The following is a 57,543-nucleotide window of genomic DNA, read 5'->3' on the forward strand; positions in this document are numbered from 1 at the left end:
ACGACCCCTGTCATGGCAACCTACCAGAGCAAGGCGGACGATCTGGCCGCATTCAAGGAATGGCTGGACACGCAGGACAACCCCGACGTCCTGCTGTTTCATTTTCCCAAGCTCAAACTACGACGGCCGACCTACCGTTACCGGGGGTACTTAAAAAAACTGATTGAGGCTCGCGAACTGTCGCCAACTACGGCGAAGCGACGTATGGGAGCCGTCGTGTCCTTTTACCAGTGGTTGATTACAAACAACTACTTCCATCCGGAATATCCGCCGTGGGAGGAAACGCAATACCAGCTAGGTTTCAAGACGACCGAGGGGCGGGAGGTCCTCAAAAAGGTGGTTAGTACGGATGTGAGTATCCGTGTTGCCAAGTCGGAAGATCCTTATGCAGGAACCATCCAGGATGGTGGAAAACTACGACCCCTCTCTGGCAAAGAGCAGGTCAGGATTCTCGAAGCGACCGTGGCCAAGGGCAACACCGAGTGCTACCTGATTCAACTCTTCATTCTTGCGACAGGTGCTCGTATTCAAACAGCCTGTACGCTACGTCTACGGCACTTCCTCAATCAGAACCCAGAATTCTCCAAGTCACTCACCGGTGACGAGAAAGTCTACAAGTTGAAAGCCGGTCCGGGGACGGGTATTGACACCAAAAACAACAAAACCGGCGTGTTGCAGGTTCCTTGTTCTCTCTATGAACTGCTACGCACCTATGCACTGTCAAGGCGAGCCGAGGTTCGCCGGAGTCGGTTCATGGCCAAGCAAGGCGATCATTCCGACCCCTACCTGTTCCTGACACAGCAGGGTACCCCCTACTACACGTCCAAGGCCGAGACCCTGCGCTTCAACCCTGACTTCGATCGGCACCACCATAAAGGCGGTCAGCCTGTTCGCCAGTTTCTCAAGGATCACGTGATTCCCTATGTGCGTGAGCGCCACAACAAACAGTTCCACTACCGTATTCATGATCTACGTGCCAGTTTCGGAATGAATATCACCGAACTGCTGACAGCGCAGGTGCAGTCGGGAGCGATTACCCTGAATAAGATGCGTATGATCGTAAAAGATCTCATGTGGCACGAGAGCTTTGCCACCACAGATCTTTACCTCAACTATCGCAGCCAGATGGATGCCATCTACGAGGCTGTGAATGGATACGGTGAGCAGTTGCAGCGTTGGATCGACCAAGCGAACAAAGGCATGGCGTTCGATGAATAAGCCCATCGAGACCATCTTCACCACTCGCACGACAGTCACCATTGTGCTGCCTCTGGGCAAAAACACACACATCCTGCGTCCGGAGCAAGTCATCCTCAAAATTGGTCCTTTATCTCACGACCTCGGTGCGTTCTGTTATTCGCTGCGCTCGAGCAAGGCGCGCAAGCCCGGCCAGCCGCGCGAGGTTGTGATTGGCTCTTTCCTCAAGCAGCGCCCCAAAGAAATCTTGCAGTTGATCAAGGCGCTCTCCCGCCTAGTCGAAGACGATGGCAAACGCCTGACGACAGTATTAAACTACGCAAATCAACTCAGATCGTTCCTCGATTGGGCAGATTCCATTGGTCTGCACGACTGCCTTTCAGGTGGAGATGCAACGCGCAATGCCTATCGTGCCTGGGTGGCCGAAACCCGCGAACGTTATCTACGGCAAGAGTTTGGCGAAAGGGTGCACAATGACCGACTTGACTTCATTTGTAGCCTTCTAGAGGCCTCGACCGGTCTTGATGCGCTCAGCCGTGGCGTAGGCAAGGTCAAGAACCGCTGGAACCTGGATGGCGGCACCGAACCCTTGGTGCCGCGTGACTTCGCGCATGGAGTAGCCCTCAACCAAGCACTATTCGACGGCCTATGCGACCTGGTGCTGGAACCGCGCGCCTTTCCTTATAAACTGGAGCTTCCTGCCGCCCTTGGCTGGGCGGAAAATCACCTCTGGCTATTTCCTAACAATCGGTGGTGTCTACCTCCGCACCAATGGGGCGCCAAACGAGAAAAATCCGGCAATTATACGTGTTGGGCCTACGACTACGCTAACGGAGGCCTCGCCACCATCGACGAGATCCAACATCGGTATGCGAAGTTCAGTCCATCGTATCAGCGAGCGACTGCAAGGGCAGCGATCAATAGAGCGCAAGCACGGATCAACGCCGCCAATGCCGATCCGCTTGATCGGTATCGGATCATGCTCGGCATAATCGCCAGTAAGGCCTTCCTGTTTCTCTTTTTGTGTAACACCGCTGCCAATGAGTCGGTCGCCCGCGAAATCGAGACAAATGGCGAGGTTGATGCGTCCACAAGCAACCAGCAATTCCGATCCATCAAGTTTCGGGCGAGCAGCAAAGTCGTGACTCTGACAATTCCGGCAACCTTCATGCCGACCCTTCGTCGCTTTATGGAGTTGCGTCGGTACCTTCTTCAGGGAAGGGACTTCCCTTACCTGTTCTTTACCTTGGGGGTACGAAACGAGAACCCTCCCAAGCAAATCGGCTATCGCCCGCTTGTAACGCTGATAGAAAGCCAGCTTCGCGCCGTAGACTCGCAGTTTCCCCATATGAACATTCGCAAGCTCCGTTCAAGCGTGGCGGATTGGTACCAGCGCCACCACGATATGTCGATCACTGCCAAGGTGCTACAGAATACGGAACAGACTGCGCAGAAGTGCTATGACGCCGGCTCGGACACTGATCACCGCGAGGAGCTTTCACTGTTCCTGACATCAGTCTCCGAGTCTGCAAGACGTCAGCGCATCATTCCGGTTAAGGCGGTCGAAGCGGATGCTCCGCTGCTGGAGGAGGGTGGACACTGCGACCGTTTCGGCCACCCCGAGGCACTGGCCGACAACGCGCCGGTCAAGCCGGACTGTAAGGATTCCCAAGGCTGTCTGTTCTGCAAGCACCGGGTGCTGGTCGCTTGCGAGGAAGACGCGCGCAAGGTGGCCTCTGCAGCCTTCGTCATGGAGCAGATGATCCTTGGCCCGCTGCACGAGACTGCTCTGCGGCCACTGATCGCCAAGTGTGACGAGGACCTTGAGAAAATTGCCAACTTCCGCAACTGCCGCGCAATGGTGGAACAGGTGTGCAAGGAGGTGTTCGAGAGTGGCAACCTCACTCCCTTCTTCGCAGACAAGTACCAGTTTTTCCTCGAGCTGGGAGTCATTATATGAAGATTACGGCGCGCATCGAGCAGCCTGGTGCCCTAGGGCCCGACCCTTGGGACGACGACTGGGGCATTTGTCTGCCACTGGACCACGTCATCTGTCGCGATTTGGATGGTACCCCACACACGGTCGGTGAATTCACCTGGCCATGGACGGCCTACACAGCCCATCAGAAGACGCTCAGCCTGCACTTCTTCTACTGGAATCAAATAAGTGGCAAGGTGGGCAAGTGCTCACTGGAGATTTCGCCCGAGCGCGAAGCCCGCATTCGCGAGCTGCAGTTCCTGATGACGCGCCTGATCTATTACGGTAACGATAACGCACCAAGCACGTTGGACGTCAAACTCCGCGTTCTGCACAACGCTGCGCGCTTTGCCGAGGCGAGATCCTGTACTGTGCGCGACATACTAACGCAAACGTCCCTCTTGGATGCCTGCGGTGCAAGCCTGGCAGATAACTACGTGGGCAACTGGATGAGTTGGCTCACGTTCCTTGGTCAACTCGAGCCGGAAATACAGCTGGGGTTCACCCTCGCGACCCCGAAGCAGTGGAGGGATCTCGAGCGGCGGGTCAAATTGCGACGTGACAACCGACGCCAGATTGCTCCTTTGCCGACTCGGATCTACGCCAATCTGATTAACAACCTAGCGACGGAACTGGACGATATCGAGGCGCACAAGCCACAGTTGCTGATGGCACTACGGGAAGCCATTGTCGAGTATCGACGAGCCAAGGAGAAGCGGTGCAGGATTTTCTTTGTCCCCGCGCTGGTCGAGAAGCACGGCCTCGCAGCCTACTTTGCTAAGCGCGGCTTCTATGGGCGGGGCCTGCGAGGCATGGTCACTGTCATCTCCGAGGTATTTCAAATATGTAAACTACAGATCCATGTGTTCAGTGGCATGCGGGATTCCGAAGCCCGCCACCTACCATACCATTGTATGGAAACCGAGAAAGGTCCGCATGGACGCATGCACTGCCTAATTGTCGGCACTACGACCAAGTTTAATAATGGGCGTTGTCTGCAAACAAAGTGGATTACCACTGATCGCGAAGGCTTCCGGGCAATCCGGCTGGCCCAGGAGTTCGCCGCCGTGATCTACGAGGCCCTAGGTATCATGTCGAGCAAGGCGGACGACCTGAAGGACGAGCAACCGCTGTTTCCTTCGCTCGACTATCTGCCTTGGCGGATGCGCCAAGTCAGATCGGGGTGCCGAATCAGCGCCTTTATAGGATATTTTAGTGGTGTAAGAGGTACTCTGCAAAGTCGCCTGTGTCCGATCATCGAGGGAAAAGACATCGAGGAACTGGAGGAGATCGACCCCTTCCGCGCCTGGCGCGAGGAGCCTGAGTTCTTTATCGGCCGGCCTTGGCCGCTGGCCCCTCACCAACTGCGCCGCAGCTTGGCTATCTATGCCAATGCCAGTGGCTTGGTTCGCCTCTCCTCGCTACGTAGGCAGCTGCAGCATATCACGCGCGAAATGGCAATGTACTATGGACGCGGCAGCACTTTCTGTAAGAACTTCATCGAGAGTGATGCGAAGGGTTACAACAAGCATTTCGCTGTTGAGTGGCAGAACGGCGCAGAGGAGGCCGAAATGCTGGCTTTCGTGTGCGACGTGCTGCACAGCAAAGAGCAGATGTTTGGCGGGGCCGGCAACTATTATGAACGCCAGCGAGAGCGCGGCGAGGTCATGTCGTCCGAGGAGGTTGCCAGGCAGATGAAGGCAGGGCTGCTCGCCTACCGGGAAGGCCCGCTGGGCGGTTGTACTCGACCGGGAGTGTGCGAGACCCGCAAGGGTCTGAACCTCATCGACACCGTTTGCGCCACCGATGGCTGCAAGTACCTGATCGGCAAACATTCGAAAATCGTACAGACAATCCGGCTCAAACGCGCGGCGATGGCTAACATCACAATCGGTTCAGTCACCGCAGCGATGGAGCAGGAAGAACTGGAGGCGCTGGAGCGTGTGGAACGCGAATGGCGCCCCGAGAAAAGCCCTGAAGTGGACTCGATTGGAGGCGGACATGCCTGACATCGCCAAGGACTACTTCGAGGCGCTGGAGCGCTTGAAACGTGGCAAACCGGTCAATGTCCCCAAGGGAACCAAGATCAGCAACGACTCAGTGTCGCTGGAAGCCGGGCGGAAGAGGGGTACGATCAAGAGGTCCCGACCGATCTTTAGCGAGCTGATCGAAGCCATTGATGCTGCGGCCAAGGCAGGGGCCAAGCCCCGCGATGGGATGCGGGAGCGATTGGACGAGGCCAAGGCCGAAGCTGCCCGCTACCGGGTGTTGTGGGAGGAGGCGCTGGCCCGCGAAGTGTCGCTGGTCAAGCAGCTTTGGGATGAACGGGAAGCGTGGGCTAAGGAGCGGGCGGCGCTGACCGGTGGCAAGGTCACCTCGATCAGAAGGACAGGACGGGAATGAGCCTGCTGCGGGGTCATCGCTGATGTTACTCTCTGCCAATCATAGGGCAGGATTGCCTACAGGAGCCGGGGCAGTCCACCAACGGCTCAAGAGTGTCTAGAGAAGCTGGGGCGATTCACTCAGCCAACGGCTCGCTTGGTGCAAATATATTTAAAAGTGAATGATTTTAAGATAAATTCTCCAGATGAGAAATTTGAATCTGGATGACCTCCACATCTTCTGCTGCATCGTTCGAGAAGGGGGGGTTGCGCGAGCAGCAAGCCGGCTTCACCGCGTTCCGTCCAACGTGACGACACGTATAAAGCAGCTTGAGGGGCGGCTCGGTGTCTCACTGTTCCGTCGGCAGGGGCGTGGACTTGCGCTCACCGAACCCGGGCGTATCCTACTCGGACACGCAGAGCGTTTGCTCACGATGGCTGAGCTGGCCGAAGAGGAGGTTCGTACCGGTGTCATGCGTGGCGTCCTGAAACTGGGCTCACTGGAAAGTACCGCCGCCGCACGACTTCCCCCGCTGCTCTCCGCTTTCCACCTCCAGAACCCAATGATGTCAATTGAACTTCAGCCCGGCATGACTGATGGGTTGCTGCGCATGTTGGATAGGAATGAAATCGACGCTGCTTTTGTGGCCGAACCCTTTGAGCGCGGACGGCTATCGGTCCTTCCTGCGTTTGAGGAGGAACTAACCCTCATCTCGGCCAAGGGGATGCCAAAGATTCGAGATGTTCAAGACCTGAACGGCAAAACAATCGTCGTGTTTCCCCACGGCTGCTCGTACCGCCGGCGCTTGACCGAATGGCTTGCTGCCGAGGGAGTATCGCCAGGCAGAATTCTGGAGTTCGGCTCGTATCATGCCATCGTCGCGTGTGTGGCGGCGGCGACCGGCATTGGCATCATTTCCACAGAGCTCTTGGACTGCGCTGTGCTTGGAACCGCGGTGCAGCGTCATCCTCTTCCCCCTACGCTTCGGATAAATCGTACGCACCTGGTCTGGGCCGGTGAGGTCAGCCCCCCACTGCAAGCGCTTATTGACCTTCTTCCCCAAATGCACGACCGGAAGCCTCAACCCTAAGGGTTTCCGGTTCAAAACTGATGCTTTCATTTGGCAAACTAAATATTCTCATTTTGGCGTTGAATTGACTTAATTATTCAGTATTCGGCTGGTTCGTGGCCCTCTAGACTCAAGGTTTTAGACACAGCCCCAGACGATGTCCACCGAACCCAAACCACTTCTTCTTCTCCAGGTCGGCACCCCGCCCGATGAGATTCGCATGCGTGAGGGTGACCTTTCCGACTGGTTCCGAGCCGCATTGAATATTCCCCTGGAAGCACTCAAAGTCATTCGGGTATTTGAAGGTGAAGCGCTTCCAGAACCATGCGCACATCAGCCCGCCATCATCACGGGATCGTGGGCGATGGTCACAGACAGGCTGGGTTGGAGTGAGACGACGGCAGAGTGGATTCGCCAGGCGATGCTTATCGACCAGCCGCTATTTGGCGTGTGTTACGGCCATCAGTTGATGGCGCATGCCTTAGGCGGGAGGGTGGGTTATCACCCCGGTGGCCTTGAACTCGGCTGTCTTCCCGTACGGCTCGAAATAACCGGTGCAAAAGACGCCCTCGTAGGCACGATGCCTTCGCAGTTTCTGGCCCACCTGACGCACATGCAATCAGTGCTGGCGCCGCCACCGCAAACGGTGGTGCTAGCACGGTCAGAACACGACCAGCACCAAATTCTGCGCTATGGGCCGAACGCTATTTCTACGCAGTTTCATCCTGAGTTCACCCGCAGCATTCTGGCAGCGTGCGTCGATACACGTACCGACTTCCTTCGCAGTCGTGGATGCACGCCTGAAGCCCTGAAGACCAATGCTTGCGATACACCCCAGCCACGAGAACTGCTTCAACGATTTGTCCGTACCTACCTCCATCCTGAGTTGCTGGAGAAGGTCTAAACGTGTTTTGCCAAGCCCGTATCGCGGGCACTCACCCGAAAGGATATTTATGCAGAAAATTGGCCTCATCGGCGGCATTGGGCCAGAGTCCACCGTTTCGTACTACCGTCAGCTTGTACATGGCGTGAAGCAGAAACAGGGCGAACACTCCCTGCCAAGAATTTCCATTGAAACACTCAGCGCTTTCGAAGTGTTTGCCTTTTGTAAGCAAGAGCAGTACGACGCGTTGGCCGAATATATTCTGGATGGTATTCGTAGTCTGGCTGCTGCTGGAGCAAAGTGCGCAGCACTCACTGGCAACACGCCAAACATCGTATTCGACCGACTGAAGGCATCATCACCAATTCCGTTGGTAAGTGCCATTGAGGCAACTGTAGCGGTGGCGAAGGCACGAGGCGTACGCAAGGTCGGACTACTCGGGACGGTATTCACGATGACAAACACGTTCTTTGTGGAACCGTTCGTGCGAGAAGGCATTGCTGTCGTGGTTCCGAATGCCAGCGAGATTGCGTACATTCACGGGAAAATCGAATCCGAACTAGAGCACGGTATTGTGACCGATGAAACGCGAGCCGGGTTCGTGAAAATCATTGAGGACATGAAGGCACGCGCCGACATCGACCAAATTATCCTGGGCTGCACCGAGTTGCCCTTGCTATTGAGTGATGACTCGAGTCCGGTGCCATGCTTGGATACAGTGGCCATCCATGTAGCGGCCTTGGTCGAAAAAATCACGCAAGACGAGGCCTGAATGTTGATCGTGTCGGGAACTGGGAGCAACCGGCGAAGAGCGTTTTGAAGCTCACCGTGACCTACGTATCTGACAGCTGTGGCGAATCAGCATTGGAGCGATACACCATCCACCGAAACGATAGTGCAAGATGGTATCTGTGAGGCTTTTAAGCCACCCGCGTTAAAAAAGCCCGGCAATCGTCGGGCTTTGTCTTGGTCATCAGACCACTTCCAGATCCTGTAACGCCTCCGGATGCTTCAGCGCCACCCGTAGCAACGTTTGCGCGGCACCGGTTGGCTCGCGCCGCCCTTGCTCCCACTCTTGCAATGTGCGGGCGCTCACCTGCAGCATGGCTGCGAAGGCTTTTTGCGACAGTCCCACCCTGGCACGCGCCTCTGCGGCCAATGTTGGTGTCACCTTCGTCGCCCGCGCGGCCTCATTGGCCTTCATTGCCTTGACCGATGCCAGCAACTCGGCACCCAGGTCGCGCTGCGCGTCGCGTGCGGCCAGATCCTTGTCATTTCGCATCAATCGTCTCCTTGATCTGTTTCAGTGTGGCGGCCCCGGGATATTTTCCTGCGTACCCTTGCCATAAATCGTCAGCAACCATCGTGCCGTCGGCCAACTGATTGTAGTAATCACCCACACCCCGCCACGCTTACCCCGCCCATCACCCGCCCAGCGTACCTTGCGGCAGCCACCAGAGCCGAGGATCACATCGCCGGCCATTGGATTGTTGGCCAGCCCGGCGCAGAAGTCTCCGCGCTCAGCCTCAGACCAGTAATCTGCGACGTAGTGCTTGAAAATTGGGGTTTCAGCAATCGTGTACATCAATACGTGATACGTCATTGACGTACTTTGAACAATCCGCGATTAGCCTCAGCCTGGCACTCACCGGCACATCTTCTCGCACGGCACGCCATCATGGTCCCCATCGATCTTCACGTTCGGGCAATACCGCAGGTAGTACGTTGCCTCCTCGCAGCTCACCATCTGGCTGCAATGCACCTTCCCTGAGCAACTGAAGCCTGCGGCAGAACGGCGCGGCTTCAGGATCGGGTCGAGCACCGAAAGCGCAGGAGCGCTCGGTGCGGGCAGGGGAATCGGGCGGGAAGGTGCAGACGTCGCTGGCGTCTGCCGTTTCTCGTGGCGCCACACCCACGGTGCCACCGGATTCGGGTCGGCCCACAGTCCCGTGCCGTAGCTCTTCGCGAAAGCCTCCGCGCCGTCATAGCCGCTGTCACGCGAATACTGCCGGTACACCCACGCCATGCCCTTGCGCAGCTGCTGGCGGTTCACATCCAGATCCCCCACAAACACCTTCGCTACTGTCCGGCCATAGCGGTCGCGCGTCTCAGGCTGCAGCACCACCTGTTTGCCATATACCATCGCCGATAAAGCCTGTTTTGACTTCTCGCCGAAGGGCTGATTCTTCTCCGGCGCGTCGATCTGCGCCAGGCGCACTTTGATGGATTGATTACCGGCAGCCAGGCAAGTCAGCGTATCGCCATCCGACACACCCACCACCTTGCACGAGATATCCGCGGCCATCACGTTGGCCGCAAGAACAAATGAGAGAATAGATAACAGTTTCATGGCGGGATCATGCCAGAAGCACGGCAATCCTGGCAAAGGCCGCCCAGCGTTTACTCTGGCCGGCTCTCCATGAGTAATGAGTCAAGCCCGGCTAGGAAACTGCTATTGAGGTAGGCGAATCTCGGCCAACTGCCACGACACCAGATTGTGCCGCTGCAGAACCAGGTTGATTGCTTGATCCGACTTGTCACGCTGATAGACCTTGACCGAAAACTGGTTGAGTCCGTTGTAGCCCATCGTGGTCTCGACTTTGTCCGCCTCATTGGCCTGTTCCTGCGTGCCGGAGTCCGTGGCCTCTGCAGTGGTCGCGGGCAGGGGTTTTTCACCCCGCATCATCATGGCAAGCCCCTGCGGCGAAACAATCGCATCGATCATGGCATTCACCAAGGCGCCGGCAAAAACAACGCCCACTGCGGCAAACGGGTTTCCCTGCAGTTTCTGCAGCATCTGACCATTCAACTCGGCCTTCAGGTTTTCTTTGACGACAGGAAAGTTGACGTAGTTGGCTAGCTTCATCGCATTGCGTTCTTGTGCGGCATCATGCATGCCATGTACGGCCATATACGGTGTGTAGTAGAACCAGCCGGTCACTGCAACAGCAGCAAATACTAGGCCGCCTTTCAACTTGTTATTCATGGTGATTCCTGCGTGAAGTCTGATGAGCTGCCATCCCAATCGGATGCCACCGTGTTTTAGTCGGCAATGGCGTGTGGATCGAAGTTAGTGTTCTCGTCTGCGACAGCCCGATTTCGCCCCGCAACCTTGGCCGCATACAGCGCTTTATCCGCGGCGGCAAGCAGCTGCTCCGGATAGCTGGTGCTCTCTGGTACTTGGGTGGCGATACCGATGCTGATGGTGACCATGCCATTAACTGGCGACGCCCCGTGCGGGATGCCCAATGCTTCAATCGCCATGCGCAGCTGCTCGGCTTTGGCCCTAGCATGCACCGGTTCACAGTTAGGCAGTAAGCAGACGAACTCCTCGCCGCCATAGCGGGCCACCACATCGTGTGCGCGCCACAAGCGCTCTTGCAGAGACTTCGCCACCAGTTTGAGGCAGTCATCCCCGGTCTGATGGCCGTAGTGATCGTTGAACAGCTTGAAGTGATCAATATCGATCATGAGCAGTGTGAGATGGGTCTGATGCCGTCGACAGTCACGCCACTCTTTCTGCAATCGCTCGTTGAAATGACGGCGATTGGCAATGCCCGTCAGCCCATCCTGGAACGCCAAGGCGTGGAGTTGCGCACTCTGTGCTTCCAGCTGGACATTTGCCTCTGCCAGCTTGGTATTTTGCTCACGCAAGGCCGCTGCGGCACGAGCCGCATTCTCCGTTTCCCGCTGACGTCGGCGCTGCCAGATGGCTAGCAATACAGTGCTGAACAATGCCAGAATGGCATAGGCACTGCCCCAGACTTTTACCATCGAATACCAGTCAGAATAGAGCGTTTTTGTGCTGCGGCTAACGCCAACAATCAGGGCCTTGTCCATATTGAGTGCAGCAGGCTGGATCGTGCGGAGGGCCACCATCCGTTCTTCGTTGAGTGCCGGTGAAAAGCCGGTCATCACGGTGGCGGTCAAGCCGCTATGCTTGTAGCGATTGAAGAGCGGTTCGGACTGGGTCAGATTCATACCGACCAGATGTTTGCGTTCCGGCATCATCATGAAATGCGCTCCGTCACCGTGGGCCAAGCCAGTCATCATGTCGGGGCTATAGTTGACAGAGGAAAGCAGAATGCGAAACTCCTCAGGGTCAAGTGAGGCAATCGCCAGCCCATCAAAATGACCATCCTTGCTTGGAATCATGCGCGTGACCGTGAGTAACCAGATGTTTTGCTCGGTTTTGAACGGTGCGTTGACATAAAGCGTGGTGGGGTCGGGCTGGTTCAGCACTGCCTGGAAGTAGGGGCGATCAGCAAATCCCCTGCCCATGAGGTCTGTTCGGCTACTCGCCTGGATCACACCGTGCTTATCCATGATCGAAAAGCTGCGGATACCGACCATGGCATCGGCAAACGCATTCAATCGCCGACTACCAGCTATTGCTACCGTGTTTTGTTTGCGCCAAGCCGGCACGCTGAGAATCACGTTGTGTAACGTCCGGTTTAGGGCATCTAGTTGACGGCCAAGGTTGGCCTCGACGACTTGCGCTTGCGCCGTTAGGTGGAGCTGCTCACGATGACCTACAGCTTGATGCTCTTCAAACAATAACCATGCCACCACGCTACCCGCCAGCAACAGGCAACAGGCCAGGAACAGCCACTCGCCTAAAAAGCGAAAACGATAGGACGGTAATGAGATCATGTCTTATTCATGTATTTAAAATACAACATTCCCGCCAATCTACCGCGTTTCCTTTAAACAGTCTCCATCAATTTCGAAATTGGTCGAGATTCATGACCTGCAGATTCCGGTGAGTCTGGCCAGCAGTGCCGGTAGTCACTGGCCATTTCTAGTCCCTTGTGCCGATAGTGACCACCCTTGATCACTGAGAGTGTGTCTGAAGTTCGGTGAGGCTGTGTGAAAACGTGATCAACCAGCCCGATGGGATGACCTCGCTGATCATCACCTTCAACCTGAGTTCCGGGGAGTGGAGCCGCGTATTTGGCGATGCCAAGATGACCACCGTTCCGCTAGATCGGATTGCCCATCACTGCGATATTCCGGAGACAGGGAACGGCTCCTGCCACTTCAAGCAGTGGTGGAAAAACGGCTAATTTGCCTAGTCAAAATCTGGTGCCGATTGACATCGTGACCGTGCTCGAAAAGCGACAAGGGCGAGAAGAGCCGGGAAAACCATAGACGGTAAGCTGATTGCCGCCGCAGCCTCATAAATATCAGTGATAACAAACGTGCGTCCATCTTCAGTAACGATACCACCCGGTGCAATGCAATACCGAACCCAATAGCTGCCGGCCATCACGATCCAGATAAGGCTCGGCAATACATCCAAACCTTTTCTTTTAGGCTCCGCCACCGTGATAAATCGAACCTGAAAGAACGCAAAAAATTGAAATGCGACCCAGCCTGTAACATGCCAGCCGAGGAAGTTGCTCAGGGGGACACCAAAAAGCCCCGTAGGCTCGAGGTAACTGTGAATTTTTAGTACCGTCGCACCAATCGGGTCATACGGATAGTCGTAACCAGCCAAGACAAACGCACCGAGAAGCGGCGTTGCAAAGCGAGTCAAGTTAGTGTCATTTGAGAAGGCACTCACGATAAGCCGTGTCTGTGCCCACGCCAGCCAACCGAAGACAGCGTAACCAACCGGGACTACGAACGGTACTCCAAAGGGTTTGGGACCAATATCTGTGTGATGAACAAAAAAACCAAATGGAAAGCCGGTAGCAATGCTGATTGACTCAAGAGCAAAGCTGGTCAGGCACATAATGCTGAAGAATGCGAGTGCACTCCGCCAGCCGACGACCAGTGAAGCATGAACAGCAACGAGGATTATAAGGGTCAAAAAAGCGATCCCTGCTGCTGCGATACCTGAATGTGTTTCAGCTGCTAGTGTCGTCCAGCCGAAGCTGACGAACCAAAGCGTAGCTAAAAACCAGCTGAGCCATAACAATGTATTTCGCCTCATTAATGCTTCCCTTCTTGAATACGCTGTAGGTGTTGAAAACGCACAAAGCGCCGTCTTGCGACTTGCTCTCGATGTTTGCTTATTGCCTTGCTATGCTCTGCTTGATAAAGATAGCCGCTGAGTCTGGCGCCTGTTTGCCCTCGCAGAGCGGGCCAACAGACCAAACATGCAATGCTAGGGTAGTGTTACTCGACGACTTCTGGGGTAGCTGCGAAGAGACAGAAGACTTCCGAGTCAAGGCTTAAGACTCAAAAACGATTTCCCAATGCAAACTCAACCGCAGCCTCTGTATGAATGGATGTGGAATCAAAGCTAGGCAGGAGGAGTTTGGTTGGATCAAGAATCAGGCAAATCTCTGTACAGCCAAAGATGACGGAATCAGCACCTTTTTCCTTTGCTTTTTTGATGATCGAGTGCAACGCTTCTCGTGAGTGATCCAGCACTTTGCCAATACTGAGCTCTTCGAAGATGATGTCGTGGATAAGGGTGTGGTCATCCGCGTCTGGCACCATTACATCAATGCCATGCGTCTTCATTCGTGCTGGATAAAAACCGTTTTCCATCGTATAGCGAGTAGCAAGCAGTAGAGGTCGGCGATAGCCAGCATCCTTTAGACAAACAGCAACTTCATCGACAATGTGAATGAAAGGGATGTCTACCGCTTTTTCGACAATATCAGCAACCAAGTGCATCGTGACGGCACAGATCATCACGCATTCGGCACCGGCTGCTTGAAGTGCACAAGCGACATCTGCGAGACGCTTGCCTGCATCATCCCAACGACCAGACTTCTGCATGTCGACGATTGTCTGAAAGTCAACGGAGTAGAGGAGTAGTTCGGCCGAGTGCAGCCTTCCCATCCGCTCGCGTATTGCCTCATTGATTTTTCGGTAATAAACTGCTGATCCTTCATAACTCATTCCGCCAATAATGCCAATTTTATGCAGCTCCATGATCTCATTTTCTCCAAGTTATAAAAAATGGCGACATTTTATTTTGTCGCACTAATTAGTGGTGTGTGCTACTTCATAAGTAATATAACAGCAATGGATTGCTTTTATTGATATCAATGAATTGTATGAATTTGTTTTTGCAGAAAATATAAATAAAAAATCAACCATGAAAATGGTTGATTTGGCATGACAATATGTTATTGTCATGAAATGACGTCAATGCATTTTAGCAAGTGCATCATAACCAGATTCGCCTATTTTAATGCCGAGTTGGACAGCGCTATTTGAAATCGCGACAACTTTTGCTGCAAGCATTTCGTCGAATGAACTAACTCCGGTTACGATAGCGCATACCTCATTGGCATTGTTGCAGGTTTCAATGTTAATATAATCGCACCCGAGAAATCCTTTGGGGGCCTTCATTACCAATAGCGGATTATTTAGTTCGAATTGCAAATACTCAACTCGACCGATAGTAGCTCGATTTGTCATTTGAACATCCTTTCCTGTTTGATAAATTCAGGCCGCCCTTACTGCGCGATCTACTAACTTAATAACCCATCGTTGCACCGTCTGGGTTGCGTGGATCGGAGAAACCATAGAAACCATCCTCAAGCACCTGAATGGTTTGGGTGCGACCCATGGTTGGCTTCACCGATACCTTGTAGCCCTGTTGACGCAGAATGGACAAGGTATCAGGGCTCAGACCTTTCTCAACGCGCAGCTCATCAGGTAACCACTGGTGGTGGATGCGGGGCGTTGCCGCAGCCTCAGCTGGGTTCATGCCAAAGTCGATGGCATTAACGATGGTCTGCAGTGTGGTGGTGATGATGCGAGCGCCTCCTGGGCTACCGGTGACCAGCCATGGTTTGCCGTTCTTCAGTACCAAGGTCGGCGACATCGACGACAACGGACGCTTACCCGGCTGGATGGCGTTGGCATCGCCGCCGATCAGGCCATAGGCGTTGGGCACGCCCGGCTTGGCCGAGAAGTCGTCCATCTCGTCGTTGAGCAGGATGCCGGTGCCCTTGGCGACGATGCCGCTGCCGAAGTTCAGGTTCAGTGTGTAGGTCACCGCCACCGCGTTGCCCTTGCCGTCGACGATCGAGTAGTGTGTGGTCTGATCGCTTTCATACGGCTGCGGCTTGCCCGGCTTGATAGCGGATGCCGGTAGCACCTTGACCGGATCGATCTTCTGAGCCAGTTCGTCGGCGTACTTCTTCGAGGTCAGCCCCTTCACCGGCACCTTGACGAAGCCCGGGTCGCCCAGGTACTCGGCGCGGTCGGCGTAGGCGAGCTTCATCGACTCGGCCAGGTAGTGGATGGTCTGGGCACTGTTCACGCCGTACTGCGACAGAGGGTAGCGCTCCAGCATATTGAGGATCTGGACGATGTGGGTGCCGCCCGAGCTCGGCGGCGGCATTGACACTACCTTGTAGCCGCGGTACTCGCCGCTCACCGGGGTGCGCTCTTCCACCTTGTAATTCTTCAGGTCGTCCTTGCCGATCAGGCCGCCGTGCTGCGCCATCTCGGCCACGATCTTATCGCCGATCTCGCCCTGGTAGAACACTTTGGAGCCATGCTTGGCGATCAGCCTGAGCGATTTGGCCAAGTCCTTCTGCACCAGCTTGTCGCCCAGCTGCAGCGGGCGGCCGTTCTTGAAGAAGATGGCGCGGGTAGTTTCCCACTTGCCAAGGTTGTCCTTTTCCACCGCCAGCATCTTGGCCATGGTTGGGCTCACCAAGATGCCGTCTTCGGCCAGCTTGATCGATGGTGCGATCAGGTCGGCTAGCTTCATCGTACCCCAGCGCTTCAGAGCGTGCTCCATGCCGGCCACTGTGCCTGGCACGCCGACGGCGAGGTGGGTGTACGTTGAGAGGCCCGCGGCGACGTTGCCTTTCTCGTCCAGGTACATGTCGCGGCTGGCCTTGGCCGGGGCGATCTCGCGGAAGTCGAGCGCCACGTCCTGGCCGCTCTTGACGTCGTGCAGCATCATGAAGCCGCCGCCGCCGAGGTTGCCAGCGTTGGGCAGCACCACTGCCAGCGCGAAGCCCACCGCCACGGCGGCGTCGATGGCGTTGCCGCCGCGCTTCAGCACGTTCACGCCAATACGGCTGGCCAGCTCCTGCTCGGCGGCGACTATGCCATTCTTGGCGTATACCGGGTGGAAAATGTCCTGGTCGTAGTCGTACTTAACCACGGGTGCAGCGGCTACCGGCGCGGCATGAGCAATTAGTGGAGTAAAGCTTAGGGCTAGGCTTGCAGCCAGTGCCCCCAGAGTAAATGCATATGATTTTTTGGTTAACTGCATGGGTGGTTCTCCTTTGTTTCTTTATTCTTGTCAGATGGATGCTGCTGGCAGTGGCTATGCCGTGGCAGCTTGCAACTAGCTTTTTATTGCGGATGCCTAGCTAGAATTTGAAGGTGCATGACTCATGCCAGTTATAGTGAAGAGGTGTTTCTACATAAATCGAAACGACCAACGGTACCTCATGGCGCATGTGCTATACCGACGGATCAATTTAATCCATAGTCTATTTTTTTAATTGAGCTATTAATCCACCGGATAACTGACTTAAAGTCAGTATTATTAAGTTTTTGGTAAGTTAATATTGCACATCGACCAGATGTTTACTGGGGCACAGCATCCCTCACTGTCTCAGTAAGAGGAGGCAGAACTGCTGGACTGGCGTTTGTCACAGTTCTTGAACCGATTGATCGAGGAATCCAGTCCATCTCGGAGAAGTAGTAGGTCGATCGCCACTGCGACGAACAAGGCACCCATATCCAGGCATTGTTTCGCTCGCGCTTCATCTGTCATCAAGATGCCAGGCGCCTTCCCGCAGCGCCTTATTCGCTGGATGGCATCATTGATCGCGGCATCTACTTCAGGGTGGCGTGGGTTGTCCGCATGACCCATGCTTGCCGACAGATCTGCCGGACCGATGAAAATCCCGTCAATGCCGTCAACAGCTGCAATTTCCTCGATTCTTTCCAGTGCACTAACTGTCTCGACCTGTACCAGTACGCACAAATCACGCTCAGCATTGACGATGTAGTCACTAGCCCGGCCGAAGTTGGATGCTCGTGTTGCACCGCCAACGCCACGAATTCCTCGTGGTGCATAGCGAGTCGCCGCTACGGCTGCAGCAGCCTCTTCTGCGTTCTGTACAAATGGCAGGAGTAGGTTTCTTGCACCGATGTCCAGATAGCGCTTGATGAGTACGGCATCGTTCCAGGCGGGGCGTACCACTGCGGAGGTAGGGCTCGAAGCAACTACGCCGGCAGCCGCATCGACAGCCTGTAGTTGCTGCATCATCAACGGTACATCGCTCGGCGTATGCTCGGTATCTAGCAATACCCAGTCGAACCCCGAACCGGCCACCAATTCGGATACATAAGGGGATGGTAGGGTTGACCAGACGCCCACCTGTGGACGGCACTCAGCGAGTGCGCGTTTGAATTTGTTATTTGTTTCCATGGTTTTGTCCAGTGACATTGGTGAACTTAAAGACAAAGATGTTCTCTGCAGAAGATCAATGTTCTGGCTACCCGTGGTGACCAGAACGTCTGGTTGTCTGATGTCAATCTGCCTGGATCTCGACCACCATTTCTGCCTCAAATGCCATGCCGAATGCCAGCTCGTGGGCAGATAGTGCACTTCTGGCGTGCATGCCCTTGTCACCAAAAACGTCAACCATTAATTGCGAATAGCCATTCACGATTGAAGGCTGTTGCTGGAAACCAGGTGCACTGCGAACCCATGCCAGAACTTTCACGATGCGCTTGACCCGATCTAGGGAGCCCAGCTCTGCTTTAAGGGCTGCCAAAGCATTAAGCCCTGTTAAGCGGGCGGCCTCATAGCCTTCCTCCTCTGTGAGGTCAGAGCCAACGCAGCCAACATATTTAACGGTTTTACCTACCAATGGACCTTGGCCCGAGAGATACACAAAATTACCCGCCGTAACAGCACCTACATAGAGGCCAGCAGCAGGGGGGGCGACGGGTAGTTCGATGCCCAGCTCTCGTAAACGCGATTCGATCAAATTCATAAGGAAATGCCTTTCCGCTTGGATGAATAAAGAAGAACGGTTGGTGCCTAATACGACTTATGATTCAAATTCGGCTACGACACTTCCAAGTCCGTCGATCCTGGCTTCGAAACGATCCCCTGGCTCTGCGGCTACCATTGGTCCTAGTGCGCCGGTCAGGATGGCGTCACCCGCCTTTAGAGGGGTGCCGAGCCTATAGAGGGCACGAGCAAGCCAAACAGCAGCATTGATCGGGTGCCCCATGCACATCTCTCCACGTCCCTCGGATACAAGTTCGCCATTGCGATACAACGTCATCGCGCAGTTGGCCAGGTCAAGTCCAAGCATGGGTTTGGGCTGCGCACCAACCACATACATAGCCGCTGCGGCATTGTCAGCAACCGTATCGGTGATCCGGATGTCCCAATTCCGCAAACGACAATCGACGATTTCCAGTGACGCCACCGCGAATTCCGTTGCTTGAATCACATCACTAAAGGTAATCATGTCGTGATTGAGGTCTTGACTGAGCACGATCATGACCTCGGCTTCGACTTTCGGTCGGATCAACTTCCCTGAAGGAATTACACCACCATGTCCAACCTCCATGTCGGCGAAAAGCGTGCCAAAATCCGGCTCGAAGACATTGAGTTGGCGCTGAACAGACTTCGCAGTGATACCAATCTTGCGGCCACTGATACGGCGGCCCAGCTCTAACTGTCGGTCAACATTAAGTTGTTGAATGGTGTAGGCGAGATTGACATCCTGCTCTCCAATCAGGTCTCGAATCGGCTCGCATGGCGTTCTTGTAGTTTCAGCTTCCCACAGGCGCTGTGCGGCAGTTTCCAGTAGTTTCTGTTTGTCTGACATATATCCCTCGATTAAGTACGTTTGAGAGTCGCTTTAAGGCGTTATGCAATGGTGTCTATTGCGATGCGCTTCGAGAACTTGTAGATGTCCCTGCCCGAACGAATGCAGTGGAACCATCTATCAGGCGTGAGCGGTTGATTCAAGAATGAGGCATTAGATGCACCTCAATACCTGACATGCCAAATGATTTAATTTGAGCGCGACTACCGCCGGCCCTTCATTGCTGGACAACATCGACCCACTGCGCACTGGCCAGCATCGCCATCCGCTCTGGTGTGATGCGGACGGCTGCATTCGGAGCACCACCAGCCGGGAACACTACTGGGAAGTCCTGTAGTGAGACGTCGCAGAATACTTTCAGCGGGTTGCTCAGTCCGAAAGGGGAGACGCCGCCAATCGGGTGTCCCGTTTCTCGCTCAACATCTGAAGCATCAAGCATGCGTGCCTTTACCCCGAAGCATTGCTTGTACTTGCGATTGTCCAGGCGTGCATCGCCACGTATAACGAGGACAATGGTTTCCTCTCCCACTCGCAACGACAGGGTCTTGGCGATTTGACCAGACGCAACTCCTAGTGCCTCGGCGGCCAGGGCTACAGTCGCAGTGCTTGCATCAAGCTCAACGACCTTGATATCTGGGGCGTGCTGCACGAAGAAAGATTTGACCGATTGCAAACTCATTTTTTTATCATCCAGCAAATAATTCACTGGGCCCGCACTCAAATGCAGGGCCGTCTCTTACAAGTACAGTTGGCCACTGGCGGCAACGGCGGCTTCACCACCGATGCGCACACGTAGGGCATCGCCTTCGCGTTCCCAAGAAGCATGAACCTCACCGTCTCGGCCGATTTCGATTCCCTGTTCTGCTACATAGCTGCCGGTTGTCTCGCCAGCGTGCTTGTGGCGTGCGATGAAGGCCGCAACCGAACCATTGCCAGAGCCACATACTGGATCCTCCGACACGCCTTCTCCTGGGGCGAAGGTGCGCACTCGGATGCGTACTGGGCTGCCGTCATTGCGCTCCACGAATACAGTCAAACCTGCTGCCCGCAGAGCTTTACATTCCCGTGCAATCAGGCCTTGGTCAGGATTAAGCACCGAGATGGCTTCGAATCGGGATAGCTCAACGATGAGCCATGGCACACCGGTTGAAACGACTTCGAACGGGCTGTCTGCCAGATCCGATTCAGTGCAACCGAGCATCTTCGCCACCGTTTCGCGAGATAGTTCTGTTGCGCGATGAGTAGGTTCGGCCTGGGTCATGCGAAGCAGTTTGCCTCGAGAGGTCGGCACGACCTCAACTGGCACGATACCGATGCCACACTCTTGGCGAAGCAGGGTAGCGTTGGCCTTGTCCGGGTAACGTGCGAGTACAGAGTGTGCCGCCGCAACTGTCGGGTGGCCGGCGAAGGGCAGCTCGCTCATCGGAGTGAAGATGCGGGCGCGATAATCTGCATCCGGTGAGGTCGGCTTGAGAATGAAGACCGTCTCTGACAAGTTCATCTCACGAGCGATCTTTTGCATCGTTTGCGGAGGAATATCATCAGCATCAAATACAACAGCGGCGGGGTTGCCGTAGAGCGGCTGGTGAGTAAAGGCATCAACCTGAACAAAGTCGAGGGGCATGGAGTTTTCCTTTTGCACAATTGAGTTTTGAGCATAGAACTTGACACGCTTTAAGTAAATAAATAAAGTGTCACGATACACTTTTCTGGGAATTGCCATGCGCCAAACCTCCCCATGGATCTCACGGCTTGCAGAAGGAGCTGGTTCGCCCTCTGACCGATTGGTGGCTGCATTGGCCGACGACATTCTCGGGGGGCGACTTGACTCGGGTGATCGGTTACCGGCACACCGTGATCTCGCTGACACCCTTGGTATTGGGGTCGGCACGGTGACAAAGGCTTACAGCATCTTGGAACGCCGCGGGCTGGTTCGTAGTGTCAAAGGAAGTGGTACGTTTGTCGCCTTGGCACAGACTCGCAGAGGCCCTCTTATCGACTTGTCGCGAAATGCACCGCCGGCAGTAATGAGTGAGAGATTGCTGGCTCGCACCCTCATTGCTATCGCCAAACGTGTCGATTCGGGGCTGTTCAACGACTACCCACCGTTAGGTGGCCATGACGAACATCGTCGTTTACTGGCGCGCTGGTTCGCCAGGCTGGGTATGGATACCCAACCTAGTAGGCTGGTTTTAACCTGTGGGGCACATCACGCAGTGTCTATCGGACTGTCTGTGGTTTGTGGGCGTGGCGGTACACTATTTACCGAAGCCCAAACTTACCCGGGAGTGATTGCGCTTGCACGCCACCAAGGAACCCGTCTTGTCGGTGTGACAATGGATGGGGAAGGCATTTTGCCGGAGGCGTTGGATAGGGCGCTTGCAATGAGACATACCGGTCCCGCTGCACTCTATGTGACCCCGACGATGCAGAATCCAACGACAGCTACGATGGGAAGGACACGTCGTGAAGAGATCGTTTCAATCTGCCGTGCCCACGATATTGCGATCATCGAGGATGATGTTTACACGCTCACAGCTGACGCCAATCTGCCGCAGCTTGCCATGTTGGCGCCAGAGCGCACATTCTACGCAAACAGCATGTCCAAGACCTTGAATCCTACTTTGAGGATCGGCGGCTTGGTGGCTCCGAAGTCGATGTTTGCACAAGTCGAGGCGGCCTTGCAGGCAAGTGCGATCATGGTGTCCCCTCTGAGTTGTGCCGTGATGGAACAGTGGCTGATCGATGGGACGGCCGAAGTCGTAAGCCGTTCAATTCAGGATGAATCGGATCGCCGAGTCACACTGGCGCGTACTATGCTGGGGGGCATGATGAGCGAGCCTGGCCATCAGGGCTATCACGTCTGGCTACCTATGTCGCAGGTAGAAGCACAACGTCTTGAGCTTGCGGCAAGTGCGCTAGGGGTTCTGGTTACTCCCACATCATCCACTGCTGCGAACCCTGATGCACAGAATGACGGAGTTCGTTTGTGCCTCGGAGCTCCATCCATGGCTGATTTGAGCACGAGTCTTTCAGCAATAGCAAGATTGCGGCTCGAAGTTCGGGCTGATGATTATCGACCTACAGTGTAGGTAGTAGGCTTGGTTCGGCTCCTGCAGGCATTCCTGCCATCATTGCTGGCTCATGGTCGATGGTGACTGAAAAGCACGCCTGGAGTGAGGCAACTGCTCAGTGGATTCGCAAAGCCGTCGACATCGGCATGTCGCTCTTTGGTGATCAGTTGATGGCTCATGTCCTTGGTGGAAAAGTGGATTGCCTTGCTCTGCTTAGTGAGGCGACTCAAGAGCAGCATCTACTACTTCTCAATTTGTAGACATTACTCTGGCGTGACGAGCCGTATTGGGCGCGTGCCGATTCTTGCACCGGTGACCTCATCCACCGCGATCGGCCTGATCTCTGACCCGGTCTCTGCGTCCAGAAAACGCACCATCTTTCCTCCGCCACGGTGCTGGCGCCCCCAGGCACCAATCATGAACAGCACCGGCAAGAAGTCGATCCCAGCCGCCGTCAGCACATACTCGTCTCGCGGCGGATGGGCCGAGTAGCGTCGCTTTTCCAGCAATCCCTCCTCCGTTAGCGCGGCCAAGCGACGGGTAAGCATTGTCGGTGCAATGCCAAGGCTTTTCCTGAACTGGTCAAAGCGGGTAAGGCCGGCATGGGCATCCCGAAGGATCAGCATGCTCCAGGCATCCCCCACCAGTGCCAGGCTGCGGGCGATCGGGCAAGGGTCATCGCAACTATTTTTCTTGTCCATACTGTTTTGATAGTGACTAAAAGGGAAATTGGTTGTATCGTTAGTATCGAATTAATAGTAACACTTCAGTGACGGACAATCCAACCCATGCGGAGACTTGATTCATGAACAAACACAATTTGGGTGTCGCCTTGGTAACAGGGGCATCTTCCGGTATTGGCCAGGCCACAACCAGGGCGCTGCAGCAAGCAGGTTATCGCGTGTTCGGCACCAGCCGTAAAGCACAAACCGACAGCCCTGACGGTATCACCATGCTGCGCTGTGACGTCACCGATGAAACTTCGGTGGAAAACATGGTCGCGGAAGTGCTGCATCAGACGGGCCGTATAGACTTGCTGGTCAATAATGCCGGCATCGGCTTGCTCGGCGCGGCTGAAGAGTCCTCCAGTGCTCAGGCACAGGCCTTGTTTAATGTCAATGTTTTCGGCGTTGCACGGGTCACCAATGCAGTGTTGCCGACCATGCGGGCGCAAGGCAAAGGCAGAATCATCAACATTAGTTCCATCCTGGGCCTAATACCTTCGCCCTTTAATGCCTTGTATTCATCGACCAAGCATGCGGTAGAAGGCTACTCCGAATCGCTGGACCACGAAGTACGCACACTGGGTATCCGAGTGGCACTGGTCGAGCCGGGTGTCACCCGAACCCCGTTTGAAGAAAACATCATCAAGCCAGACCGCCTGCTGCCAGTGTACGACGCAGTTCGCTCCCGCCTTGAGGTGTTAATGCGGAATCTGCTTGCGGCCGGAGATCCGCCAGAAGTGGTGGCCGCCACCGTGCTCAAGGCGGCAACGGCAGCTACGCCGAAAAGACGTTACACCGCAGGCAAGCAGGCGGCACAAATCCGTTTCGTGCGCCGCTTCCTTCCTGAAGCCATGGTCGACAAAAGCCTGCGCAAGTTTAGTGAACTGCCGGCCTGAGCAACAATTCGAATAGGAGATAGAAATGGTTATTCTGTTTGCCCCTTTGACCTACCTGGTGCTGTCGCTGATGACTGTTGGTATTGGCCATAGTCTTTCCACAACAAAGGATGAACCGGTTTCGCAGGCTCAACACAGCGATCACCAGAGCAACACTACCGCTTCTGAAAATGAATTTACACCATAAATCATATTCTATTGGGTGGGTTCGGCCCACCCAAGGGCGCTCCTTAAACGGCTGCAGGAACTTATAGTTGGTCAGTTAAGAAGCACGTAGACACAGGAGCAGGGGCAGTCCATCCACCTTAAGTTAGTGTCCACGGGGAGCGGGACAGACCACCCAAAACATCCTACTAATAGGTGGCTCTTGGGCAAAATAAAAGAACCATGCCGACTCAGGCGATGGCTCCGGAGAATCTAGCCAAAGTGATATCTGGCAACTTTGGTGTGGCCCGCTAGCTACACCTCTTCAATAATGAGTCGAATAATACTGTCGTCAATCAAGTCATTTTCTCTTGTCGCCCAGTTGATAAAACTGGCACCTTCCAAAACGCTCAACAGCAGGAAGGCCTTCTGCCGGGCACCGCGGCCACATGGAATCTCCCCGTTGGTCACTCCCTTATCCAAAATCGCCGTCAACCATTTCAATTGCACATCAAAGAATCGATGAGTGAGCTTTTGCAATCCTAATGGAAGTGCAGCCATCTCGGCAGCCAGTGCACCACAGAGCGGCAACAAACCGCCTTCGCTGCTGGCGCGAAAGACCAAGAAATATGCCTCCAAACGCCCAGCCAAATCTTGATGTTCCTTCTCAATGCGCTCAAAGTCGCTGCATACCTTGGCGATATAGTCTTCGACGATGGCAATTCCCAACTCCTCCTTCGTGGGGAAGTGGTGATGGATGCTTGCCTTCCTGATCCCGACTGCTTCGGCTAGGTCCGCGTAGCTAAACGCGGCGTATCCCTTGGTGCGCATTAGGCACTCTGCTGCGTGCACTAATGCGTCCCGTGTTCCGATTGCCATACATTCTCCTAACCGCCTGCGCTCAACAAAAAGAGCGTCATACCTAACATTGGCAGAATGCTGCCTACTAGTTGGTAGTCAGTCAAGTCAAGAAGAGGCTGTCGACTCCCCATGCGCCCGATAAATGCAGCGCAGGGGAGGTGCGGTCAGCAGATGCTACAGTTCTTCATATGCTTCTAACGCGCGGGCCGAGTAAACGTATGCTGCACCAGCATTCAAGGCAATTGCCGTACCAAGAGCGGCTGCAATCTCTTCTTTGCTAGCACCTGCCTTTTTTGCAGCCGTAGCATGAGCTGCAATGCAACCATCGCAACGGGTAGTGATGGCCACGGCTAGGGAAATCAGCTCGTGCGTTTTGGCATCTAGGACATTGCTCTCACGCGTCGCCATTTCCAGTTTATGGAATGCGCTGGCAACAGGTGCATTCGCCTTGGAAAAATTTCCGACACGTTTGATCAGTGCCGTCAACTTGTCTTTCCATTTATTTTCCATGTTGCATTTCCTTTGTGCGTTGTCTCTTGATACTTACTTGCCCAGCTTACGGGCGGCCATCACGCCACCATCCACATCCCAAACCGCACCTGTCACCCAGGAGGTTTTATCGGAGAGCAGGAAGACAATGCTCTCCGCAACATCGCGCGGCGTGCCATTGCGTCCAAGCGGATGGAAGTCATTGAAACCCTTCAGTGCGCTATCCAGTTGCTCGCCGGGGATGAAGCGTTCGAAGATGCGAGTTTCCACGATGCCAGGAGCGACTGAGTTGATGCGGATGCCGTTTGCTGCCAGCTCTGCCGCCACATGCGTCGTCATTGCATCCAGGCCGACTTTCGCCATCGAATAGGCCGAGGCGTGAACGGTTTCGATAGCTTGCCGAGCGGCAACGGCAGTGACGTTGACGATGGAGCCTGGCTTTTTCTGCGCGACCAGTGAACCGGCAACCTGCTTGGTGATGAAAAAGAGCGCGCGGTTCAAGTTGAGGAAATTGTCATAGTCCTCAAGCGAATGCTCAAGGAAAGCCTTGGGGTAGTAAATGCCAGCTGCATTCACCAGCAGGTCAATGTCGCTGTGTTCGCGGGCCAGTTTGTCGATGAGCACACGCACGCTGGCGAAGTCTGACAAATCGGCGGTGAGGGCGAATGCCTTGTCTTCGCCTGCAATGGCCGCCAGTTGCTGGCGAGCCGCTTCTGCCTTTTCCTGCCGGTTGCCGATGACAACGACCGCGCCACCTTCATGAGCAACCATCGCGGCAGTCTCCAGACCGATACCACTTGTCCCGCCAACGACCAGGAGTTTGCGACCTTCAAAGTTCTTGGTTTGCATCATTACATTCCCTATTCAATATTAAAAACTAGCCTACCTACTAGTTGGTAGATATCTTATGTATATCAATACTGTCTGTCAAGCGTGACAAGGATCGCCACTTTTTGTCTGGCTGGCCGAAGTAGGACGATCTTCCTCTCAGGGTCTTCTATGCTCGGTATGCCCCTCGAGGCCATGCTACTTAAGCAGTAGAGAGAGATGCCCATCACTGAAGAAGAATGACGGATATGAAGAAGAGCAGACTCACTGAACACCAGATCATTGGCTTTCTCTAGCAAGCCGAGCTGGGCATGAGCAGCAAGGGAGCCTGCCGCTAGCGCGGCTTGAATCGCTCCTAGTTTGCTAGATACTCCAATGCTGCTTTCCGATGTGAAAGAAGCCATTCGTCATCCAAATAACAAGTGACTGCTATGGCCGAACAGCAACTGCCTAAGGGGGGGGCACAGGTAGATCATCGGCCAAAGGTGTCTGTCAGCAAGGCGATGGATAACGACCGGTTTTCACAGAGTTTCTGACACACCAATTCGACTGCACCTCAATCAGTACAGGGGGAAACGGCTTTCTCAATCGAAATCCACAATGCCTTTTTCCTGTAGAAGCGCAAGACAGAGTACTTTTGCTAGTTGAACCCTATAGGCTGTAGCCCTGATCGGGTTCATTATGTTGACATGTCAATTTCTCGTGAAAAACTACAAGTGGCAGAACCACATTCATTGGCGATGGCGTTGAAGACGGTCAGGAAAGCACGTGGCCTGTGCCAAGAGGCGTTCTCCGATGTATCCAGCCGTACCTATATGAGTGCCCTTGAACGCGACTTGAAGAGCCCCCCCTGAACAAACTGGGCGAGTTGTGCGCCGTGATGGAGATCCATCCGCTCACGTTGCTGGCACTGGCGTATAGCGGCGACAATGCCAGCCAGATCAATCAACTTCTCGGCCAGATTCGTCAGGAATCTCGCCATGCTGATCAAGGCTGACAAGCAATGACATTATTGAAAGACGACCCACTCACCCCGCTGGCCTTCTCCGTCAACGAAAACAAGGGGGTTTTTGCTGTTCTGCTGGGTTCCGGCCTGTCGCGCACCGCGAGCATTCCAACCGGCTGGGAGATCACGCTGGACCTGGTGTGCCGCGTGGCCGCAGCCCAAGGCGTCACGGAGCAGCCCGACTGGGCTGCGTGGTATCGGGACCAGACCGGCCAGGAGCCGAATTACTCCGACTTGCTGGAAGAAATTGCCAGATCGCCGGATGAACGCAGGGCGATATTGCATCGCTACATCGAACCCGATGCGCAGGAGCGTGAAGAAGGCCGAAAAATCCCGACCAAGGCCCATCAAGCGATTGCGCAAATGGTCCGCTCCGGCCACATCCGGGTCATTGTCACGACCAACTTTGACCGACTGATGGAAAATGCGCTCCGGGAGCAAGGCATCGAACCCACGGTGGTTGCTTCCGCAGATGCCTTGGCGGGAGCCGAACCACTGACTCACAGCCGCTGTTACCTGCTAAAGCTGCACGGTGATTACAAGGATGCTCGCATTCTGAACACCGACCAGGAATTGAGTGCTTACCCAGAAAGCTACAACAGGCTGCTGGACCGCATCTTGGATGAGCATGGTCTGATCATCAGCGGCTGGTCCGGCGAATGGGACCATGCACTGCGCGCCGCCTTTCTGCGTGCACCCAACAGACGCTATCCCGTGTATTGGACATCCCGGGGCGCATTGGGCGGCGGGGCCCAAGAGTTGGCTGCCCATCGTGCGGCCAAAACAATCCCGATTGCGGGGGCCGACGAATTCTTTCAAGCCTTGCAACAGCGGGTCGAAACGCTTGAACAAAGCCAACGCCAAAACCCGCAGAGCATCGACCTGCTGGTCAACAGCACCAAACGCTATTTGGCTAAACCGGAATACCGCATTCAACTGGACGAGCTGTTTGCACAGGAAACCGAACGCGTGATGGCACAGCTCAACGGCGATCAATTCCCGCCACATGGCCCTTGGGATCAGAATGAGTTCCGGTCGCGCGTACAGCGCTATGAGGCCCTGGCAGAACCTTTGGTACGCATGACTGGCGTGCTCGGCAGATGGGGAGATGGCCGTGAGCTGCCTATGGTTCTGGACATTCTCAGAGACCTGTATTTGCAGGCCGAGAAAGTTGGGAACGGCATGACCATTTGGTTGGGCCTGCGCTCCTATCCAGCTGTGTTGGTCTTCACCGCCTATGGGATCGGCCTGGCGCGCTCACAGCGCTGGCAGACACTGCATGCGCTGCTGAGCGCAACTTGGCCCCAGAAATACCGCGACTCCCAGAGGGTGGTATCCATGCTGTTTCTGGATGCATGGAAAGGGCCTGACAGTAGAGTTTGGAAAGAATTAGAAGGGCTAGATCGGCGGAAAACAGCGCTCAGCGATCATCTGCTGGAGGTCATGACAAACTGGCGCTCCAGCTTCACGGGCGTATCGGCCGAGTTTGAATTGGTCTTCGAGCGATTCGAAATGCTCGCCACCCTGGTCTACCTGGAAGAAAACAGCGAGGAGGCTCTGGGGCAAGCCGCAGCGAGCCACCACAACATATTCGCGCGCATGCCGGTGGGGCGTCTTGCCTGGCATGAAGCATCCGCCACACTCCTGATTCAGGAGCTTCAAACAGAAGCGACCATCACCGCCTTGCTGCAGGCCGGCTTCGCACGAAACAGCCGGCGCTTTCTGGAGCTTTTCATTGAGAATTTCAAACGCTATGCCAGCGAGATGGCGTGGCGATAGTGTGCGCAACAGTCAGCTGAACCAGGTATGTCTGAAGGGAAAGAACGTTTGATCGAAAAAGAAAACATCGTCAGGTATTGGCATGCGGTGGAGTTGCTTCAACCCCAGTCGGCCCCCAAGCTGGAAAAACGCAGCACCCCATATGGTGCCTACCTGCACGATACACCGATCCAGAAACCCATTCTGCCTTGGGAGGACGGGAGTCCAGTTGGTCAACAGGTATTGCCCAAAAACCGCATTTGGAGCCACACGCTCTACGCCCACTTGTATGACAGCAGACTGGTCGCGGATGTGCTCAAAGAGCACTATGGAGACGATCAGGGTTATAAAGAGCCACAATCGCAAGTGTCCGCGGTATTCGCCGCAAAATTCACCCTGGCCGGCCACATGGTCGAGAACAGTTTCGTGCTTTCCAGCGAGGCGTGGTTTCTGGGGAGAGTGCTGACCGGGCAAGATTGGACCCAGGGATTCGAGGACGATCAAAAAACCGCTGCCGAGCAGGCGGCATCACGGCTTGCCGGCCGAGTATCGGGTGATGTCCTGTGTGCGCTGAACGCATGGGTTCTCCAATTCCTCGGCGTGGCTGAGTTCTTTGCCGGTGTGCGCCGCCCGCAGTTTCGCTTCCGTTCCCAGCCGATCAATCCCAAAAAACCGGTAGTGGAAAACGATCCGCTCAACAGCTTTCTGCTGGACGATCTGGCCCATGTTGCCGATAGCGTCCGCCGAGGGGTGACCAGCCAGCCGCTTGACCAATACCTTTCCCGGCACGACCCTCAGACACGGCTGCATGTTGACGATGACGACGCATCCTTGTCGCTGATTGAGCGGTTGATGCCGGATGCCTACGCTAACAGCTGTTGGCCCACTGAGCGGCACTTGGGGCTGGTGCACTCTCAGCAACTGGCTGTCAACACAATCTTGTCCACCCTCTCCGACGGCCAAGGCCTGCTGGGTGTCAATGGCCCGCCAGGCACAGGAAAAACGACGCTGCTGCGCGACTTGATTGCCGCCATCATCACCAGTCGGGCCGATGTGCTCGCCCGCTTGCCCCGTGCATCAGACGGGTTTGTCAGCGATGGGCGCGAAATGGCCAATGATGGCGGCAAGCAATTGAACAGCTACAAGCTCAACCCGGCGCTGTACGGCTTCGAGATCGTGGTGGCCTCCTCGAATAATGGTGCCGTGGAGAATGTCACCCTCGAATTGCCGCAGCGTGACAAGATCGATGAGAGTTGGCTACCCGACGCCGAATATTTTGCTGAACTGGGGGCGCTGGTCTCCGGCCATCCCGCCTGGGGACTGATTTCTGGTGCCCTGGGTAGCAAAACCCGACGCACCCAGTTCGTAAGTCGCTATTTCTATGGTCAGCGCCCTTTCCCTAACAAGGACAAGGAGGCTGAGGATGAAGAAGACATTGATGACGAATCGGGCGAGGGCATTGAGAGCCTGGTAGAGGCGCAGTCTGCCGATCTGACCGGGGAGCAGGACGATGGTGACCGTCATGATGTGGGCACTCCGGTGCGGCCGGATGAGGCGCCAAAACCACAAGGTTTCGCCGATTGGCTCGACACGTATATCGAGCGCAACAAAACACTGTCATCGTCAGAACGCCAAACCTTGTGGAAGCAGGCGGTTACCGAGTATGAAGCCGTCAAGGCGGATGCGGATCGGGTGAGTGCAGATGCCTGCCGTATCCGCGCTCTGATCAAGACGATCTGCGAAATCAGAGCAAAGCTGGCTGAGCAAACCCAGGCAGTTGGCACCCACGAACAAGCACTGAGCGCGACGGAAACCCAGCTTGCACACCTGGATGCGACGGAAAGCCGCCCCGCCCATGCGAAGCTCAAACAGTGTCTACAGGTGCTAGAACAGCATCAAGCCGACAAGCCTGGTTTCTGGCGAAACCTTATCAGCCTATGGGGCGCGCAGCGCAACTGGGACGCCAGGCAGACGTTGCTGGAAGGCCAGCGGGCGCTGGCCTCTGCCGAGTTCGCCCGGCTTGCACGCCAGATCAAGCAACTGGAGACATCAAAAGAGCGCTTGGAAAAGCAGGTCGACGAAGAGCACCGGACACTGACTCGACTGCAGCAACAGGTCAAAAAGCCAACTCAGGACGCGACCCGGCTGGCAACAGTCAACCAAGCCGAACACCTGCTCGCCTGGTTGCAAACAGGCAGCATCGGTTGTGGCGAGGTCATCGAACTGGCCGAGCCCTGGCGTATCGAAGGTTGGCGGCAGGCACGTGCACGTGTGTTTATCCAGGCACTCAAGCTTCACCGGACGTTTTTCGAATTGGAGGCGACACGGATGAAGGCCAATCTGAAACTGATCAACAGCCTGTTGACGGGGCCACGCTTCCGCGGTCTTTCGTGTGACGCCATCCGTTCAGCTTGGGCCTCCCTGTTCATGGTGGTTCCGGTCTTGAGCAGCACCTTCGCCTCCTTCGCCCGGTCATTCAGTTCGCTGGGGGTCAGTGAAATCGGCTGGCTGCTGGTGGATGAAGCCGGTCAGGCACCCCCCCAAGCAGCAGTTGGGGCCTTGTGGCGCGCCCGGCGCGCCTTGCTGGTTGGCGATCCCCTCCAGCTCAAGCCCATCGTCAAGGTGTCCGATGCGGTGTTGGAGCACATGCGCACACATTACCGTGTCGCTGCGCATTGGCTCCCCAATCGGCAGTCCGCACAGAAGCTGGCTGATGAAGTCACCCCATGGGGGCGCATGGCCGGACCCACCGGGAGCAAGACCTGGGTTGGACTGCCGCTGCTGGTCCATCGCCGCTGCGACAGGCCGATGTATGAGCTCGCCAATCGCATTGCCTATGACGGGGTGATGGTGTACGGCACCATGGCACCGCACGCCGGCAAAGAAACACCGGCCAGTTTGCTGACTGGCTGGATAGATGCCTGTGGTCCATCCGAAGGAAACTGGATACCTGCCGAAGGTGTGGTTCTGCGAGAACTGCTGGCACGCTTGTTCGAGGATGGCGTGGAGGCCAAGGACATCGCCGTCATCACCCCCTTTACTGCCGTTCGGGACAATCTCAGGCGCATCGTGAAAAAGAAGATGATCTCCGGCACCATCCATACCATGCAGGGTAAGGAAGCCGCGGTTGTCATCATGGTCCTGGGGGGCAATACGGGTAGCTTTGGAGCCCGCGATTGGGCGGTTTCAGAGCCGAATCTTCTGAACGTGGCCGCGACACGGGCGAAACGGCGTTTCTATGTGATTGGCGATCGCAGTGACTGGCAGAACCGGGCACTGTTCTGCGACGTCATGGATCTGCTGCCACCGCAGAGAGTCTCGGCTATTGAACAGGAGCAGATGTCACTGCCCCAATAGCTGTAAAACAGCGTGCAAGTGCACCGGACTTCCTGAGTGATTTGACCACTCAGGGTGTCCGTATGTTTGCGTAAACCAGCCGTTGCTCGTACCTGGGCGGACTGTCTATTTCGGCCGAATTGCTGCCAACCTGGCTGACGCATCGTCAGTTGGTCGGCCAAAGCTGTCCTTCCGCTTCTTGTAGGACAACGGCCGGTTTGCACAAAATTTCGGACGCATTCGACAAGAGCAGGCTAGCCAGCCCATATTTCAAGTTAGGAATGACGTACTACGCCAAGTTTCCAGGACCGGCGAAGACTATGTACCAAATACCGCCGAAGAGGTTTCTTCAGGCAATAGGGGAAATAGCTCCTTGAAGGGGGGGCATCTCAATCCGGTAACCGCCTTTCAAGCAAAGTCTGGGTCAGCCCTGCAACAGGATTACCGCTCCTGTTCTGCAGACAAGCCAAATCAGCACAAAGACTGCTGCCGTTACGCGACTTACCGGACGGTTCTCTGCCGCAATCGCACGTTGTCGGAACTCTTCCATCAGTTCATCAGGAATCAGACGGACCACCAGCAACACGCCTAGCGGTACCAAAATCAGATCATCCAAGTAACCGATGACGGGTATAAAGTCAGGAATCAGGTCAAGGGGCGACAAGGCATAGACGGCAACCAACAGCGCTAGTAGCTTGGCATGCCACGGTGTTCTGGGGTCAAGTGCGGCCAGCCACAACGCATGAACACCACGCTTGAGGACTTTGCCCACTGCCGCAAGCGTTGCACCGGCCTCTGACCCCTGAAAGGGGTTGATGCCGGCATTGTCGCCCGCTGGCTGTCAACGCTCTTCCAGGCACTCGCCGACGCCGGAAAGGTCTACGCTTTAAGCAGTCGGCACGCGCCGCAGCCCCCCGGGAGAGCCATGATGCTCAGCAAGAATACGATCTGCCTGTGGTACGACGGCGACGCCTTGGATGCCGCCAGTTTCTATGCCCGCACCTTCCCCGACAGCGCTGTCGGCGCCGTACACCATGCGCCGGGCGACTACCCCGCCGGCAAGCAGGGCGACGTGCTGATGGTGGAGTTCACCGTGGTCGGCATCCCCTGCCTGGGCCTGAATGGCGGCCCGGACATACAGCACAGCGAGGCGTTCTCTTTCCAGATTGCTACCGACGACCAGGCCGAAACCGACCGCCTGTGGCACGCGATCATCGACAACGGCGGCCAGGAAAGCGCCTGCGGTTGGTGCCGCGACCGCTGGGGCCTGTCCTGGCAGATCACCCCGCGCGCGTTGATCGCGGCGGTGACCGACCCAGACCCGGCTGCTGCCAGGCGCGCCTTCGTGGCGATGATGGACATGACGCGGATCGACATCGCCGCGATAGAGGCGGCGCGGCTGGGCCGCTAGCCGACAAGGTTGGCCGCAAGGCCGGCGCCAGCATGCAAAATCCCGCCACTCGGCGGGGTTTTTCATGCTCATCACTGCCTTGCCTTGAAGTCCCGAACCATCTCCTTCGTCACATCGCTGGCATAGCAAAGCGGGGATTCTCCACCGGGTCGGCTGTAAGCACTCCTTCTGCCACATGAACGGCCATTGCTTGTCGTGTTGTATGGACAGGGGCAATTGCCATAGTAGCTGTCGATCGACTCCTGAATGATGGCCTGCTTGATCTGCTCATCTGACATCGCTTTCTTCGCATGAACCGGCGACGCCGCCTGAATCGATCCCTGATTCGTAGACTTTTTCGAGCCTCAGTGCAGTCACTGGTCAATGACTGTAGTTAGCCGATAACTGTCATGCTAGCACAAAGGCATGATCGGCTGCTGTGGCCGAGAGCTGGTCATCCACAATAGATTCGACTCTGACGCTGGGTATTGCTCAAGATGGGGTGGACGTCGGGCGCATCAATGACGAATGGTTACTTTACGTGTATAAGCGGCCATAGAGGCAATTCACATTGCAAGAATAAGGAAACGATCATGAACCTTAATTGGAGCTATCCCGGCGCTCGCTGGTGGAAGTTTGACTTCCACACGCATACTCCTGCCTCCAAGGACACCAGTGCATGGCAAGCTGTCATCGGCACTCAGAATGAAATGACGCCAGAGAAATGGCTGCTTAAGTACATGGCTGCCGAGATCGATTGTGTGGCTGTCACCGACCACAATAGCGGTGAGTGGATCGACAAGCTCAAATCGGCGTATGCCCAGATGAAGAGAGACGCGGATTCAGGCGCTGCGTCGGAGGGATTTCGCGAACTGCATCTGTTTCCTGGCGTAGAGATTTCGGTTCAAGGCGGCTTCCACCTGCTGGCGATATTTGACACATATGCCTGTAGCCAGACCATCAGCGACTTGCTCGCAGTCGTCCGTTACGACGGTACGCGAGGCGACAGCGATGGAGTCACTCGTGAGGGTGCTGCAAGAGTTGTCGCGGAGGTGTTGGCTGCCGGTGGAGTGGTCGTTCCTGCCCATGTTGACAGTGCCAAGGGTCTGCTTCAGGTCGAATCTGGGACACGCAAGTGCCAACTCGATCCGAACACGGTGAAGCAGGTTTTGCTGGAGCCCGGCATCCTAGCTCTAGAATGGGTTGATCTGACTGCCCCCAAGCCTATGTTGCTGGAAGAGTTGAAGCTCTCATTTGCCAGCGTTGTCGGTAGCGATTGCCACAGCTTTCAGGGGGCTGCCGTACCAGGCTCACGCTATACCTGGATCAAGATGGCAATACCCAGCCTGGAAGGCCTGCGATTGGCTTTGCTGGATGGGCAGGATGTGTCGGTTCGCCGTAGCGACGACGGTAACGGCTTTAAGCCGTTCGACAGACCAGAACATTTCATCGAATCCATCGAGATCTACAAAGCGCAGTGGATGGGCTTGAGCAAAAATGGCGCACGCTTGGCACTGAATCCATATTTCAATGCTTTGGTTGGTGGCCGTGGAACGGGAAAATCCACGGTAGTGCACGCACTTCGCTTGGCATTCCGACGCAATCAGGAGCTCACAAAAGGATCAGAGGCATGGCAAACTTTCGAGGGCTTTGCGAAGCCACTAAAGGGGCAAAAAGGGGGCTTACGCAACGAGACACAGATTCGCATTCGGGTCAGCCGAGACGGTACGCCATACCATCTCTTATGGCAGCAAGATGAGCTGGGGCATGTGGTCGAGGAATGGGATACCTCGACCCTATCTTTCAAGCCCTCAAGCAGTCAGTCGATCAACGAACAGCGCTTTCCGATCCGCTTATTCAGTCAAGGGCAGATTGCAGCATTGGCTGGTGACAGCCAACAAGCATTACTGAAGGTGATCGATGATGCCGCAGGCACCAGAGCAGAGCAAGCCGCTTTTGACGAAGCCATGCGCGGCTTCTTTACGACTCGTGCACAGATGCGGGAGATCGACGGGAAGCTGCTGGGCCGCGATGCGTTGAATATGGCCTTGGAGGATGTGCTGCGTAAGCTGGCTCGATTCGAAGGAGCCGACCATGCCATAGTATTGAAAAACTACCAGCGAAGTAGCAGACAAAGTCGTGAGTTGGAACGTCAGTTCGAAAGTACCGGGGGGCTTGTCGCACGCTTGCAGGACTTCGCGCAGGAATTGCTTGCAGAAGACCTACCGGAGAGCTTGTTCGATGCGACAACCGACGAATCTGCACTGAAGATTATTCAGAAACTGCATGATGCCATCGGCAAAGCACGCTCAGAAGTTGAGCGCATAGCCACCCAACTGGATGAACAGAACAGTATTTTCAAGGCTGAGCTGAATACGTCAGCTTGGTCTGTCCAGGCTACTAACACCAAATCCACCTATGACAAGCTGAAGGCCGAGCTGCAGCAGCAAGGGGTCAACGATCCAAGTGAATATGGGCATCTCGTGCAGGAGAAGCAACGACTTGAGACCGAGATCAAGAGAATGGATGCGCTGCAGAAACAGTGCGATGTTCTCAAAGAAAAGGCCCTGGCACAGTTGGAAGAGGTCAAAGTGGCACGTCGAGCCATCAGTGCCCGCCGCGTGACGTTTCTGCAATCTACTCTGGAAGACAACCCCTACGTGCGTATAGCGCTCATACCGTATAGCCGGGATGCACGTGCTATCGAGCGCTCTTTAAGAGACTTGTTGGGCGCAACCGAGGGCAAGTACACGGATGATCTCTATCAGGAGGGGCAGGATGATGCCCCAGCCAAGGGAATAGTTGCCGATCTCATCGAAGCTGCTGAGCTAACTGAGCAATCTGGTGAATGGGATACGTTGTCGTTTGAGGCATCGATTCAGGCGCTGAAGATCCGCCTAGGAAAAGCATGCAAAGGGAACGGTGATTTTGGCGGCTGGTTCAACAAGTTTTTGAAGGGCGAAGCCGACAAACGCCTGGAACTCATTGATCACATACGGTGCTGGTTCCCAGAAGATGGCCTGCAGGTTGAGTACAGTCGTAAGGGGGACGGTAAAGACTTCCAGTCCATTGGTCAGGCTTCTGCTGGCCAGCGTGCAGCTGCCATGTTGTCATTCTTGTTGGCCCATGGCAACGAGCCGTTGGTGCTTGACCAGCCCGAAGACGATCTGGACAACCACCTGATCTATGGCCTAGTCGTTCAGCAGATTCGCTCGAACAAGTTGCGGCGGCAGCTCATCATCGTCACCCACAACCCGAACATCGTAGTGAATGGTGATGCGGAGTTGATCCATGTGCTGGATTTCAATAACCAGTGTTACGTCAAGCAAAGTGACTCACTACAAAACCTGAAGATGCGTGAGGAGGTATGTCAGGTGATGGAGGGAGGCAAGGAGGCTTTTGAACGCCGTTATCAACGATTGGGAAGAGCGGTTTGATGTACGTAACGTCGTTGACATGCCCTGAGTGGCCATTGGTGTATCGGCTCAGATTAGGTAGGCACATTGTAACCATTAGACAAGTGCTCGCATGACTGCTTAGAGCCGCATACCAGTCGCATGTGGCTGTCGATGTGAACGTCTTCTATGGCCGATCAGTTAACTATGCATCAGCAAGGTCGACGGCATTTCGGCCAAAGCCGACGAAAGTGCTTTAAAGTGACTTTGACCGTTCCATATGGGAAAGCGGTCAGATCTCCGTGGCAGGGTCACCTGCAGGCTTGCAAGTGCCTACAAAGTCATCATGACATTCTTCTATGACAATGATTTCAAGGTGGTTATCATAGAACACTATTTTGAAATGCATAGGATGAAGTTGTGGTCTTCCAAGTTGCCAAGATACAAGGGATAAATGTAGGGATCAAACTGCTCAACGTCATCGCCGACAAGGGCTTGCAGGCCATAATTTGATGCTCAGAACAGCGGAGACAGGCATTGGCGACACTGATTACTCCTTTCAACTCCCAGCACCTTGAAGCCGCCTGCCGTATCTTGGCCGATACTGAACTCGGCTTGAGTGGCACGCAGATTGCGCGATTACTGCAAGAGATCAAAGTTGCTGACACATCGCCCGGCATATCCAAATGGCAACGTTTGTTCAATGCGCTTGCTCACGTGCAGAACCAGCATCAGGTCGGCAACCATCTCATCATGTTCATCAATCGCGCGATGAGCCCTGTGAACTATGCTCGCGACCCTGCGACGTTCGCCTGGCGACGTGACGAACTCAATGTCGTTCTTGCTTTCTCCGGCTTCTATGTGCGTGAAGATGGCAAGGTTGGGCATGCAGACAAGGCAACAACACTTGATGCTGCTCGCGCACGCGCCGGGCGGCTCAAAGCGGCGCTAGAAAGCCGCACCGTCCACACGGAAGTGCTGAACTATTGCCGCGCCGAGTTGCTGGACGAAAACTACTTCCATGCCGTCTTCGAGGCAACGAAAGGCGTCGCAGAGAGGATTCGCCTGCTGTCAGACCAGAACGGCGATGGCGCTGACCTGGTAAACAAGGCATTCGCGGGCCAGCAGCCCATTTTGGCCCTGGGGCCACTCACTACTGAGTCAGAAAAGAGCGAACAGAAAGGCTTTGCCAATCTTTTGATCGGTCTATTCGGTGCCGTTCGCAATCCGTTGGCCCATGCTCCCAAAACGAATTGGCCCATGTCCGAGCAGGACGCGCTGGACATTCTGTCACTGGTATCGCTGATTCACCGCAAGCTGGATGGCGCCGTGAAAGTAGCAACCACATCGCTACAACAGGATGGCAAGAATGGATGAGGCGGTCGTTGTCTTTTCTCGAAAAGGGATTTTCCAGACTACGATTGCCGCGCGCGAAGTTCGCAGCCGGGAGCATGCCCGCAAGTTGTGGCCGCTGGTATCTCCCAGCGCATCACGGCAGATGGTGACGTGGGTCAGCCCCTCCTTTGAGAACGGGAAGTTGCGTCGGAGATCCCATTTCCGGGTTCTTCCTGCCCAGCACACCTATAACCCCAAAGCGCACTTCGACGATGAAGAAGCCTGCCGGTGGCACTCCGTGCAGGAAAGCCCCGAACATCAGCGGGCAAAAGAACTTGTCGCGACCGAACTTTCCCGACGCTTGAATGCCGGGCTTGCAATGCCGTGGGCGTTTAAGGATGCGGATGCGTCGGACTATCCGCTGGAAGGCAACTTGTTGCTCGGTGCCGACCGGGTGGCAACCGAGTATCCCCTGGAGACGCCATTCGGCAGTAAATTCCGGCTCGACGTTGCTGTGCTCGGGCCGCCGGTTCAGACTGAGCCTATGGTGCTAGGTGGTGTTGAGATCGAACTTGGTCATGCCTTCGATGGGCGCAAAGCACTGATAGGGAAATCGCTCGGATTTCCTCTCGTCTCGATCGACATCACCGAGATGACGCTGGCCGAACTCACGCCCGAGTGGGCACAGCAGGTATTGACTGCAACCACACGGAGCCACGAGCAAGGACGTCGGCAGACCTACATCTATCTCCACGACCTGCTGTACCCCCTCTACGCGCAACTGCCGGCGTTCCTGGACGATGAGCAACGCCACCAGTTCCTTGTGTTTGCTGACGACGGAGCCCTGACCAAGCTGGTGCGCTGGATAAACCTGCTCGCCGAAAAGTTGAAGTACCCGAAAAGTACGGTCGCCGTTGCCCTGGTCAATGGCAAGAACGAACAGTCGCGCAAGATGCTGGAGCGCGCGGGACAAGTCGTTGGCCCAGACTGGAAAGAGTTTAACAGCCAGCGATGCCTGCGGCTGACCCTACCCCGACCCAAAGGCCCGGCGGATCTCCAGGCCCATCGCTTCCACATGACGATGGCGCGCATCCTGATGTCACACACAGATGCGCTCGTTGGCTACAAGTATTGCAATGGCGTGGACAACCACCTCCCCGAAGAAGACGTGTGGGTTGCACGCCATTGGGCTGCCGATTTCAAAACCTATACCGACCACCGAGTATTGCCAAAGCGACTGGCCGAACCGATCAACAGGTTGATCGCGGTGGTCTCGGACTTACGTCGCAATCACGAGATAACCGCCCAAGAGGTGTAACCATACGATGCCGGAAATCATCCTTCGGGCAAACACTGCGGCGGAGCTGAGGGCCAGACTTGCCGAACTGGACATTAATGTGCCCATGCGTTCGGCGGGCCGCAGGAGTCATCATGCAGAACGCTACTGTATCGCATATTTGCTTGCGACACTGCCGATTGAACAGCTCTCGTTTCCTCTGACCCTTACCCACTCCGACAAGCCGGATTTTCTGTTAGCGATGACTGGCGGTGATGTCGGGATCGAGCACACGGAAGCAGTGCCGGAGAACATCGCACACGCGGATTTTCTGCGTGAAAAGGAGGGCTTGGGACCGGAGGTCTACTTCACTCCCCGCGCTACGCCCGGGGAGCCTCGGAAGACAGCTGCGCAACTCCGCAGCGAGATCGAGGCAGATGCGCCTGGTTGTGGCTGGGACGGTGATTCACCAGAGCGCGAATGGGCTGCAGTGATGGCTCACTTCGTCACAGAGAAAATCCCCAAGGTGACGGCCAACGGCTTCGTTCGATATCCTGCCAACTGGCTGATCGTCTACGACAACTGGCCGCTACCCGCCGTCAACTACTCCAAAGCGGCATCGTACCTAGCACCCTTCTTGGTGGACATGGGTGCCTTCTCGGTATTCGATGCGATCTTTGTCCACAACGATTCTCGAATGTGTGAGTTCCGCGATGCACCGATCAACCACACGCTGATTAAGCCAGGCTTGATGCGCTAGATCCATAAGCAAGATTCGTTTCCCGACGCTCAGCCGTCGGGCTCGCGGACGGGGCCCCGCGCTTCGCGCGAGTCGCGGCCATCTGGCTTTGATCACTGACACCTCCGGCCCTTGAGGGCCTGCGCACTGCGCTTGCCTGCCCATGCCTTCGTTGTGAGGTGAATATAGGAGCCTGGACAATCCAAAAGGCAGGTCGTCGGCCTGAACGGTCATTCGACAGGCATGCCTGTTCAGGCTGCAGTGTCATGGTTACCGGCCGTTCAACTTTGATTGACGTCGAACGCCTGCATCGCGATCCATCGAACTCACACTCCCGACCCACTGCGGTCATACGATTGGGCGATCTCATTGTCCAAAAGTGGTCGCTCAGCCTAGCATCAGTAGTCCGGTGCGATGTCCAACACCGGTGGCGTCAGGTCGATGCGCCATTTGGCAACGGCAGCCTGACGCCGTTCTTCGTCAAGGTCACCGAGATGCGTGAGAAGCTCTTCCTGACGCGGCTGGCCGAAGACGAGACGGTAGAGCGCCAGCCCGCGCTTGAGCCTCTGCAGGTGTATCTCATCGCGGGATAAGGGCAGCAGCGGAACCCTTCGCTCGATGCGCGCACCGCCTTCTGTCTCGAACAGCCAGAAAGTCTTGAGGTCTGTTCCGCGTTCTTGCTTGGCGAGCTCGAACAGGACCTTCCAAGGATCTTGCCCAACCTTCCAATAAGAGCTCAGGCCCACCCGCCCGAATACACTCGCGACGTTCTTTCGGACGGCGTGGCCCTTGTAGCGATGGACACGTCCCTCGCGCTGCTCCATGTCCACAGGATTGGAAGGAAGGTTCCAGTGAACGATGGCGTGACACCAGATGTGGAAGTCGAGACCTTCTTGGCCAACGGAAGTGGACGCGAGCACGAACGGACGGAACGGCGAGTTGAATGCCGACCGAACGACCTCGGCCCGGGTCTCTCCTTTCTCGTCCTTCAGGTCTCCGAAGCGAAGCGCGAATTGGCACCTCACCTTGAAGGGTACAACTTCCATGCGTCCCCGGGTGGGCTCCAGATTGAACTCATCTACTGACAGCGGTACGGCTCGAATGGAGAGACTGGTGCTGATCTCGGCGGCAACCTTGGTGACCCTCTCTGCGTCAGGCGCGCCTGCAACCCCGAGAGACTCCACAAGCACGTGCACTTGTTCATCGAGGAGCGAACCCAGATTGCCGTCCAGGCCGTGTTGGAGTGCGAGCTCCCAGTAGGGCCGTGTCGATGTGTCCCGAAGGATGGTGACAGACTCGCGCACATTGAGGAGCGACTGGAATGCCATGCCGATGCTCGAGGACGCATTCAGCAGGGCTGGGTCATCCCAATCAGCTGTGATGCACGACCGCTTGAGCGATCGAAGCGCGCAGACCGCTGGGCTGGCGAGTGCGAGTCTGGCCAGCACTCGCGCTAGGTCAGTAGGAGGCGGTCCAAGCTTGAGGCCGCCCGCATCGCTTACGGCTCGGATGAACATGGCCACATGCACCGAATGCTTCGACTCGCCATCCTCAGGATCGTCAACGCCTCGCCAGGTCTGCAGCCACTGTGCGATCGACGGACTCTTGGCGCCGTCCAAGAGTGCGACTGCGGCCCAATACCATCGCTCATCGGGTCGCGAGCCAGTGGTTTGATGCTTCGCAAGGTGAGGGCGCAGAGCCTTATCGAGCCTCTCCTCGACCTCGTCCAGCACCCATTGCTGACTGGGTAGGTCGGCTGACTTCAGGGACAGCTCGACTGGATCCACGATGCCGGCCAGGGCTGAAGAGGGGTGCATGAGTAACAGTACCGTCATGCCTGTCGGGCTGCCGTCAGTCTCCTGCCTGAACCGAAGTGGCCTTGGGACTATCGTCTCGTAGTTGCGGCCCGAGTCCATGGCAACCTGACTATCGGTGAACGCCAGGCGTTCCGCCTCATAGGAGCAGAGCGCCGCGATCGCATCAGGGACAACGTTCCATGCCGAGAAGACCAAGGACTTGGTCTGAGTGGCCAGACCCTTGAACGGGCCGGCAGGTTCCCATGCGGGAAGTGAAGGCGGTAGCCACAGCACTCGCCAGAGGCCGCGGCCAGTCGTGTCTCTCATCAACGCTCGCAAGCGGGCGTTTGCAGGCGCGACGGCAGCGAACTTCTTGAACCTAGTCTTGGTGAGGAGGCCTCGTCGATGGCGCTGCAGAAATGCAATCAGCTCGGCACGACGTGTTCGAGTCAAGCCATCGATGTTGCGACGCAGCTCATACCCCTTCATGAGGTTGATTGCGTACGGGGTGGACTTCCAGTACTCGATGGAGTCTCTCGCGTCCGCCTTGAGCGACGCTCCGTCAATAAGAACAGCCTGCGCCAGGTCATCGACCTCGATAGGCGCTGGCACTGAAGGCTCACACGTCATCGCGTCTAGGAGTGTCGTGCTCGCGACGCGCTCTGTGCGGCACATGACCTGCTGCAGCCTTCGCTGGAGGACATCTCTGGCCGGCTCGGTCTGCAGCGTCGACGAAGTCGATGAGAGGTCGAGCAGGTCGCGCCTGAACCTATCGAGCTCGCCCTTGACCTCCTCAACAGCTCGCTTGGAGTTGAACAGAAATCCGAGCGTCCTCAGAAAATCCGGGTAATGGTCATCCTCCTTTTCATGGTCGAGCGACAGCATCTTGTAGGGCGTCGCAGACAGAAGGAGAACTCGGGCTGTCTTGTGGTCAAAGAGGGCGTGCGCCAGTTCGGACGCCGGATCTTCGTCTTGGAGCAAATGGCGAAAGCGCTGGAACTCATCGACGATGACAAGTCTTGGTGTCAACGCCTCCAGGCAGATCCGGGCCAAGCGTTGACGCAGCTCACCAATGACGGCGTAGCGCTCTTCGCTGTCTTGGGGAGGAATTTCTTCACGGTAGGTCTTGAACTTGAGGGAAAGTCCGCGCAGTCCTTCAAAGAACGCCTCGTCTGCCCGGAGACTTTGGATGTAGCGCTCGGCGATGTCGGGATCAAACGCTTCGGTCTGCTTGGCCAGCGCATTGGTCCAACCGCTCGGGCGAGCGGTCGCATGGAGAAGGTTCGCGAGTCCATCCGAATTCAGGCCACTACCCTGGAGCATTCGGAAAATGAGGATGCGCTCAGGAAGCCATCCCCCTTGGGACTTGAGGTCAAACGCGGTGCCAGGTGTGAAGCTGACGAAGTTGATTCGGTTTGCAGCCAAGTTCTTGACGTGAAGGGGCAATAGCGTGAGCCGGCTCGCGAGCGAGAAGTCCTTCTGGCCCAGTACATTCAGCCGAGCGACGTTCTGGTGGGCGATGGCTGCGTTCGAGCAGATGTAGACAAAGTCTGCGCGCGCCTTGCTGTCTTTCAGGTGCTCGATCGTTTTGGCGATCACACCTCGAGCCACCATCGTCTTTCCCAGGCCGACCTCGTCTGCGACGAGGAAGCGCCTCGTCGGCGTCTCGGCGAGGAACATGCGATGGAAGACGTATTCGACCGTTCGTCGCTGGAAGTCTTTGAGACTGCGAAGTGTCTCGTCGGCGGAAAATGGCATCGTCATCGTCTCTTTCTGGCCCTGGCCGCCTCGAAGACCTTCCAGACTGAGTCGAAGGCTGGCGGCACGACGTCCCCGTTATCGCCAGCGTGGCCTCTCAGGTGTTCGACGACGCGCGCGACGTCATCGAGTCGCTTCGGCTCGCGAGACCACACTCGAACAAGGTCCTCCAACAGTGCTGCGGAGTCGTCGAGCCCCTTCTTCCACTCGAAGCCCTTGCCGTGGCCTGTAGATGGCTCGGCAGGAAATTCTTGGTCGAAGCCACCGAGAAGAAGCTTCAGGTACCGCACGAACCCTTCGCGATTTCGAATGACCCGCCGCATGATGGCGGCCTCGCGATCTTCGGGCGCCGTCAGTGGCAGATTGAGAACGAACATCAGGCGCTGGCCGCTCAGGCTCAGCGAGAGCGCCACTAGGCCAGTGATATCGGCTGATTCCACCGGGGGAAGCAGCAGCGCCTGCGCTTCCATGAGCGGGGCGGCATCGACTGCGGTCTCAGGCGCCTGGGAGAGCAACCACGCCTCGACCAGGGCGCTGGAGACTTCGATGTCTGTAGGCGACGTCAGTCGAACCTGCCAGAGGCCGTCAGACGCTTGGATGCACTCCGCCTTAAGTTTCGAGTCCGAGATTGCTCGTCGGAGGTTCTCAAGTTGACTGCGTATCTCTTGGGCCTCGGCATCTTCGGCCGCGCAAACATCCTTGTCGGTGAATGGGGCCAGAACTGCACCGAAGCCGCTCTGGGACAGTAGGTCGGTGACTTGCCCGACTTTGCTGTGCTTGCCGATAAGTTCGACCAGGACTTCCACATTGGTGCCGGCGACCATCGCTGCATTGGTCACGTTGGCCGAGCCGACATAGAGATGCGTCATCCACGCACGCCGCAGCAGGATGGCCTTTGCATGCAAGCCGACGAGGTCTGGCGATGTTTGCTCCTCACCATCTTCAGTCTCGGCAGCGTCGTCAAGAACGTAGCAGGCGTTGAAGCTTGCTCGAGTCTCCGCACTCAGCGCCGACAGAGTGTCAGGCCGGGAGATGAGTGACACGCGCTGTTTGGCGTTACCGCAGACTTGGGCGACGGCGGTGTCAGTCAGGAACGGAGAGATGAGGGCGATCTCATCGGCGGGGCCGGGCCTCCACGGCGTCTGCTTGAGCCCGAGTACGTGGAATTTCACTTCCTGCCAGTCGGCCGGGGGCGCGAGCTTGGTACACAGGAGGTCGTCGGTCAGTTCGGTGAGCTGCTTTTTTCGAGATGTCTTGAGGCGGGAGACCGCCCAGTCCGGCAGCAGCTTGAGTAGGTCGCACAAGGGACGGTTCTCTGGCTGGGGCGCTCGTAGAACTTCGCCCTCCAAGACCAGGGACAGGTCCCAGCATCGGTCGGAGGTCAAATTTCGAGACAGGACGCCCAAGCGGACCAGGGCGGGGCGTTGGTTGCTGGGATCTGCAAAGCGCAGAAGCCAGAGCTTTGGATGAAAGGCTCCGCCGCCCGGCGCTCGCACCTCGGCGATGGTGGACTCGAGCATCGAGAACAAGGCATTCCCATTGCCAGGAACAGCAATCTGACCTCGGTCTGCGAACACCGTCAGTCGCTTGGCGACCCGCTGCAGCGACTCTAGAAGTCGGATGGGGTCTTGGAGGATAGAGGCATCATCCCGATTGGCCATCCAGGCCAGATGGACCGGCACGCCAAGGAGGCTCAAAGGATCGAGCGAGTAGGTTGTCGCGATTCCCTTGTCGAACACCAGTCCCAGCGGAGGCGTCAACAGGCTGGTGAGAAGGCTGCGGTTGTTTGGATCGAGCATATGCGTCAGCTTCGGCGAAGTGCCGGCAGAAGGTCGCCCAGGAAGTCATTGGTCGTCGGCCACCGATACACCAACCGGTTCAAGCCAGAGCTGCCGCCCCACTGGTTCAGTGCTCCTCGATTGGTGAAGCGAGAACGTGACTTCTTGAGCGTCCGCTCGCGACGCTCGATCAGATCTCGGGCTGAGTCATCCTCGGCGAACTCACCCCGGGTGGCGATCAGACGGGCAGTCCAATCCGCCACGAAGCCCCGCGTTGCACTCGAGACCGGATGACCACGACTTGCCAGAACGTCCCAGAGCTCGCCGAGGTTCCACTTCTTGATGTCCGAGAGGCTTGCGCGCTCCCGCCACTTTTCAAGCCCCTCGCGATGGTTCTGACCGAGGGCTTCGTCTTGGCGCTTGTCTGCCAAGCAGACGTTGTAGAGCCATGCTGCGCCCTCGACGACGTCCGACAGGAGCCGTCCGTGTTCCAATAGGTCACGCGCCGGCTTAGGAAACGAGCCGAGCTGGTGGTGAAGCCAGGGCTCGCGACAGTCGTCAGACCTACCGTAAAGGACAAGCCACGACAGGAGGCTGTCGGGGCAGCTTGTCGCGATGCGATCACGTAGGTATCGAGCTTCGTCGGGACTGATCTTCAGACTGAGCTTGGTCGGGAACCCTTCGGGCGCAGCGGGCAGACCCAGATGCCATGTTGTCAGCGATGCGTTGGGGTCCGCATCGTCGTCGTCTTTCCGGCGATGGGCTGCCCGCTTCAGGGCAAGGGCTGGTGCGCTACGAAAGTAGTCGCTCTGGGAGCCATCAAAGGCCCGGATGCCCCACGTGCGCAGGCCAGCCCAGTAGACCGAGCTCGGTAGCCGCTTCAGATTCCCCTTGGACTGGGCACCGAAGATCCCACGCTCATTGCTGTCCAAGAGCGGCTCGACCATGGACAGCTCGAACTTGCGAGACTCGAGCGAGAAGGAACCTGGCGCCAGACGCCGGCTCTCGAGCTCTCGATACATCCAGGGCACTAGCAGCATGTAGCGCAGACGAGTCTGGATCGTTGACGTTCCTGGGAAGAGTATGTCGGCGATGCCGTCCCGGATCGAGCCGATACCCAGTTCGTCTCGACTTTCCTTCTCTCGAAAGAGCGACAGTACCCGCAGGCTGCGGTCTCTCGCGGCGGAGTCATGGTCAAGCCAAGTCAGGGAAGATGCCATCGAGCCTTCTTTGTACTTTGCGAAGCTACGCTGTTCGTAGATGTGCTGTTCTCATTTTAAAACGGATTTTGAGGACGGCTTTCGACATCGCGCCCAAAAATTCTCTGAATCGCCCCTGCTTTTGTGGAAGCCGTCAGCTTTGGGCGCTACTGCAGCCGTTCAAGCAGGAGGAGCTGAACGTCGGCAATGGCCGATCAGCAGCCCGCCCTTCGCGGTAAGGCCCGGTCGTCGGCGAAAGCTACAATCAGGGCTGGATGCATTAATCGGCAGCTTCATGGCGCTCTCCTGCCATCGAAAAATGACTACGAAAACCGGGGAGATTCAGAACTGCAACAAGCGCAAGTGGAAAATTCATTACCGTGAAAATACCAACATTGATTCTTACTTGGTGTTTGGTGATTTGTATCCAGGGGCTAGCTTTGCACTTTCGACACCGTACAAAGCTAGCGGGTCCTTTAGCCAGAGACGGAATGCTTCATCAGCAATGCAATGGTCTGGGGAACAGTCAACATGCCATTGCCTCAAAATATACCCCGCCATAGCTGCTCTGAGTTTGAGATGTAATACTCCACCTTCCATGCCATAGTCTCGCTGAACCAGCTCATTGGCGCCACGAGCAGGGTGCGGTACTAGATCCAACTCAACAATCCGATTCCATTGAATATCGTTAGTGGCTAACTCATGCTTTTCAATCGCAGAGTTTGTGAGCAACTGTGCATCGTCCATTCGACTAATAACGAAGTCTATGAATTTCCCATTTTTGCGGTCATAGGCACGGGTATGCCAGCGCATGCCATCGCAGGCTAGCGCAAATGGAACGATTTCACGCCTAGACAGGCCACTCGAGTTTGAGAAGTACTGTATGGAGACGGCTTTGCCGGTGTGAATGGCTCGAGTTACAGGAGCCAAGATGTGAGTGTCTATGCGATTGAGAGTTGGCGGAACTTCACAAGTGATTAGTGGCCCTGCGACAACATTCACGCCATCGCCGAAGCCTTGAGACAAGGCAGTAAGAACACGTGCGGGTATGTGTTCAAAAATCGGTGCAAAGAATTCTCCGGTTATATACGTCTTAGACGTGCCATCGAACTCCATGTTGCTGGGAGCTAGTTCTTTGTACTGTCCGAAGTCACGAGTTGCTGCAGCTGGTGCAATACCGAAGCGGTCTGTTAGGTCCGCGCGGCTTACGCTCCCTAAGAAGTAGAGGCGGAACTCAATATAGGCGAGTCGTTCTCGTTGTGCTGGCGAGAGTTGCTCCAACATGGCTTGTCCTAGGCGATAGATGAGGGGTTTTCTTTGCTGAGATTGTAGTTTGTTTTATGGTATCAATCAAAAACAAATATGAGTGTTGACATCATCAAAATGATGATGGTACATTGCGGATGGTATCGTATGCCCATAGAAGGTTTGCAGCACGACTTGTGCTGAGTGGTCATAGGGATACTGTGTTGTAAGAACGTGCAGAGGCCCTAGCCTGATGAAAGCTAGGTCAAGACGGAGAGGAGGAAGAAAATGAAGCAGCAGAAGTGAAACGAGGCAAGCTTGGAGGCTTGCCCCGAGTGAAATCAGCATGAAGCGCTGACTCCGGTTTGGTCGCCTACAGTCTCGCTTCGCTGGTCCTCGTTGTCAAGTTTTCCCATGTATTTCCCCTGTTATCGCTGTCGCAATTTCGACGAGCGAGGGGGCAACTTACTCATAGGAATTTGAGCAATGACTACCAATATCGAAGTTGTAAACATCGAAACCTACGCCAAGGCCAACAAGCCGGTTCCTGCCGGACATAAGTATCAGATCAAGATCGACAAGCAACTGTACGTTGTTGAAGTCGAGCAGATGACGGGGCGAGACATTTTGATGCTCGCAGGCAAGATTCCGCCTGAACGCCATATCCTCCAACTTAAGGAGGGCAAGAGTGTTCGCAAGATTGAGCTCGATGAGGTTGTGAGCTTCCTGGCTCCGGGAGTCGAGCGCTTTATGACTATCCCGAACGAGGTGACTGAAGGGGACGCGAGTTTTTCGCGACGCCAGTTTGGCCTGCTGGAAGAGGATGAGCGCTATCTGAACTCCTTGGGCCTTCCTTGGGAGGCGGTCACGGAAGGTGGCATTCAGCGCGTGGTGATTCATAGCTGGCCGGTGCCGACCGGGTACAACGTGGAGCGTGCTAGCGTTAACGTGCAACTTCCCCCAGGCTATCCCGACACTCAAATCGATATGGCATATTTCTACCCGGCACTGAGCCGCCAAGATGGGCGAGCCATTGGTGCTCTGTGTCCGGATAGTTTTGATGGTAAGACGTGGCAGCGCTGGTCACGACACCGTACAGCAAGTAGTCAGTGGCGTATCGGTACTGACTGTCTCGAAACGCATATGGCATTGGTTGCCGATTGGCTGGCAATGGAGTTGCGCAAATGACTCCAAAGTATTCGTTAGCCTTGTCTGGCAAACATTATGAACAGCTAAAGCAGCACCTTTTTCCTGGTGACGGCAAGGAAGCCGTAGCACTCGCCCTTTGTGGTCGCTCCACAGGTGATCGGGGGCACCGTTTTCTGGTGCACTCGCTCTTTCCTGTGCCTTACGAGGTGTGCCGAATTCGAGAGGAACATCGGGTGACATGGTCACCTGAGTCCGTGGTGCCCGCCCTGACAATGGCGCTGAATCAAGGGTTCTGTATCGTCAAGATTCATAGCCATCCCAACGGTTATGACGATTTTTCTCCAACAGATGATCGCTCTGACGAGGCATTTTTCTCCTCCGTGTTTGGCTGGCTCGATTCTGATGAAGCGCAGGCTAGCATGATCATGCTGCCTGATGGATCGATGTTTGGCCGCACTATCTGGCCGGATCATATTGGTGAGCCACTAGAAGAGATTCGTGTTGCCGGGGATGACATCCTTGTCTGGAGAGATCATGTGTCCCAGGGTGATACACCTGAGCATGCTCGACGGATTGCACAGACATTTGGAGAGAAGACCTACGGTCTTCTGAGTTCTCTTCGGGTTGGTGTGGTTGGGTGTTCTGGCACGGGAAGTATCGTGATTGAGCAGCTGGCAAGGAACTGTGTTGGAGAGCTTGTGCTCGTCGATCCAGACCATGTCGAAAGTAAGAACCTCAATCGTATCCTCAACAGTACGTTGGAAGACGCTCAGCAGGGACATAGCAAGGTTGAAGTCATGCAGCGTGCCATTGCTTCAATGGGGCTGGGTACCAAGGTGTATGGCTTTGAAGTAGACCTGATGAACGAGGAAGTGATACGCAAACTTGCATCTTGCGACGTGCTCTTTGGCTGCATGGACTCGGTTGATGGTCGGCATGTACTCAATAAGTTGGCAAGTTTCTACCTAGTTCCCCTTATTGATGTGGGCGTCCGCATTGATGCGGATGGGGGGGGTGGTATCGACAAAGTCTGTGCAGCAGTTCATTACATTCAGCCTGGTGGTTCCAGTTTGATGAGCCGTGGGGTCTACTCGCAGGAGGATCTGGACGCGGCATTTATGAAGCGGCGGAACCCTGAGCAGTATTCACAATTGCTTAAGGACGGCTATGTACGAAATGCGCGGGTTGATCAACCGGCAGTCATTTCAATCAACATGCAGGCTGCATCGCTTGCTGTGAATGAGTTTTTAGCCAGGGTCCATCCCTATCGCGTTGAGTCGAATAGTGAGTATGCCTATCGTTGTCAGGTTCTGAGTGACCCGGCCGCAAGCCTAGACTCGCCTGATGGTCAGCCTTGTCATAGCTTTGAAGCAAGGATGGGCTACGGCGATGTGAAGCCGCTTCTTGGGCTTCATGGTCTGTTGAACTGAATTAGGAGAGATAGATGTTGTGGCTTCTGCGCTGGGTTCAGCGGTTTCTTGGCATTAGTCCAAAGTATCGTGTCTGCAAGCAGGAGGAGTTACCTACTGCATTAGATCGTTACACGCTCTATTTATTAGGGGATGGGGAATGCTACTGGATGGCCGCTTTAAAGTGTCCATGCGGTTGTGGTGATCTGATCCAGCTTTCATTAGCTAGTTCAGGTCATCCGAGATGGGCTGTAGATATGAGCCATCCTCGCGAAGCCTCACTTCATCCATCCATACATCGGATGGCAGGGTGCAGAAGCCACTTTTTTCTCAAAAAGGGTAAGGTGGTGTGGTGTAAACCTTGAAGGGTTGAGTCATCACATCATGTCTTGTCGTGAGGAGTATTCAATGGATCGTATTTTCGAATTAGTCGCTTTTATTTCAAATGCGTATTTTTCTCGACCGCGCGACCCTGTGCTTATCGCTCGATATGGGGCGGTGCGTGGTGCAATTGCGTTTGGTATCCCTGGCCTTTTTTTGATCAGTGTTGTCATGCTGATGTTCCCTGACCTTTCCCAGGGAAGTGCTGCCATGCGACCGTTGTTTGAGATTCTTGGTGCCGTGACCAATCGGATTCTGATTGCCTCGGCGATTACAATGCTAATCAGCATGTTTTTCATGCTGCGCTTGGCTTACACATATATTGACCCTGATCATTTCGACTATCAATGAGATACCTTCGTAGAATATTTCACGTCATGCGTCTTGATTCGGAGGCTCCATGCCTGACATTGCAGCTATTGGAACAATCCTAAGTAGCCTCAAGACCGCTACAGACATCGCCAAGTTCTTGCGTGAGACCGACCTTTCCCTTGAAAGAGCGGAACTCAAGCTCAAACTGGCTGATCTTGTGAGCGCCCTTGCTGACGCCAAGATAGAAATGGCGTCCGTTCAGGAAATCGTTGCAGAGAAGGACAGGCGAATCCAAGAACTGGAAAATGCATTCCAATCCAAAGACACCTTGGTCCGAAGCCGGGATGCCTACTACCGGAAGGGTGATGATGGGCAACCCATTGGTGAACCCTATTGCGTTCGCTGCTGGGACGTCGACCACAAACAGTATCGCCTACAGCATGAGCCGAAGGATCGCTTCGTGAGGGTATGTTCAGTGTGCGGCACTCGCTATGATGCGCGTATGGTTCAAGGCATTGCTCCGGCCAATGCACAACAAAACGCATAACCTTGCGCTCAATCGGACCTGCGCGAAAAGCCGCACAGGCCGGTTAGCTCCGCGTTAGTGCCCGCTTCTCCATGAAGGCATCGACTGCTTTGGGTCGAAAGGGAGTGTTCCCCAAATCAGAAAGCTGCCCTTCGGCTGCGGTGCAAGGGAAATGGTTTGAATGTGGCTCTGAACGGGCACTCAAGGCCGATGGGATGAAAGACCGCTTCGGCAGAACAGTTGCCGGAGGAAAGCTCCGCCTAACTGTAGATCATCTTTATGGAAAGCGCTGTGTCGACGTGGAGCGACTTCTGGGGGACTATTTTGAGGTCGCCGCCATGATAGCGGGTGTATAGTTTTCACTTATGCGTGGATAACACAGCTCATTTTTCTCGTAATGATCAGCTGGGGTTGGCTAGCCTGGCCATTTCACATAATCTCACCCGCCAAAGAAGTTATTAGCCCCAATGCGGCGCCGAAGCCAATTCAGCTTTAGCGCAGCATTGGGGCAGCAGCGCCTTACCAGAGACGCAACTTCAGTTCCTCGCTTGCTTGATGGAGGGCTGCGCGCGTAGCTGGTAGTGCAGACAATACATTGAGCAAACCAAAGTCGTGGATCATCCCGTTGTAGCGGGTTGCCACCACGTTGACACCGGCAGCATCCAACTTGCGCGCGTAGGCTTCGCCTTCATCGCGCAATACGTCTTTCTCTGCGGTCTGCACCAGTGTGGGCGGGAGTCCCCTCAACTGTTCCGGTGTTGCCAGTAGCGGCGATGTGTAGATTTCTTTGAGCTGTTTCGGGTCGGTCGTGTAAGCATTCCAGAACCATTTCATCATGCCCTTGGTCAGGAAGTGATCGTTAGCGAACTCATCATAGGAAGCGTTTTCAAAGTTCGCGTTTGTCACCGGCCAGAACAGCACCTGAGCTCGCAGTTTTGGTCCACCATTAGCATTGGCCATCAAGGCAACCACGGCTGCCATGTTCCCGCCGACGCTGTTTCCCGCCACCGCTAGACGCTTGCCATCGACCTGAATCTGCGCGCCGTTTTCAGCAACCCATTTTGTTGCAGCGTAAGCTTCATTAATGGCCACTGGATAGCGGGCCTCAGGCGAGGGAGTGTAGTTGACGAACACCGCTGCGGCGCCAGAGTCTGCGACCAGGTCACGCACAAAGCGCTCATGGGTTGGGTAGTCGCCCAGAATCCAGCCACCGCCATGGAAGAACATGAAAGCGGGCAGGACACCCTTGGCACCAGCTGGACGAACGATGGTCAGCTTCAGCGGCTTACCATCCACTGTGATAGTTTTTTCACTGATATCGGCAGGAGCAAGCTTGGCACCCTTCTGTGCGCCGATCAGTACATTGCGAGCATCTGCCGGAGACAGCGTCTCCAATGGCTGACCGCCGCCCTTTGCAAGCGCTTCGAGGAAGGCTTGGGTATTGCGCTCGACACCGGGGCTACCTGCTGCCAGCGCGGAGCCCGCCACCAGGGCGGCGACTGATACCGCAACAATCTTGAACTTGAGTTTCATGATGTTTCCTTCAGGTTGAGTTGTGGCGCGCTGCTTCAGACAAGGCTAAGGCGTACGTCGATGTTGTTGCGAGTGGCGTTAGAGTACGGGCAGACAATATGGGCCTTGTCGACCAACTCCTGCGCCTGCTCTCTCGGCAGATCGGGCACACAGATTTGCAACTCAACCTCGATGCCAAAACCTGTAGGGATGGCACCAATCCCAACTGTGCCGGTGACGCTGGTTGTATCCGACAGCTTCACCTTCTCCTTAGCTGCTACGAACTTCAGCGCACCAAGGAAGCAGGCCGAATAGCCCGCGGCAAACAGCTGCTCAGGGTTAGTGCCTGGGCCGCCGGCACCACCCAGTTCGCGAGGTGTAGACAGCTGAACTTTCAGGGCGCCGTCCGAGGATTCGGCACTTCCTTCCCGGCCGCCAGTAGCCGTGGCTTGGGCGCGATACAGTACTTTTTCGATCGACATGATGTACTCCTTGTGACTTGATCTGGTTGCGTGGAGCCGTTTGGCAGAACGAACTATACGTCTGGAGAAAATACTAAGAGTCACATAAAATCTCCAAAACTTGATAAGGAGTACTATTTTGACTGAGGCATGTACTGATCGTTTGGATGCGCTATTGAGTCACTTTCCTGTTCGTGCTCGCATGTTTCATTCTGGTGCTTTGTGTGGGGTTACAGACTTCTCTGCTCCATGCGAAGGCGGCCAGATCCACCTAGTCCGAGCGGGGACGATGGATGCCATCCATCCAGGGCGACCCACATTACATGTGAGCGTTCCCAGCCTGCTGTTCTATCCGCGCCCTTTGACACGCCGTTTTGTCACTGATGCCCAGCGTGGAGCCGACCTGGTGTGCGCGGAGCTGCATTTCGATGGGGGTGCCGAGAGCCCGATTGTGGGTGCATTACCTGACGTGATCTGTCTTCCGCTCGAAAGCATTGATGGTTCCAAGCAGATCCTAGAACTCCTCTTTGAAGAAGCCTTCAGCAATAATTGCGGTCGGTATGCATTGGTTGACCGACTATTTGAGGTCGTGTTGGTCCAGCTACTTCGGTATCTGATGGAAACAGACCAGATTCGCGGCGGCATGCTGGCTGGCTTATCGCATTCCAAACTGCGAAAAGCACTTGTAGCGATGCATGAGCAACCGGGACAGGAGTGGTCGCTGGAGGCATTGGCCCATATCTCGGGGATGTCTCGCAGCGTTTTTGCTGGCACCTTCCGCAGCGTGGTCGGGTGTACTCCTGGTGTCTATCTTCAAGGTTGGCGCGTTAGACTGGCGCAGCAGGCATTACGGCAGGGTAGGCAGTTGAAGATAATCGCGGTTGAGGTCGGCTATGGTAGTGAGGCCGCCTTGTCCCGGGCATTCAAGGCTCAATGTGGCATGACGCCACGAGAGTGGCGGCAGCGCAGGGTGTTGGCTGACACCTCAGAGTCTTGAACTGCACCTAACGGTAGTGCAGGAGGACGACGGTGGGTACTTCTGCGAGAGGAGGTTTTACGTGGAAATGCACTGTGGGACATCGAACTGATGTGGCTGCTGGGGGCGCTCTCACCCGACGTCAAAACGATTGCCGACTATCTATGTGGTAATGACAAAATCATGCGCAATGTCTGCCGGCAGTTCTTCGTCTTGTGCCAGGCGTTGAATCCGCTCACACATGCTGTCGTCGCCATTGATGGCCACCCGAGATGGAAACGGCTGATCGCCAGCCAGCTAAAATCGCTGAAGCCAGATCAAAGTGTTACTAGCAGGATTATTTGCACAAAAAATAAGTGGCCATCTATTTTCGAGCGCAAATGGTACTCGACCCGCTGTCTGAAGGCAGACAACATTTGCAGCTAGATTGAGCCTGCATTCATACCGGTAGAGGTAGAATAGGAGGTGTCCGGAATAAATACCAGATCGCCCTCCCTGCCGTCCACCCATACTGTCAATCAGCTTTTGGGGCTCTTAGTCTCAGTCGACAATGAATAGTTTGGCTCCGCTCTTGGTAGATGCACGGTGCGCCGGGTCAGCAAAATCGGACACCAAGTAGCCCATACCAGGTTCGAGTTCGAAGTTGCGCCCGTCGCGCAGTTCAGTCTGTAGGTCACCTTCGATCAGGTAGATAATGTGACCGCGATCGCACCAATGGTCGGCGATATAGCCTGGAGAATACTCGACGACACGAATCCGGATGTCGCCCAGATTGACAGTGCGCCAAAGTGATGTGCCAACTTCGCCGGGATGCTCGGTGGTTTCGTGAGTGCGCCAGTCGATGACGCTGAAACGTTGCTCCGGTAGTTTCATAGAGGTTCCTTGGGATGATTAAGAGTGGACGAATTTGCCGTGAAGAGGAGATAGAGCTTATTCCAGTAACAGCACGGCTTCGGCTTCTACCTGCACACCTCTTGGAAGACTGAGCACTCCGATGGCGGCGCGTGCCGGAAATGGCTGACTCATGTACTGACCCATGACGTCATTGAAGATAGCGAAGTTGGATAGGTCAGTCAGGTAGGCGTTGAGCTTGACGATTTGGTCGAGCGAACCGCCGGCAGCTTCACACACAGCCTTCAGGTTCTTGAACACCTGGTGGGCCTCGGCGACGAAGCCACCATCCACCACGGTCATGGTGGTTGGATCGAGCGGGAGTTGCCCTGACAGATACACTGTATTGCCGGCCTTGACCGCCTGGGAGTAAGCGCCGATGGCAGCCGGAGCATTGTCAGTGTGGATGATTTGTTTTGCCATAGTAATTCTCCTTCTTTCAGATGCAGGGTTAACAGGTCGTTGAAAAAACTCGAGCCTTTCTTTTTGTCTCATTCATGCATAGTTGCGGAACCGCTGTATACCTTTCGCTAAGTCAGCAATGAGGTCATTGGGGTCTTCTAATCCAATATGCAATCGTATCAAGTGACCTGACTCATCCCAGCTGGTCGCACTCCGAATCGCTCTCGGATCTACTGTTATGGCAAGGCTCTCAAACCCGCCCCAAGAGTACCCAAGACCAAAAAATTCGAGATCATCTAGCATGGCTTTGATTGCCTCGAACGGAGCCGGTTTTGTAACAAACGAGAAGAGCCCCGAGGATCCTGAAAAATCACGTTTCCACAGAGAATGCTGAGGATGAGAAGAGAGCGCGGGATGAATCACCCTTGATACCTCATCATGCCCCTCCAACCACTGAGCGATCTCGATGGCACTTTCTTGGTGGCGAGCCAAGCGAACTTCCAGTGTGCGCAATCCACGAAGTGCCAGAGTGACATCATCAGGACCGACATGCATACCCAGTTGAAAGTGGAAGGCTTTTACTTTGTCCCAGGCGCGAGGGCCAGCAGCTACCGTACCGAGCAGCGCATCGGAATGGCCAACGACATATTTGGTACCGGCCATGACTGAAATGTCTGCGCCAGCAACTAGGGGCTTGAAGAGCAGCGGCGTCGCCCAAGTATTATCCGTAATGACTATTGCATCATGTTTGCGGGCTACTGCTGCAATCGCAGGAATATCTTGGATCTCAATGGTGTGCGAGCCAGGAGACTCTGTAAAAACCGCCCGTGTATTTGGTTTGAAAAGTGCCTGAATCCCAGCGCCAATGGTGGGGTCGTAGTAGGTTGTCTCAATACCCATCCTGCGGCCAGCTGTTTCACAAAAGTGACGTGTTGGCCCATACACACTATCTGGTACCAGTAGATGGTCACCGGCTCCTACTACCGAGAGAATGGCAGTAGTACAGGCAGACAAGCCGGATGGGGTCAAAACAGATCCGCACGCCATCTCCAAAGAGGTCAATGCTTCATTCAAGGCCTCGGTAGATGGATTGTTAAGACGACCATACTGATAGCGCTGATCACCACTTTGCATGGTATCAACATTGGGAAAGATCACAGTTGAGCCGCGATAGATCGGCGGATTTACAAAGCCA

At 55.5% G+C, this 57,543-nt stretch carries 52 protein-coding genes and 2 pseudogenes (2 of these 54 cut by a window edge); 26 read left to right on the forward strand and 28 right to left on the reverse strand.

The features are described 5' to 3' along the window. From PQU89_RS11620 to PQU89_RS11650, 8 genes and pseudogenes are all read left to right on the forward strand, one after another. Positions 1 to 1,218: the 3' portion of a site-specific integrase gene (locus PQU89_RS11620; protein WP_272765976.1), read on the forward strand. 216 nt of this gene lie to the left of the window's left edge; 1,218 of the gene's 1,434 nt are visible here — the last part of the coding sequence; the start codon falls outside the window, past its left edge; its stop codon occupies positions 1,216 to 1,218. After that, positions 1,211 to 3,157, forward strand: coding sequence for a hypothetical protein (locus PQU89_RS11625; protein WP_272765977.1), 1,947 nt, complete (start codon positions 1,211 to 1,213; stop codon positions 3,155 to 3,157). Before PQU89_RS11620 ends, PQU89_RS11625 begins: the two co-directional genes overlap by 8 nt. Then, the gene (locus tag PQU89_RS11630; protein WP_272765978.1) at positions 3,154 to 5,184 is read left to right on the forward strand and encodes a hypothetical protein; all 2,031 of its coding nucleotides are present in this window, start codon (positions 3,154 to 3,156) and stop codon (positions 5,182 to 5,184) included. Before PQU89_RS11625 ends, PQU89_RS11630 begins: the two co-directional genes overlap by 4 nt. Next, complete coding sequence (locus PQU89_RS11635) at positions 5,177 to 5,578, forward strand: hypothetical protein (RefSeq protein ID WP_272765979.1); 402 nt, start codon at positions 5,177 to 5,179, stop codon at positions 5,576 to 5,578. The genes PQU89_RS11630 and PQU89_RS11635 overlap by 8 nt, the downstream gene beginning before the upstream one ends. Before the next feature lie 184 nt (positions 5,579 to 5,762). Next, a pseudogene (locus PQU89_RS17175) lies at positions 5,763 to 5,945 on the forward strand (helix-turn-helix domain-containing protein); the annotation flags it as partial. Between the two features lie 45 nt (positions 5,946 to 5,990). Continuing rightward, a complete protein-coding gene (locus tag PQU89_RS11640; protein WP_272765980.1) occupies positions 5,991 to 6,647 on the forward strand; it encodes a LysR substrate-binding domain-containing protein in 657 nt (218 codons plus the stop codon). A 136-nt stretch (positions 6,648 to 6,783) separates the two neighbouring features. Next, complete coding sequence (locus PQU89_RS11645; RefSeq protein WP_272765981.1) at positions 6,784 to 7,530, forward strand: glutamine amidotransferase; 747 nt, start codon at positions 6,784 to 6,786, stop codon at positions 7,528 to 7,530. Positions 7,531 to 7,579: 49 nt separating this feature from the next. Continuing rightward, on the forward strand, positions 7,580 to 8,281 hold the full coding sequence (locus PQU89_RS11650) for an aspartate/glutamate racemase family protein (RefSeq protein ID WP_272765982.1): 702 nt from the start codon (positions 7,580 to 7,582) through the stop codon (positions 8,279 to 8,281). A gap of 201 nt (positions 8,282 to 8,482) precedes the next feature. Here PQU89_RS11650 and PQU89_RS11655 read toward each other — a convergent pair whose 3' ends face one another. The 5 genes from PQU89_RS11655 to PQU89_RS11675 form a co-directional block, all read right to left on the reverse strand. Then, the gene (locus PQU89_RS11655) at positions 8,483 to 8,791 is read right to left on the reverse strand and encodes a helix-turn-helix domain-containing protein (protein ID WP_272765983.1); all 309 of its coding nucleotides are present in this window, start codon (positions 8,789 to 8,791) and stop codon (positions 8,483 to 8,485) included. A 21-nt stretch (positions 8,792 to 8,812) separates the two neighbouring features. Then, positions 8,813 to 9,112: a hypothetical protein gene (locus PQU89_RS11660; RefSeq protein WP_272765984.1), complete on the reverse strand. Its 300-nt coding sequence runs from the start codon at positions 9,110 to 9,112 to the stop codon at positions 8,813 to 8,815. Positions 9,113 to 9,154: 42 nt separating this feature from the next. After that, the gene (locus PQU89_RS11665; RefSeq protein ID WP_272765985.1) at positions 9,155 to 9,859 is read right to left on the reverse strand and encodes a thermonuclease family protein; all 705 of its coding nucleotides are present in this window, start codon (positions 9,857 to 9,859) and stop codon (positions 9,155 to 9,157) included. A 102-nt stretch (positions 9,860 to 9,961) separates the two neighbouring features. Then, positions 9,962 to 10,495 (reverse strand): DUF2939 domain-containing protein, encoded by a 534-nt coding sequence (locus tag PQU89_RS11670; RefSeq protein WP_272765986.1) that lies wholly within the window; start codon positions 10,493 to 10,495, stop codon positions 9,962 to 9,964. 56 nt (positions 10,496 to 10,551) lie between these two features. Further along, on the reverse strand, positions 10,552 to 12,162 hold the full coding sequence (locus PQU89_RS11675; protein ID WP_272765987.1) for a sensor domain-containing diguanylate cyclase: 1,611 nt from the start codon (positions 12,160 to 12,162) through the stop codon (positions 10,552 to 10,554). Between the two features lie 206 nt (positions 12,163 to 12,368). On the opposite strand from PQU89_RS11675, the gene PQU89_RS11680 reads away from it, so the two are divergent. Further along, a complete protein-coding gene (locus tag PQU89_RS11680) occupies positions 12,369 to 12,575 on the forward strand; it encodes an ATP-binding protein (RefSeq protein WP_373322812.1) in 207 nt (68 codons plus the stop codon). 5 nt (positions 12,576 to 12,580) lie between these two features. Here PQU89_RS11680 and PQU89_RS11685 read toward each other — a convergent pair whose 3' ends face one another. The 9 genes from PQU89_RS11685 to PQU89_RS11725 all read right to left on the reverse strand — a co-directional run bounded on the left by PQU89_RS11685 (position 12,581) and on the right by PQU89_RS11725 (position 21,024). Next, complete coding sequence (locus PQU89_RS11685; protein WP_272765988.1) at positions 12,581 to 13,447, reverse strand: carotenoid biosynthesis protein; 867 nt, start codon at positions 13,445 to 13,447, stop codon at positions 12,581 to 12,583. Positions 13,448 to 13,695: 248 nt separating this feature from the next. Beyond that, positions 13,696 to 14,400 carry an aspartate/glutamate racemase family protein gene (locus PQU89_RS11690; RefSeq protein WP_272765989.1) on the reverse strand — a complete coding sequence of 235 codons (705 nt, stop codon included), beginning with the start codon at positions 14,398 to 14,400 and terminating at the stop codon, positions 13,696 to 13,698. 216 nt (positions 14,401 to 14,616) lie between these two features. Further along, positions 14,617 to 14,892 carry a YunC family protein gene (locus PQU89_RS11695; protein WP_272765990.1) on the reverse strand — a complete coding sequence of 92 codons (276 nt, stop codon included), beginning with the start codon at positions 14,890 to 14,892 and terminating at the stop codon, positions 14,617 to 14,619. Positions 14,893 to 14,950: 58 nt separating this feature from the next. Next, complete coding sequence (ggt, locus tag PQU89_RS11700; RefSeq protein ID WP_272765991.1) at positions 14,951 to 16,600, reverse strand: gamma-glutamyltransferase; 1,650 nt, start codon at positions 16,598 to 16,600, stop codon at positions 14,951 to 14,953. A 459-nt stretch (positions 16,601 to 17,059) separates the two neighbouring features. Then, positions 17,060 to 17,881, reverse strand: a complete 822-nt coding sequence (locus PQU89_RS11705; RefSeq protein WP_272765992.1) for an aldolase/citrate lyase family protein — start codon at positions 17,879 to 17,881, stop codon at positions 17,060 to 17,062. A 103-nt stretch (positions 17,882 to 17,984) separates the two neighbouring features. After that, entirely contained in the window at positions 17,985 to 18,452 is a 468-nt protein-coding gene (locus PQU89_RS11710; protein WP_272765993.1) for a RidA family protein, read from the reverse strand. 57 nt (positions 18,453 to 18,509) lie between these two features. Next, on the reverse strand, positions 18,510 to 19,301 hold the full coding sequence (locus PQU89_RS11715) for a fumarylacetoacetate hydrolase family protein (RefSeq protein WP_272765994.1): 792 nt from the start codon (positions 19,299 to 19,301) through the stop codon (positions 18,510 to 18,512). 217 nt (positions 19,302 to 19,518) lie between these two features. Next, positions 19,519 to 20,007, reverse strand: a complete 489-nt coding sequence (locus PQU89_RS11720; protein ID WP_272765995.1) for a YbaK/EbsC family protein — start codon at positions 20,005 to 20,007, stop codon at positions 19,519 to 19,521. Between the two features lie 30 nt (positions 20,008 to 20,037). Continuing rightward, positions 20,038 to 21,024, reverse strand: coding sequence for a PhzF family phenazine biosynthesis protein (locus PQU89_RS11725; RefSeq protein ID WP_272765996.1), 987 nt, complete (start codon positions 21,022 to 21,024; stop codon positions 20,038 to 20,040). Between PQU89_RS11725 and PQU89_RS11730 the strand changes: the two genes are divergently transcribed. Further along, positions 21,023 to 22,393 (forward strand): aminotransferase-like domain-containing protein, encoded by a 1,371-nt coding sequence (locus PQU89_RS11730; protein ID WP_272765997.1) that lies wholly within the window; start codon positions 21,023 to 21,025, stop codon positions 22,391 to 22,393. The two genes, PQU89_RS11725 and PQU89_RS11730, sit on opposite strands and share 2 nt — an antisense overlap. A 245-nt stretch (positions 22,394 to 22,638) precedes the next feature. Here the strand turns inward: PQU89_RS11730 and PQU89_RS11735 are convergent, their stop codons facing one another. Beyond that, complete coding sequence (locus PQU89_RS11735) at positions 22,639 to 23,076, reverse strand: winged helix-turn-helix transcriptional regulator (protein WP_272765998.1); 438 nt, start codon at positions 23,074 to 23,076, stop codon at positions 22,639 to 22,641. A 104-nt stretch (positions 23,077 to 23,180) separates the two neighbouring features. Here PQU89_RS11735 and PQU89_RS11740 point away from each other — a divergent pair, with 104 nt between their 5' ends. Then, a complete protein-coding gene (locus tag PQU89_RS11740; RefSeq protein WP_272765999.1) occupies positions 23,181 to 23,996 on the forward strand; it encodes an oxidoreductase in 816 nt (271 codons plus the stop codon). Positions 23,997 to 24,021: 25 nt separating this feature from the next. Further along, the gene (locus tag PQU89_RS11745; protein ID WP_272766000.1) at positions 24,022 to 24,183 is read left to right on the forward strand and encodes a hypothetical protein; all 162 of its coding nucleotides are present in this window, start codon (positions 24,022 to 24,024) and stop codon (positions 24,181 to 24,183) included. Positions 24,184 to 24,455: 272 nt separating this feature from the next. On the opposite strand, the gene PQU89_RS11750 is transcribed toward PQU89_RS11745, so the two are convergent. The 3 genes from PQU89_RS11750 to PQU89_RS11760 form a co-directional block, all read right to left on the reverse strand. Then, a complete protein-coding gene (locus PQU89_RS11750; protein ID WP_272766001.1) occupies positions 24,456 to 25,019 on the reverse strand; it encodes a TetR/AcrR family transcriptional regulator in 564 nt (187 codons plus the stop codon). Positions 25,020 to 25,175: 156 nt separating this feature from the next. Next, a complete protein-coding gene (locus PQU89_RS11755; protein WP_272766002.1) occupies positions 25,176 to 25,511 on the reverse strand; it encodes a carboxymuconolactone decarboxylase family protein in 336 nt (111 codons plus the stop codon). Between the two features lie 33 nt (positions 25,512 to 25,544). Further along, a complete protein-coding gene (locus tag PQU89_RS11760; protein ID WP_272766003.1) occupies positions 25,545 to 26,342 on the reverse strand; it encodes an SDR family NAD(P)-dependent oxidoreductase in 798 nt (265 codons plus the stop codon). A 979-nt stretch (positions 26,343 to 27,321) separates the two neighbouring features. Here PQU89_RS11760 and PQU89_RS11770 point away from each other — a divergent pair. After that, positions 27,322 to 29,103, forward strand: a complete 1,782-nt coding sequence (locus tag PQU89_RS11770; RefSeq protein ID WP_272766004.1) for an SIR2 family protein — start codon at positions 27,322 to 27,324, stop codon at positions 29,101 to 29,103. A 27-nt stretch (positions 29,104 to 29,130) separates the two neighbouring features. After that, positions 29,131 to 32,439, forward strand: a complete 3,309-nt coding sequence (locus tag PQU89_RS11775) for an AAA domain-containing protein (protein WP_272766005.1) — start codon at positions 29,131 to 29,133, stop codon at positions 32,437 to 32,439. A 445-nt stretch (positions 32,440 to 32,884) separates the two neighbouring features. Here PQU89_RS11775 and PQU89_RS11780 read toward each other — a convergent pair. Then, positions 32,885 to 33,184: pseudogene (locus PQU89_RS11780) on the reverse strand (YkvA family protein); the annotation flags it as partial. 159 nt (positions 33,185 to 33,343) lie between these two features. Between PQU89_RS11780 and PQU89_RS11785 the strand changes: the two are divergent. From PQU89_RS11785 to PQU89_RS11805, 5 genes are all read left to right on the forward strand, one after another. Further along, positions 33,344 to 33,829 carry a VOC family protein gene (locus PQU89_RS11785; RefSeq protein ID WP_272766006.1) on the forward strand — a complete coding sequence of 162 codons (486 nt, stop codon included), beginning with the start codon at positions 33,344 to 33,346 and terminating at the stop codon, positions 33,827 to 33,829. 572 nt (positions 33,830 to 34,401) lie between these two features. Next, complete coding sequence (locus PQU89_RS11790; RefSeq protein ID WP_272766007.1) at positions 34,402 to 37,245, forward strand: TrlF family AAA-like ATPase; 2,844 nt, start codon at positions 34,402 to 34,404, stop codon at positions 37,243 to 37,245. A gap of 495 nt (positions 37,246 to 37,740) precedes the next feature. Further along, positions 37,741 to 38,580 carry a TIGR02391 family protein gene (locus tag PQU89_RS11795; RefSeq protein WP_272766008.1) on the forward strand — a complete coding sequence of 280 codons (840 nt, stop codon included), beginning with the start codon at positions 37,741 to 37,743 and terminating at the stop codon, positions 38,578 to 38,580. Further along, on the forward strand, positions 38,573 to 39,856 hold the full coding sequence (locus tag PQU89_RS11800; protein WP_272766009.1) for a hypothetical protein: 1,284 nt from the start codon (positions 38,573 to 38,575) through the stop codon (positions 39,854 to 39,856). Before PQU89_RS11795 ends, PQU89_RS11800 begins: the two co-directional genes overlap by 8 nt. 7 nt (positions 39,857 to 39,863) lie before the next feature. Beyond that, complete coding sequence (locus tag PQU89_RS11805; protein WP_272766010.1) at positions 39,864 to 40,574, forward strand: hypothetical protein; 711 nt, start codon at positions 39,864 to 39,866, stop codon at positions 40,572 to 40,574. A gap of 377 nt (positions 40,575 to 40,951) precedes the next feature. Here PQU89_RS11805 and PQU89_RS11810 read toward each other — a convergent pair whose 3' ends face one another. The 4 genes from PQU89_RS11810 to PQU89_RS11825 all read right to left on the reverse strand — a co-directional run bounded on the left by PQU89_RS11810 (position 40,952) and on the right by PQU89_RS11825 (position 48,368). After that, a complete protein-coding gene (locus PQU89_RS11810; RefSeq protein WP_272766011.1) occupies positions 40,952 to 44,113 on the reverse strand; it encodes a helicase-related protein in 3,162 nt (1,053 codons plus the stop codon). Further along, the gene (locus PQU89_RS11815) at positions 44,110 to 45,906 is read right to left on the reverse strand and encodes a phospholipase D family protein (protein WP_272766012.1); all 1,797 of its coding nucleotides are present in this window, start codon (positions 45,904 to 45,906) and stop codon (positions 44,110 to 44,112) included. The genes PQU89_RS11810 and PQU89_RS11815 overlap by 4 nt, the downstream gene beginning before the upstream one ends. A 5-nt stretch (positions 45,907 to 45,911) precedes the next feature. After that, entirely contained in the window at positions 45,912 to 47,105 is a 1,194-nt protein-coding gene (locus PQU89_RS11820; protein WP_272766013.1) for a DUF6361 family protein, read from the reverse strand. A 381-nt stretch (positions 47,106 to 47,486) separates the two neighbouring features. Beyond that, on the reverse strand, positions 47,487 to 48,368 hold the full coding sequence (locus tag PQU89_RS11825) for a WYL domain-containing protein (RefSeq protein ID WP_272766014.1): 882 nt from the start codon (positions 48,366 to 48,368) through the stop codon (positions 47,487 to 47,489). Between the two features lie 447 nt (positions 48,369 to 48,815). Here PQU89_RS11825 and PQU89_RS11830 point away from each other — a divergent pair, with 447 nt between their 5' ends. From PQU89_RS11830 to PQU89_RS11845, 5 genes are read left to right on the forward strand one after another with little or no spacing between them, the layout of a single operon-like run. Then, entirely contained in the window at positions 48,816 to 49,517 is a 702-nt protein-coding gene (locus PQU89_RS11830) for a multiubiquitin domain-containing protein (protein ID WP_272766015.1), read from the forward strand. Continuing rightward, complete coding sequence (locus PQU89_RS11835; RefSeq protein WP_272766016.1) at positions 49,514 to 50,908, forward strand: HesA/MoeB/ThiF family protein; 1,395 nt, start codon at positions 49,514 to 49,516, stop codon at positions 50,906 to 50,908. The genes PQU89_RS11830 and PQU89_RS11835 overlap by 4 nt, the downstream gene beginning before the upstream one ends. Before the next feature lie 14 nt (positions 50,909 to 50,922). Continuing rightward, positions 50,923 to 51,252: a ubiquitination-like system serine protease family protein gene (locus tag PQU89_RS17215; protein WP_502654464.1), complete on the forward strand. Its 330-nt coding sequence runs from the start codon at positions 50,923 to 50,925 to the stop codon at positions 51,250 to 51,252. A 43-nt stretch (positions 51,253 to 51,295) separates the two neighbouring features. After that, positions 51,296 to 51,619: a hypothetical protein gene (locus PQU89_RS11840; protein ID WP_272766017.1), complete on the forward strand. Its 324-nt coding sequence runs from the start codon at positions 51,296 to 51,298 to the stop codon at positions 51,617 to 51,619. Positions 51,620 to 51,668: 49 nt separating this feature from the next. Then, positions 51,669 to 52,127, forward strand: a complete 459-nt coding sequence (locus PQU89_RS11845; RefSeq protein WP_272766018.1) for a hypothetical protein — start codon at positions 51,669 to 51,671, stop codon at positions 52,125 to 52,127. Positions 52,128 to 52,625: 498 nt separating this feature from the next. Here PQU89_RS11845 and PQU89_RS11850 read toward each other — a convergent pair whose 3' ends face one another. Next, positions 52,626 to 53,639 carry an alpha/beta hydrolase gene (locus tag PQU89_RS11850; protein ID WP_272766019.1) on the reverse strand — a complete coding sequence of 338 codons (1,014 nt, stop codon included), beginning with the start codon at positions 53,637 to 53,639 and terminating at the stop codon, positions 52,626 to 52,628. 35 nt (positions 53,640 to 53,674) lie between these two features. Then, entirely contained in the window at positions 53,675 to 54,100 is a 426-nt protein-coding gene (locus PQU89_RS11855; protein WP_272766020.1) for an organic hydroperoxide resistance protein, read from the reverse strand. Positions 54,101 to 54,242: 142 nt separating this feature from the next. On the opposite strand from PQU89_RS11855, the gene PQU89_RS11860 reads away from it, so the two are divergent. Together PQU89_RS11860 and PQU89_RS11865 are read left to right on the forward strand one after the other, a co-directional pair. After that, positions 54,243 to 55,076 (forward strand): AraC family transcriptional regulator, encoded by an 834-nt coding sequence (locus PQU89_RS11860; RefSeq protein WP_272766038.1) that lies wholly within the window; start codon positions 54,243 to 54,245, stop codon positions 55,074 to 55,076. Positions 55,077 to 55,166: 90 nt separating this feature from the next. After that, complete coding sequence (locus tag PQU89_RS11865; protein ID WP_272766021.1) at positions 55,167 to 55,481, forward strand: hypothetical protein; 315 nt, start codon at positions 55,167 to 55,169, stop codon at positions 55,479 to 55,481. Positions 55,482 to 55,595: 114 nt separating this feature from the next. On the opposite strand, the gene PQU89_RS11870 is transcribed toward PQU89_RS11865, so the two are convergent. From PQU89_RS11870 to metC, 3 genes are all read right to left on the reverse strand, one after another. Then, the gene (locus PQU89_RS11870; RefSeq protein WP_272766022.1) at positions 55,596 to 55,928 is read right to left on the reverse strand and encodes a DHCW motif cupin fold protein; all 333 of its coding nucleotides are present in this window, start codon (positions 55,926 to 55,928) and stop codon (positions 55,596 to 55,598) included. 57 nt (positions 55,929 to 55,985) lie between these two features. After that, positions 55,986 to 56,369 carry a deaminase RidA gene (gene ridA, locus PQU89_RS11875; RefSeq protein WP_272766023.1) on the reverse strand — a complete coding sequence of 128 codons (384 nt, stop codon included), beginning with the start codon at positions 56,367 to 56,369 and terminating at the stop codon, positions 55,986 to 55,988. A 72-nt stretch (positions 56,370 to 56,441) separates the two neighbouring features. Beyond that, positions 56,442 to 57,543, reverse strand: the 3' portion of a protein-coding gene (gene metC / locus PQU89_RS11880; RefSeq protein WP_272766024.1) for a cystathionine beta-lyase. It continues 74 nt past the right edge of the window; the window shows 1,102 of its 1,176 coding nt (coding positions 75-1,176); the start codon falls outside the window, past its right edge; it ends in the stop codon at positions 56,442 to 56,444.

Origin of the sequence: Vogesella indigofera (assembly GCF_028548395.1) — a bacterium.
GTDB classification, from domain to species: domain Bacteria; phylum Pseudomonadota; class Gammaproteobacteria; order Burkholderiales; family Chromobacteriaceae; genus Vogesella; species Vogesella indigofera_A.

Bases quoted from the DNA above. Each gene is read 5' to 3' on its own strand.
- PQU89_RS11625 (WP_272765977.1), top strand. From the start codon at position 1,211: ATGAATAAGCCCATCGAGACCATCTTCACCACTCGCACGACAGTCACC.
- PQU89_RS11630 (WP_272765978.1), top strand. From the start codon at position 3,154: ATGAAGATTACGGCGCGCATCGAGCAGCCTGGTGCCCTAGGGCCCGAC.
- PQU89_RS11635 (WP_272765979.1), top strand. From the start codon at position 5,177: ATGCCTGACATCGCCAAGGACTACTTCGAGGCGCTGGAGCGCTTGAAA.
- PQU89_RS11640 (WP_272765980.1), top strand. From the start codon at position 5,991: ATGGCTGAGCTGGCCGAAGAGGAGGTTCGTACCGGTGTCATGCGTGGC.
- PQU89_RS11645 (WP_272765981.1), top strand. From the start codon at position 6,784: ATGTCCACCGAACCCAAACCACTTCTTCTTCTCCAGGTCGGCACCCCG.
- PQU89_RS11650 (WP_272765982.1), top strand. From the start codon at position 7,580: ATGCAGAAAATTGGCCTCATCGGCGGCATTGGGCCAGAGTCCACCGTT.
- PQU89_RS11655 (WP_272765983.1), bottom strand. From the start codon at position 8,791: ATGCGAAATGACAAGGATCTGGCCGCACGCGACGCGCAGCGCGACCTG.
- PQU89_RS11660 (WP_272765984.1), bottom strand. From the start codon at position 9,112: ATGACGTATCACGTATTGATGTACACGATTGCTGAAACCCCAATTTTC.
- PQU89_RS11665 (WP_272765985.1), bottom strand. From the start codon at position 9,859: ATGAAACTGTTATCTATTCTCTCATTTGTTCTTGCGGCCAACGTGATG.
- PQU89_RS11670 (WP_272765986.1), bottom strand. From the start codon at position 10,495: ATGAATAACAAGTTGAAAGGCGGCCTAGTATTTGCTGCTGTTGCAGTG.
- PQU89_RS11675 (WP_272765987.1), bottom strand. From the start codon at position 12,162: ATGATCTCATTACCGTCCTATCGTTTTCGCTTTTTAGGCGAGTGGCTG.
- PQU89_RS11685 (WP_272765988.1), bottom strand. From the start codon at position 13,447: ATGAGGCGAAATACATTGTTATGGCTCAGCTGGTTTTTAGCTACGCTT.
- PQU89_RS11690 (WP_272765989.1), bottom strand. From the start codon at position 14,400: ATGGAGCTGCATAAAATTGGCATTATTGGCGGAATGAGTTATGAAGGA.
- PQU89_RS11695 (WP_272765990.1), bottom strand. From the start codon at position 14,892: ATGACAAATCGAGCTACTATCGGTCGAGTTGAGTATTTGCAATTCGAA.
- PQU89_RS11705 (WP_272765992.1), bottom strand. From the start codon at position 17,881: ATGGAAACAAATAACAAATTCAAACGCGCACTCGCTGAGTGCCGTCCA.
- PQU89_RS11710 (WP_272765993.1), bottom strand. From the start codon at position 18,452: ATGAATTTGATCGAATCGCGTTTACGAGAGCTGGGCATCGAACTACCC.
- PQU89_RS11715 (WP_272765994.1), bottom strand. From the start codon at position 19,301: ATGTCAGACAAACAGAAACTACTGGAAACTGCCGCACAGCGCCTGTGG.
- PQU89_RS11730 (WP_272765997.1), top strand. From the start codon at position 21,023: ATGCGCCAAACCTCCCCATGGATCTCACGGCTTGCAGAAGGAGCTGGT.
- PQU89_RS11725 (WP_272765996.1), bottom strand. From the start codon at position 21,024: ATGGCAATTCCCAGAAAAGTGTATCGTGACACTTTATTTATTTACTTA.
- PQU89_RS11735 (WP_272765998.1), bottom strand. From the start codon at position 23,076: ATGGACAAGAAAAATAGTTGCGATGACCCTTGCCCGATCGCCCGCAGC.
- PQU89_RS11740 (WP_272765999.1), top strand. From the start codon at position 23,181: ATGAACAAACACAATTTGGGTGTCGCCTTGGTAACAGGGGCATCTTCC.
- PQU89_RS11745 (WP_272766000.1), top strand. From the start codon at position 24,022: ATGGTTATTCTGTTTGCCCCTTTGACCTACCTGGTGCTGTCGCTGATG.
- PQU89_RS11750 (WP_272766001.1), bottom strand. From the start codon at position 25,019: ATGGCAATCGGAACACGGGACGCATTAGTGCACGCAGCAGAGTGCCTA.
- PQU89_RS11755 (WP_272766002.1), bottom strand. From the start codon at position 25,511: ATGGAAAATAAATGGAAAGACAAGTTGACGGCACTGATCAAACGTGTC.
- PQU89_RS11760 (WP_272766003.1), bottom strand. From the start codon at position 26,342: ATGATGCAAACCAAGAACTTTGAAGGTCGCAAACTCCTGGTCGTTGGC.
- PQU89_RS11770 (WP_272766004.1), top strand. From the start codon at position 27,322: ATGACATTATTGAAAGACGACCCACTCACCCCGCTGGCCTTCTCCGTC.
- PQU89_RS11775 (WP_272766005.1), top strand. From the start codon at position 29,131: ATGTCTGAAGGGAAAGAACGTTTGATCGAAAAAGAAAACATCGTCAGG.
- PQU89_RS11785 (WP_272766006.1), top strand. From the start codon at position 33,344: ATGATGCTCAGCAAGAATACGATCTGCCTGTGGTACGACGGCGACGCC.
- PQU89_RS11790 (WP_272766007.1), top strand. From the start codon at position 34,402: ATGAACCTTAATTGGAGCTATCCCGGCGCTCGCTGGTGGAAGTTTGAC.
- PQU89_RS11800 (WP_272766009.1), top strand. From the start codon at position 38,573: ATGGATGAGGCGGTCGTTGTCTTTTCTCGAAAAGGGATTTTCCAGACT.
- PQU89_RS11805 (WP_272766010.1), top strand. From the start codon at position 39,864: ATGCCGGAAATCATCCTTCGGGCAAACACTGCGGCGGAGCTGAGGGCC.
- PQU89_RS11810 (WP_272766011.1), bottom strand. From the start codon at position 44,113: ATGACGATGCCATTTTCCGCCGACGAGACACTTCGCAGTCTCAAAGAC.
- PQU89_RS11815 (WP_272766012.1), bottom strand. From the start codon at position 45,906: ATGCTCGATCCAAACAACCGCAGCCTTCTCACCAGCCTGTTGACGCCT.
- PQU89_RS11820 (WP_272766013.1), bottom strand. From the start codon at position 47,105: ATGGCATCTTCCCTGACTTGGCTTGACCATGACTCCGCCGCGAGAGAC.
- PQU89_RS11825 (WP_272766014.1), bottom strand. From the start codon at position 48,368: ATGTTGGAGCAACTCTCGCCAGCACAACGAGAACGACTCGCCTATATT.
- PQU89_RS11830 (WP_272766015.1), top strand. From the start codon at position 48,816: ATGACTACCAATATCGAAGTTGTAAACATCGAAACCTACGCCAAGGCC.
- PQU89_RS11835 (WP_272766016.1), top strand. From the start codon at position 49,514: ATGACTCCAAAGTATTCGTTAGCCTTGTCTGGCAAACATTATGAACAG.
- PQU89_RS17215 (WP_502654464.1), top strand. From the start codon at position 50,923: ATGTTGTGGCTTCTGCGCTGGGTTCAGCGGTTTCTTGGCATTAGTCCA.
- PQU89_RS11840 (WP_272766017.1), top strand. From the start codon at position 51,296: ATGGATCGTATTTTCGAATTAGTCGCTTTTATTTCAAATGCGTATTTT.
- PQU89_RS11845 (WP_272766018.1), top strand. From the start codon at position 51,669: ATGCCTGACATTGCAGCTATTGGAACAATCCTAAGTAGCCTCAAGACC.
- PQU89_RS11850 (WP_272766019.1), bottom strand. From the start codon at position 53,639: ATGAAACTCAAGTTCAAGATTGTTGCGGTATCAGTCGCCGCCCTGGTG.
- PQU89_RS11855 (WP_272766020.1), bottom strand. From the start codon at position 54,100: ATGTCGATCGAAAAAGTACTGTATCGCGCCCAAGCCACGGCTACTGGC.
- PQU89_RS11865 (WP_272766021.1), top strand. From the start codon at position 55,167: ATGTGGCTGCTGGGGGCGCTCTCACCCGACGTCAAAACGATTGCCGAC.
- PQU89_RS11870 (WP_272766022.1), bottom strand. From the start codon at position 55,928: ATGAAACTACCGGAGCAACGTTTCAGCGTCATCGACTGGCGCACTCAC.
- ridA (WP_272766023.1), bottom strand. From the start codon at position 56,369: ATGGCAAAACAAATCATCCACACTGACAATGCTCCGGCTGCCATCGGC.